Here is a 57,671-nt window from a genome sequence, read left to right as displayed (position 1 = left end):
TACAAATGGTATGCCAGAATATGCGCTGAAATCGCTAAAAAATCTTAAAATTCAATCGGTTTTTTGACTTTTTTTTAGACTGATGGGTCTGTTATTCGAATTTTTGAACCCAATAAATGTATCTTTTAGGTTTTACATCTTATTTATTGGAGGATTAACCGTCGCTATACGTCTAAAATGTGAGCTATCATATCTTAAAAACCGACCAATCGGTCTGTAGCTGTCAAAATGACATTATGTTAAAGTTTCAGTAGATGTAAGGTCTAAAAAGCATTCCGACCAAACCAGTACTAACTTTTTATCGTAAGTTTACCCAGACAAGTAAAACAAGCTTCTTGACAAAATTGAATAAAACTGCTATTCTGGTATTTACCAATTCCGCTAAAACGGAAATGGCACTTAAGCCCATACAACAAGGAGAAGCTTTATTTAACAAACTCACCCAAGAAACACTAAGGAAGGTAAAACGAACAGGGCTTCCCTATTTTCATATTTCTGAGAAGGAACAAAAGGGCCATACGTTCGGGGAGCGTTTCACCAAGGCTATACAGACCATTTTTGAAAACGGTTTTGAAAATGTTATAACCGTTGGTAATGATACGCCCCAACTAAGTACAGCGCATCTACTCAAGGCAAGCCATGCCCTACAAACAGGAAAAACCGTGCTGGGACCGTCCATAGATGGTGGGTTCTATTTGATGGGAATACATAAATCCAACTTTGACCAAGAAACTTTCAAAAGATTGCCTTGGCAACGATTTAGCCTGTTCAATAGAATTTCTACCCTTTTGGACGAAACGGACAACCTTCTGTTTCAGTTACCCCTTCTTAGCGATATTGATACCGTTGAGGATGTGAAGCGTCTTGCTTCATTCAGTAAATCGATTTCAACGGCCGTATTACAATTGTTAAGGGCACTTGTACGACAGGGAAAGATATTACCGATAATCGTTGCTTCTACTTACGACAAAATTCTTCTTCAGCAACCTTGCAATAAGGGTTCTCCGCTACTACTTCATTCCTAAGTTTTTTTAAATCGATGGAAATTTCCATCTAAATTACTATTTAATATTATAGCATTATATGAAGTATTTATTGTTAGCGATGACTATGGTCATGGCAACTATTACCACAGCACAACAGGACATTTCTGGAACTGTAACGGATGTAAATGGCATTGCCATACCCTATGTAAACGTGCAATTAAGCGGAACAAACAAAGGAACCATAACAAATGAAGAAGGCAAGTATAGCCTGGAAGTTCCAAATCTTTTAGGAGCACTTCAATTTTCGATTTTAGGGTTTGAAACACAGACGGTTCCCATTAACAATGTTGCAATTCTGAACGTTACCCTGGAGGAATCTTCTGAACAACTAAATGAGGTAGTACTCACCGCCCTTGGTCTTAAACGAGAGACCAAAGAATTGGGTTATGTGGTGCAAAGTTTAGATGCCAAAGGGGTTACAGAAGTTAAGGCGGTAAATTTTTTAGATAACCTAGCGGGGAAATTGGCCGGGGTAACGATTAACCAAGGAGCAACAGGGGTAGGTTCTTCCTCAAAAATCACCATTCGTGGGGAGGCCTCTTTTTCTAATAACAATCCGTTGTTTATTGTGGACGGTGTTCCCATAAACAACAATTCGGTCTTTAACTTTACCAACGAAGCGGCAGCGGGATTTCAAGAAGTAGATTTTGGTAATGGTGCCATGGAAGTAAATCCTGATGATATTGCCGAAGTATCCGTATTAAAAGGGCCCAGTGCAGCTGCCCTTTATGGTACAAGAGCTGCAAACGGCGTTATTGTTATTGAAACTAAAGACGGTTCTAAAAGCAAAGGTTTAGGCATAAGCTACAATACCAGTTTCTTTGTGGATTCTGCTTTTCAACTTCCAGACTTTCAAAACGAATTTGGGCAAGGCCAAGCAGGGGTTTTTGAATTTGTAGATGGCCTCGGTGGTGGAACCAGCGATAATATTACCTATAGTTGGGGACCTCGATTAGACGTTGGTAATTTAATTCCGCAATTTGATAGTCCGGTTACTTTACCAGACGGAACCGTAGTTCGCGGGGGAGACACTTCAGTATATAACGGACTTCCTATTACGCCCACAGAATTTCGTTCTAACCCGAGTAACCTGCGTGATTTTTACGAAACTGGGACAACAGCTATTAACAACCTAGCAATTTCGTCGGGCTTTGATAAGGGTAATTTTAGACTTTCTTTTACCGATTTACGCAGCGAAAGTATAATTCCTGGCGTAAATTTAGACAGACAGACTATATCTTCCCGTTTAAACTTTCGCCCAACCGATAAACTACAAATTAGGTCTAGCTTAAGTTACGTAAACTCCCAAAGTGATAACAGACCTTCTAACGGATACGGTTCCGAGAACGTGAATTACTCTTTGGTAGCATGGGGGCCACGGTCTCTTAATATTGATAGCTTACGCGATTATTGGCAACCCGGCCTGGAAGGTTTACAACAGTATTCTTTTAACTATACCTTTTTTGATAATCCGTTCTTTATACTTCAAGAAAACAGAAACTCTTTTAATAGAGATCGTGTTTTTGGTAATATATCTGCTTCTTATGATATCACCGATAAGCTATCTGCAACAGTACGCACTGGAATGGATTATTCTAGCGAACAACGCCAATTTAGAAGGGCCTTTAGCTCTAATCGTTTTAGCAATGGAGGTTATGCAGAACATGATGTTTTTTACAGAGAAATAAATACAGACTTTCTTTTAAACTACAACAATGCCTTTGGCGATTTTAAGGTTGATGTTTCCCTTGGCGGAAATCGTCTGGACCAAAAAGCCTTCACGGGTCAGTCCCAGACGACAAGTTTAGCGCAACCGGGGATTTTTAGATTGAGCAACGCGGCATCACCGATTGAAGTTTTTGAGTTTGAATCCAATAAGCGTATCAATAGTTTTTACGGTTTAGCCAAGTTTGGATACAAAGATTACTTGTTTCTGGATATTACAGGACGTAACGATTGGTCCAGTGCCCTGGCAACGCCTTTTTCTGTGGACAATGTGTCGTTTTTCTACCCATCGGTATCCACAAGTTTTATTTTATCTAACGTAACGGAGTTACCCCAAGCAATTTCCTTTGCTAAACTGCGTGCCAGTTATGCACAGGTGGGTAACGACACCAATCCGTACCAGACTACCGGAGCTTTTATTGCACAGACTCCTTTTAACGGTCAGCCTACCTTTAGTGACCAGAACCTTATTGCGAACCCTAATTTAAGACCGGAACAAACCGCTGCGATTGAAGTTGGCGCGGATATCCGATTCTTTGGGGACAGACTCAATTTAGATATCTCTTACTATAATGCAGTAACCAAAGACCAGATTATATCACTGCCCATTGGTATATCATCAGGATTTACGCAACAAGTAGTTAACGGTGGTAAAGTACGTTCAAAAGGTGTGGAGCTCATATTAGGTGCAACGCCGGTAGTAACTCAAAATTTTAAATGGAACAGTACAGTAAACTTTAGTACAAATCGCTCTACCGTAGAAGATTTACCACAAGACGACGGGCGTTTAACCTTGGCTTTTTCCAGAATCTACGACAGTCAAAACCAAGCGGTATTTGTACAAGTAGAAGAAGGTGGCCGTATTGGGGATTTGTACGGGACAGGATACTTAAAAAACGAAAATGGCGATTTTATCCTCACCGATGAAGGCAGATATATTCCAGATAACACCTTACAAAACCTAGGGAATTCCAATCCGGATTTTATGGTAGGTTTCAATAACCAGTTCAACTATAAGAAATGGGATTTAGGCTTTCTGCTAGATTGGCGCCAAGGAGGCATTATTGTTTCTAGAACCCGTGCCTTAGGAAATGTTGGTGGTCAATTAGCAGAGACGGCATTTAGACCGGAAGAGGGTATTGTACCGCAAGGTGTTGTTAATACAGGTACGGAAGAAAATCCGGTTTTTACTCCGAATACTACAGCGGTTACCGCAGAAAGTTTTTACCGACAGTTTTACGATAGAAACCACGAAGAGAACAACACTTATGACGCGTCGTTTTTAAAACTGCGCCAATTTTCAGTTGGCTATACTTTTGATAATTTGAGGTTTTTACAGCAAGATGCGAGTTTGCGATTATCGCTTATCGGTAGAAATTTATTCGCTATCACCGAAAATCCACATTTTGACCCAGAGCAACTAGCCGTTCAAGGGCAAGGATTTGTAAGTGGTATCGAAGATATGTCCTATGCCACCACAAGAAGTATTGGTTTTAAAGCCGGGTTTAATTTTTAATAAGATGATGATGAAATTTATATATAATACAGTGATGCAAAGGCTTTCTGCCCTAGATAGAAGTGGGTGGATCGCCCAAGTCCTGAGAATGGTAACAATACTTAATAATACCGTAACGTACAAAAACAACACACCCCTTACTCCCCTCTTTTTAGAGGGGAAACTAATGCGAAATCCCTTCCCTCCTAAAAAGGAGGGATTGAGGGAGGTGTTCATGCTTATAAAAATGTTGCCGTTATTCTTGGTAATCTTCTCCTGCACCAAGGACTTCCAAGAAATCAATACCAACCCCAACCAACCGGTTGCCGTGCAGTCTAGTTTATTGTTAAGACAGGTAATTTATGATTATGGGGAGCAGATGTCTTACGAAGGTTTTACCGCAGGCGATTTATTGGGACAGTATAGAACGGCCTTAGATTTTAATCTGTTTGACCGTCACGATTTAAAATCGCCTCAATTGGGAGGTAATCCATGGCCTATTTTGTACACCAATCTTAGGGATAACGAAGAGATTTTACGTTTGGCTCTAGAGAACCCCACCTTTGAGGTATATGAAGGGCCTTCTCGCATTTTAAAAGCCTATATGGCGGGGGCCTTAACGGATATTTTTGGGGATGTGCCTTATTCCGAAGGTTTTCAAGGTAAAGACATAACGGTTACACCCGTTTACGATAACCAAGAAAACATTTACCTAGCCGAAGATGGTATTTTTGATAATCTTGAAAAGGGAATTGCTGCCATTGAAGCTTATACAGGCACCATTCCTTTAGAGGGAGATATTCTCTTTGCAGGCGACCTACGGGGATGGGTGCGTTTTGCGAAGTCGCTTCAGATTAAATTTTTAATGCGCACTTCCAATGTTCAAGATAACGCAACGGCCTTGCAAACACTTTTTGATGATGCGGATTTTATAAGTGCCAACAGCCAAAATGCAACTTTTGATTTTAATGATGGGGAGCCCAATAACTTTCGTTTAGCGCGTTTACGAATTGGAGATTTCAACAACTTTGTGCTTTCTGAAACAATGGACGAAATTCTAACCGATTTGAACGACCCAAGAATTACAACATTCTTCCGTCCGTTTTCCAATAGTGATGCTGGAGAATTCAATGGTTTATTAAACGGCGTAGATGCCACGCAAAATGCGGTGGTCTTAGCCGATTTCTCTTTGGCAGGAACAAATTTTAGAGAGGCGACTAGCGCTTTAGACGCGAATTTTATGACCAGTTGGGAAACTCACTTTTTATTAGCGGAGGCGGCAGCACGTGGTTTTATTAGCGCGGATGCGCAAGCTTTATACGAAACTGGAGTAACCCAAGCTTTTGACTATTGGAATACGGAATTACCAACAAATTATCTAAGTACGGATGGTGCATTTAATAATGGAGACGTCATAGAAAACATTATTACCCAAAAATGGATAGCGAACATCATCAATGGATATGAAGGGTGGATTGAATACCGAAGGACTGGCTTTCCACGATTAAAAACGATTTCGGCTAGTTTAAATAATGATTTGCTTCCTGTTCGTATGCCTTACCCAGCAGAAGAACAAGCATTGAATGCAGTAAATTATGAAGCTGCGGCGGCCAGAACGGATGGGAACAGTATTAATATGCCTGTTTGGTGGGACTCGCAAAGCGAGAATTAATTTATTTAAAGTGTAATTGCATTGTTCCCTGATGCTGAGCTTAGTCGATGTCTAAGGGGACTTTAAAGTTGTAAAATTGATAATAAAAATGACTGAGATACAATTTTGGCAATGGGGTCTTGTGATAACATCAAGTTTGGTGCTATTCTTCCTTTCTCCATTGGCTAAAAATACCATTCAGTTTTTTAAAGCGGTTCAAAGGAAGAAAACCCCGAATACCTTTATGCTAATGGGGAGTTTGGTTATATCTTGGATATTCGCCAAAAGCATCACCAATGCAGCAAATCTAGGATTGGATTATGGTATTGTGGGCGGAGTAGCCTATGCTGCGTATTACTTGTCTTTCGCCGTTGCGGGTATAGTCATTTACAGAATGCGTCTCCATGGAAAATACATTAGTATTCATCATTTTTTGACTTCCAAATTTGGAAAAGGAGCTGTTGCTGTGTTCTCTATTTTAATTGCCATTCGCCTGTTTAATGAAGTATGGAGTAACACCATGGTTATTGGCTCTTATTTCGGCGATATGGGTTCTGGTCCGTATTACTGGTCTATTTTGGTTTTCACAGGATTAACCCTTGCCTATGTTTTAAAAGGCGGGATGAGTAGTTCTATTTTTACCGATGTGCTTCAAATGGGTTTGTTCGGTATTTTACTCTTGGTAATTCTGGGTGCTATTTTTACTTCAGAAGACCAATTCACGCCAACACAGGCACTAAAATCTGGTGTTTGGTCTTTTGATATGGGCTTGAATTTATTTTTTGCAGCAGTCTTACAATCATTCAGTTATCCTTTTCATGACCCTGTTTTAACGGATAGGGGCTTTTTAAGTAATCCTAGAATTACACTAAAAAGTTTTCTTTGGGCAAGTGTAGTAGGTGGAATTTGTATTGTATTGTTCAGTATAATCGGGATATATGCACAGGCACAAGGCATGCAAGGGCAAGCGGCAGTAGAAGTGGGGAAGGCTTTTGGCGTAGTACTTTTACTGGTTATCAATTTTATCATGATTACCTCAGCGGCCTCTACTTTAGATTCTACCTTTTCGTCCTTCTCCAAATTATTGGCCATTGATTTAAATTTGGGTGACTCCCTGAAGTTTGGGCGCTGGTCCATGGTCGCCATTGCCGTCTTAGGAACTATTCCAGTCTTTTTGGATGCCGAAATACTTTCTGCCACCACCATAAGCGGCACTATGGTTATCGGTTTAACCCCAGTATTTTTGTTCTGGAGAGACAGTGTGCCAAAAATCAGTTTTCACTTAAGTGTATTTTGTGGGATTTTATTCGGATTTTTGCTGATTTTCAGCTGGTTCCCAGAATCACTGATATTCACAACAGGAAAATACGCAGACTTACTGTGGATCAATTTCTGGGGAATTTTAAGTTGTATAGTACTTTACTTTATACCTAAATGGATAAGGATATAGCACATATCGGCACAAAGACCGGAAAGCTTTTGCTTTTTGGTGGCGTCTATAGCAATCTACAGGCTTTAGAGCAGCTTATTTCTATTGCCAAGGAAGAAGATATCCTTGCAGAGAACTGTATTTGTACGGGCGATATCACAGGCTACTGCCCGCAACCCGAAGAAACCGTAACAGCCTTTAGAGATTGGGGCGCTTTAAGTATCGCCGGTAACGTAGAGTTGCAGCTGGCTAACGACAGTGAAGATTGTGGATGCGATTTTAAGGCTGGTGGCCGCTGCGATAGTTTTTCCAAACTGTGGTTTCCTTATACGAAGGGCCACTTATCACAGGATTCTTTGGACTACATTGCTACCCTGCCGGAATATATCAGTTTTGATTTTGGAGAAAAAAAAGTAACCGTAGTTCATGGTAATTATGGAAATACATCGGAATTTATATTTCAATCTAATGCCGATACCAGCAAGCAAAAATGTTTTGAGGACACCAAAAGTGATGTGATTATTGCAGGGCATTGCGGACTTCCTTTTCATCAGTCTATAAAAGAAAAGTTGTGGTTAAACCCCGGGGTTATAGGCATGCCAGCAAATGACGGCACCACTCGGGTCTGGTATATGCTCTTAGAAATTCAAGAGGGCGAAATAAAATATACTTATCGGTCTTTTGAATATGATTACAACACTACCCAACAATTAATGTATAAAAACCATCTGCCTGAAGCATATGCAGATACGCTATCTTCAGGGCTTTGGGATAATATGGAAATCCTACCCGAGGTGGAAAAAATGGGACAGGGGATTCCGATTTATTTAGATACTACAAAACAAAATACAGCACCTAAAACACAGAAAAAAATGGCAGATACGTATTACAATCCTAAAGATTTACGAAAATTTGGAAAAATCACGGAATGGAGCGAAGAGCTTGGCACTAAGTTTTTTGACTATTACGGTAAGGTTTTTGAAGAAGGCGCACTAAGTGCTAGGGAGAAGTCATTAATAGCACTAGCGGTTTCGCACGTTGTAAAATGTCCGTACTGTATAGATGCCTATACCAAAGACGGTCTGCAAAAAGGAATTACCAAAGAAGAAATGATGGAGGCAGTACATGTTGGTGCAGCTATTGAAAGCGGCGCAACCTTAGTGCACGGGGTGCAGATGATGAATAAGTATGATAAACTGAGTATGTAAAATAGTTTACAGTTGTTGGATATTTACTGACAACCATCAACGAGCAACAAACAACAAAAAAGAAATGGCTACAAAATCATTAAAAGCAAAAGGAAACGAGCTTGCACAAAGTAACCGTCAGCTCGATATTTTAAACGGAGGCATCTTTGCCGATGGAGAACTCCCTTATTTTAAGGATAAGATTGGGGAAATAGGGCATTTTCCGCTGCGTCCTAAAAAGTTGGAAATCCTTCAGATTAATGTGGGGTATATGTGCAACCAAGTGTGTGAACATTGCCACGTAGATGCCGGTCCGGACCGAAAGGAAATCATGACCCGCGAAACTATGAAGCAGTGTCTTGAGGTAATTAAAAATACAGGGGCGCACACCTTGGATTTAACAGGTGGTGCACCAGAAATGAATCCTGATTTTGAATGGTTTGTAGAAGAAGCTGCCAAAGCGGGAATCAAAGACTTTATCGTACGTTCTAACCTTACCATCATTAGGGCGAATAAAAAATACTACCATCTACCAGATTTCTTCAAAAAACACAATGTGCATGTGATTTCCTCTATGCCACATTATACGCGTGGAAAAACGGATAAGCAACGTGGAGACGGTGTTTTTGATAAGTCGATAAAAGCCTTGCAGGAACTCAATGCGCGTGGTTACGGAATGCCAGGCAGCGATTTGCGATTAGATTTAGTCTATAACCCATCGGGAGCCTATTTGCCGGGCGACCAAATGGCCATGGAAAAGGACTTTAAAAAGGCTTTAGATGAGGATTTTGGAATTCAGTTCCATAACCTCTTTGCCATTACAAACTTGCCTATTGCTCGTTTCTTAGACTACCTCATCGCCTCAGAAAATTATGAGGACTATATGTATGCTTTGGTTGAAGCTTATAACCCCTCTGCTGTAGCAAATGTAATGTGTACCAATACTATATCCATTAGTTGGGACGGTTGGCTATATGATTGTGATTTTAACCAGATGTTAGACCTTAAAGTAGCTAGTAAAGTAAAACACATTAAAGACTATAATGAAGATTTGCTAAACGATAGAAACATCATTATTTCACAGCACTGTTATGGTTGTACCGCAGGTGCAGGAAGCAGTTGTCAAGGGACGGTGGCGTAAGAGCCTCCCCTAGCCCTTCCGAAGGAGGGGGAATTATTTTCATCCATATCACAAAAACTTTTCTTTATAAAACTTTAACAACACCAAAGTAATCATTTTTCGTTTATTTCGTTTAATTTTATAGTCTCGAAAAAACCCGTCACGACCTATGAATACTTTTAAGAACATAAATAAACCCTCTAAAGACGAACAGAGGATAGCCATAGAATCTTATGATGCGCTTGCTGCTGTTATCAAAGAATTGAAATCTAAAAATCCAGAGATTGAAATTGAGGAAACCCAAGAGCGTATAAAAATTCCAATAAGTGCTTTAAAGCTTTTAGGTGATATTTTAGAAGCCATGAGCCAAGGCAAACCATTTTCCTTAGTGCCTTTTGCAACAGAAGTCACTACCCAAAAGGCCGCTGAAATGTTAGGTTGTTCCAGACCTCATTTTGTAAAGTTGTTAGAAGATGGCGAAATAGATTTTACTAAAGTTGGCAAGCATCGTCGTATAAAGTTTGAAGATGTGATGGAATACAAAAGAAAGATGAAAGCCAAGCAGAAAAAGCGCATCATCGACATTATGAAATCTGACGAAGAGCTAGGTTTGTATGATTCATAGTGTTCGTTTTATTTGTGTACTAGACACCAATGTTATCTATCCCATAGAAATTAGGGATTTACTCTTTTGGTTTGCTCATTACGACTTGTACACCCCTAAATGGAGTGAACATATTTTTGATGAATGGCGAGATGTAATGAAACGAAAAGCCATAACAGATAAGGAAGCAATAAAACGAGTGAATAATGCTAACCTTGCCTTTCCAGATGCTTTAGTGACCAATTATACTGGCTTAATCTCAGGATTAGAATTGCCAGATCCAAAAGATTGCCATGTTTTGGCGGCGGCCATAAAAACCAATGCCAATGTCATAGTTACAAATAACATCAAGGACTTCCCTAAAGACTACTTATCTTCTTATGGACTTAGCGCTAAAACAGCAGATGATTTTCTTACAGATATCATTGACTTAAATCCTGATGAAGCCACAAAAGCATTTAAAGAAATGGTACTTAATAGAAGAAATCCAGATTTAGATGAATTTGAACTATTACATATTCTAAGAAACCGAGGGCTCATTGATACCGCAGATTTTCTACATTCGCAGCTTTAAAACTATCATAATTTCAATTTCTGTAGTGAAATAATAACTTTTCCTTGTCCTTTTGACCAGAAAAGAAAGCACTTGAACCGACCGGGCGGTCGGTTTATATTTCAGAAAACTAGGTAGTACGTCGATATTATGAACTTTGACCGATAATTTCCGTACGTATGTCCAATTATCATCCCTGGAAATGCAATGTGCGAGTTCTTTGTACAGACCCTATGGTCGGATTAACCCAAATCTTGAAATCATGAACAAATCTTTAAAACGCATGGCGACCATGCAAAGTATGCAGGCCACAGGGCTTGAATTATTTTACAAGAAAGGATATTACAATACCAGCGTTGACGATATTCTTAAAGAGCTCTCTCTTTCTAAAGGTGCTTTTTACTATCATTTTGATTCCAAAGAGGACTTCTTCGTTCGAATCATCCAAAACTTAATGGCAAGAAAAGTGTTTAGCACTTTGATAGAACCTATTGAAGGCTACGATAATCCCTTGGATTTAATTACCAACTGTTTTGAGGAAGCATTGGAAACAGCAGTACATAACGAAACGGATTTTGGCTGTATGCTAAGCAACTTCTTAACAGAGTTTCAGGGTAAGAATGAAACCATCATGAAACACTTAAGTGAAATTGTCTCCATATGGGAGGTGAACTTGGTCTCAACCCTACAAAAAGGAAAATTTAATGGTCATATAGACAGGCATGTGGACTGCGAAGCGGTGGCTACCTATCTTATGAGTGCTTACTTTGGGATAAGAACGTTAATGGTTGGAGTTGCACCGAGTGCAAAAAAATATCGCTTTATGAGTCAGTTGAGACAGTATTTCAGGTCTATAGAAGCGAAGCGCGTTAGTGTATAGCATGTTAAGATGTCCTGTTTAAGATTTCAAGAATCTTTTTAAGTATTTTTTCCGGAGCGATGGTCTCCATCGCTTTTTCATATCCCAGAGGAAATTTATTTCCGTAGACTGAGGTAGGTATTTCAGGATATTTAGTTCTATCCGATACTAAAGTATTCCCCATTTGATTAAAAGGAGAGAAACCGGCATAAGGATGGGTAACTCCCCAAAGTGTTACGGTAGGAACCTTATACATCGCCGCTAAGTGACCATTACCACTGTCCATGGACAACATTACACTAAGGTTGGATATCAATGTCAGTTCCTCCGAAAAGGCAATTTTACCCACCGCACTGATACAATGCTCAAATTTATTTTCCCATTTTTCAAGCTGTGCTTTTTCTTTTTCCCCTCCTCCGAACAGTACCATTTCGTAATCCTTAAGGTCATGTAATCCATGGATTACCTTTTCCATGAGTTCTAAGGGGTAGGTTTTCCCTTTAAAGGCCGCAAATGGTGCAATCCCAATAAGTTTCTTTTTACTAAGACCAAGAGTAGTCCTCATCTCTTCACTGAGCAACACAGGCTCCAGAACGTGTTCAGCTTCAAGTTGTATGGGAAAGCCTAAAACTTTAAATACTTCCGCATAACGCTGATGAGTTGTCTTTAAGGGCGTAAAAATCTTATCTTCAGATCTGGTCAGTGCTTTCTTAGCCGACCTACCCTTGTTCAATTGCTTAACCGGAATACCGCTGAACCTAAGGAATTGTTTTAAAATAGTGCTTCGTAGTACATGATGCAAATCCGCCGTCGCGTCGATGTCAAGTGTTCTTAATTCTTTAGCAAGCTTCCATAGTCCAAAGAACCCTTTATGTTTACCTTTTACATCTGCGGAATAAACGGTTACCATGGGAATACTAGAAAATATGGGTGCAAAAAAAGGCCTAGTAAGGACCGTAATCTTAAGACTTGGATATTGTTGTGTAAGCGCCAATAGAACGGGCACGGTCATGGCAATATCTCCCATGGCAGAAAGTCTGATGACCAATAAATGTGATGGTTTACTTTTGGCCACGTAAGATGGGGTTTAGTTCCTCATCATTATACATCTTCATTTGTTTATACACTTTCATGTATTTATCACCGGATTCGATATCAAAAAGCAACTGGTCTATTGCAGAAGATAGGTCCTGCTTCTGCTCTAGTAATACCTTGAGTTTAGATTCACATTTCTCTAAATGCTCCTTTGAGGCATCCGTTCTGTTTGCCTCTTCTCTCATGTGATATATTTTAAGGGACAAAATGGATAAACGATCTATTGCCCAAGCGGGACTTTCGGTGTTAATGCTAGCCGTTTTCTTTATTTCTACCGTACGGTATTTTTCTAAGAAATGATTATCGATGTATTCCACTAAATCTGTTCTGTCTTGATTGCTGGCATCAATTTTCCGCTTTAGCGTAAGTGCCGCAACCGGGTCTATTTCAGGGTCGCGTATAATATCCTCATAGTGCCATTGAACCGTATCTATCCAATTTTTCCTATACAATAAATGTGAGATACTTCCTTTGTCATAAGGATTAATGAAAGGTTGGTATACATCATCCTTAATATGATATTTTTCAATACTTTCCTCGAATATTTTAAAGGCGAAATCACTGAACATAAGCGCTCTTTTTTACAAAGATACTTTAATTATTTTAGGGCAAGCCTAGATATGAAAAGTGCCAAAGGAAGAAAAATACTGATCATTAGTACTGCTTCCAGAATGTTTGATCTCTTGATGGTCTCTATATAGTTCGTTATAAAAATTACTGAAGGGAAAAAGGTAATCATGAGCGCATAAGAGCTATCCGAAACTACCAGAATATTCACTATAAGCCCTAGAATAAACGATAGCGCAATAATTCTTATGACCGTAATCTTTCCCACTCCTGCTTTTCCCAATTTTAAAAAAGCCCACAACGCTAAAATTCCGTTTAGTATAATATAGAGTAATAACCTGATGCTAGACCCCCAATTTGGCCAATAGAATCTGTCATAGGCAATTGTAAAACTATAATGCGAATTGAGAAAAGAGGTTTTGTCGATTAGAATTAAAACGCCCAATAAGATGATGAAATAACAAAATGTAGCCGCCATAACCACCATCCAATTCCTGATATTCTTAGGGTCATAAATATAGATGGCTGCAAAAACCAGTATGAGGTAAATAATTGCCCAATCATAAAAAAGACTGGATATTAGTATCCATAGGGTTGCGTCGAATATTTTAGACTTAATATCCTTCAAGGATTTTATGCTCAACAAGCGCCGAGTGGCCAATAGCAAAAAAAAAGTACATAAGATAACATTGTTATCGCCAAGGGTCTCAGGAAAGACAATTAACAGTAACGAATAAAACAGTATTGAAAACGTATTGGGACCCGTAATTTTATTGCGTTTCACTATAAAATCTATGACGAATACACTAAAAAGCAGTATACTCAGGACCCCTGATTTTAATAGAATTGCATCTGTTGAAAATTCATATTCTAGAAGATAAAATTGCACGCACCAGTAAACAAGAAATATAAAACCTAAGAGGATTATAAAATTGATAGGTTTTGTTTTTCCAAAAATGCTTGAAATCATGTATGATTTTTATATTTTTGCATTGTAAATATAGGATAAGATGAAATCATTTTTTGAAGGTATTGAGGATTTATTCGTTAATGTACTTTTTGCTCCCTTTGACTTTTTAAGATTTGTCGAAAGCTGGACTGTTGCCAATACCGTCAATTGGCTGTTTATGATTATAGGTTCGGTAGCCTTTGTTTATTGGATGATCGAATTAAAAAAGTACAACGATAATGGCGAAGAAGATAAATCCATTACTTCTCACTCTTACTTGTAAAATAGCCAAGAATCTAAACAGCTTTTAAGTTTGCTCTTTAATCGAGATTACTAAACCTCCAATGCTTACCTAGAACTAAACGTTGGGTTTCTTTTTATTACTCGTGGGCTTTTCCTGAGATTATTTACAACTAGAGGTCAAATCCAATATCTTTTCTAAAATTCATTCCTTCGAACGATAGTTTAGAAACATTTTTGTATGACGTTTTCAGCGCTTCTTTAAAATTGTCCCCATAAGAAGTTATAGCTATTACACGGCCTCCATTCGTTACTACCTTTTCACCTATCAGTTTTGTCCCTGCATGAAAGACTAATGAATCTTCTATAGCGTCGATGCCGGATATTTCTTTTCCTTTTTCATAGTTTCCTGGATAGCCGCCAGAGACGGTCATAACCGTGGTAGCAGTCCGTTCATCTATTTGAAGGTCTAACTCATTTAAACTTTGATTGGCCACTGCCTGAAATACGGAAACCAAATCATTTTTAATCCTCGGTATTACCACTTCTGTCTCTGGATCTCCCAATCTCACGTTATATTCGATTACCTTGGCTTTTTCGCCAACCTTGATAAGACCAATAAAAATAAATCCTTTATAGGGAAGACCATCGATTTTAAGTCCTTCTACTGTAGGTTTGACAATTTGCTCCTCTATCTGGGTCATTAACACGTTATCTACAAAAGGGACTGGTGATATGGCTCCCATGCCGCCTGTATTAAGGCCGGTGTCACCTTCACCAATACGCTTATAGTCTTTTGCCGTGGGTAGCAGCTTATAGTTTTCACCATCTGTAAGAACAAAAACACTGAGTTCAATACCGTCGAGAAACTCCTCTATAACAACAGTTTTGCTGGCGACGCCAAATTTCTGGTCCAATAGCATAGACTTTAGCTCTATCTTGGCGTCCTCTATGTTATTCAAAATAACTACACCTTTTCCGGCAGCAAGTCCATCCGCTTTTAACACGTAAGGAGGATGAAGGGTCTCCATAAAGGAATAAGCTTCATCAATCGTAGTAGCCGTAAAACTTTTGTACTGCGCCGTAGGGATATTGTGGCGCATCATAAATTCCTTGGCAAATTCTTTACTCCCCTCTAGAGTAGCTGCGTGCTTCTGCGGTCCTATCACCGGTATTTTCTTTAACTCTTCATTCATCAAAAAGAAATCATGAACGCCATTGACCAAAGGATCCTCTGGACCTACAATGACCATGTTTACACCATTGGAAAGAACAAATTCCTTAATAGCCTCAAAATCGTTTACACCAATTGGTATATTTTTTCCGAGCTTTGAAGTTCCCGCGTTACCAGGAGCAACAAATAACTGTTGTAATATGTTACTTTGCGAAAGTTTCCAAGCCAATGCGTGCTCCCTGCCGCCAGAACCTAATATTAAAATCTTCATGTTTCTCTAATTACTATAAATGGTTGTTAGAACTAAAATTCTGGTGCTTATGAGGTGAAATTCCTATGCTCTTTTCGTTGCAGCTCCTCAGGAGAAAGCGATTTGAAATAATCATATACGATTTTTAATCCATCTGAGCGACTCACTTTAGGTTCCCATCCTAGAATCTCTTTTGCCCTAGTGATATCCGGTTGCCTTTGTAACGGGTCATCTTTAGGTAAGGGTTTATAAATAATCTTTTGATCGGTCCCAGTAAGTGCAATTATCTCTTCTGCAAATTCTTTTATGGTTGTTTCATGCGGATTTCCAATATTTACCGGTTCCGCATAATCACTAAATAGTAAACGGTATATTCCTTCTACTTGATCATCTATATAACAAAAAGACCTGGTTTGAGAACCGTCACCGAAAACGGTCAAATCTTCACCACGTAATGCCTGCCCCATAAATGCAGGAACCACCCTGCCGTCGTTTAAGCGCATTCTGGTCCCGTAGGTGTTAAAGATGCGCACGATTCTTGTTTCCAAGCCATGATAACGGTGATAAGCCATCGTAATGGATTCCATAAAGCGTTTTGCCTCATCATAAACGCCTCTTGGCCCAATGGGACTAACGTTACCGTAATACTCCTCGTTTTGTGGATGTACCAAAGGGTCGCCATATACCTCAGAAGTAGAAGCCACCAATATGCGCGCATTTTTCTGCTTAGCCAAGCCTAATAGGTTTAATGTTCCCAAAGAACCAACCTTTAAAGTCTCTATTGGAATCTTTAGATAATCTATAGGGCTAGCGGGAGATGCAAAATGTAAAATATAATCCAATTTCCCTTCTAGGTGCACGAAAGTAGACACGTCATGATGATGAAACTCAAATCGTTCCAATGGAAAAAGGTGTGCAATGTTTTTTAAATCTCCTGTAATTAGATTGTCCATGCCTATGACATGAAAACCCTCTTTTATAAAACGATCGCACAAATGAGAACCTAGGAATCCCGCCGCGCCAGTAATTAAAACTTTCTTCATAATTCTTTAATACGCCTTTTCCTCGCCAGAAATTGCATTTATAACTGTTTGCACAATAATCTTCAAATCCATAAAAAAAGACCAGTTCTCCACGTAAAATATATCGAACTTAATCCTATTTTGTATATCACTTTCTTTTTCTATTTCTCCCCTATACCCTCTTACCTGGGCCAAACCGGTGATTCCGGGTTTCACAAAATGTCGTAACATATATTTATCGACCCTATTTGCATACTCATCGGTATGCTTTAGCATGTGTGGCCTGGGTCCAACAACGGACATATTGCCAAATAAAACGTTGTAAAACTGGGGGAGTTCATCAATACTTGTCTTTCGGATAAATTTACCTATTTTAGTGACACGCATGTCATTCTTTCCTGCCTGTTTAGCATCCGCAGCATCGTTCATACCCATAGAACGGAATTTGAAACATTGAAACTCTCGATTATCGAATCCCGTTCGCCTTTGAATAAAAAATACCGGACCTTTTGATTCTAACCTAATCAGCAAGGCCAAAATTGGCCCTAACCATATGAGTAGGCCAAAAATTACTGCTAAAGAAAACAGAATATCAAAACCTCTCTTAAGTAATGCGTTTAATGAGTTATGAAGGGGGATATCCCTTAAGGAGAGTATTGGCAGATAATCGTAGTATTCAAACTTTAGTTTCTTCGAAAAGATGTTTTTGTTATCTGGCAGGAATTTCAAGGTTTTTAAATTATTATCCGCAAAGTTGATGAATGCGGATAATTCATCGTTCTTAAGCTCTGAAACCGAACAGTATATTTCATCGATATTATTGTTCACTATATATCGGAAACATGCTATCAAATCAAAGTTATGGCCCCGTGGAGAAAACTGTCTCTTGAACATATATCCATATTCCTTTCGCTCCTCAAAAACCTCAATAAGCTGGTTGGCTTTTTTACTTTTTCCAATAACGACAACGTTTCTTGTATTTCCTTTCCATAAACTTCTGTATTGCATAAGAAGTATATAACTCAGAAATTTAAGTGCTGCTATAAGTAAAAATACTAAAAGAAAATACTTGCCTAACGCCAGCCTACTCATTAAAGGCTGTTTAAAAAAGCCAATATAGGCGTATAGAATCAAGAAGAAAAATACGAACTGTGTAAACAATTTTCTAAGAATGGCAACTACCTTAGAATATCTGTAAACCTCATAAAATTCGTTCTTGAAAGACAATACGACCCAGGCAATAGAAATATAGCTATGGAAGAGTATGGGGTTTTGAAAGTTAATAGGCAGAAAAAGTGTAAATAGATTTATTACCAATAAATCAACCAAACCTGAAATGGGATTTATGAAACCGGAAAATCTACCTTGTTTAAAAAACATAAATCTATCTTCTTAGTGGTTTGATATGATTATCTATTACAGATTAAATCTACTTCCTTTTTAAATTTTTCAAGAAATACATCCTCTTCAAATTTTCTTGCATGTGACCTAATCCAGTTTTTGTCATATTTATTTTCAACTACTAAAAACCTCTCTAAGCACTTCTGAATAGACTCGGCACTTTGTTCGTCAAAGAACATTCCAGACGATTTTGAGGTTTGCTCGTTATCAATTACCGTCTCCAAAGCTCCTCCCTGCCCATAAGCCAATACTGGTATTCCGTAACTCATAACTTCTAGGGGTATCATTCCAAAATCTTCCTCTCCAGGAAATAACAATGCGCGTGTTCTATCTAGATATCGCTCAATTTCCCCCCATTCCAAAGAGCCCAAAAATTTAATATTGCTATTTGCTCTTTGTCTCAATTTCTCTAGTTCAGAACCATTACCTATAACAACCAAGTTTAGTTTGTTCTGATTAAACGTTTCCACCAATAAATCTATTCTTTTATATGGTGTTATTGCTCCAAAGCTTAAAAAAATATCCCTTTCAGTGTTGTTCATTAAAGGTCTTTTAAACAAATTAGACTCGATTGGCGGATAAATAACAGCTGATTCTCTATTGTAATACTTTTTGACCCGTTTCGCTACATTGTTAGAATTAGCAATATAATGGGTGACGTTCTCGACAGTTTTAAGGTCCCAAATTCTTAGTCTTTCAAAAAAAAACCTTGCAATTGGTCTTAAAAATTTGGACATGTCACGTAGATACTCATCAGTGAAACCCCAACAATATCTCATAGGTGAGTGAATGTAACAGATGTGAGGTATCCCCTTGGGAGTGCTAATTCCCTTAGCAGGACCAGATTCGGAGGAAATAATTAAATCATATTCATCTTTTAGTTTCAAAGATTTAATGCCTATAGGATATAGTGGAAATAATTTCTGATAGTGCCTTCTTATTTTTGGGTTGTTTAAACATGATGTATAAATCCTCTGTTTAGGTAGGTGGGGGCCATATTTGTTCCCGTCAAGAAAAAGCGTATATATATCTGCTTCTGGAAAAATTTTAAGGATACTCTCTACGACCTTCTCGCCCCCTCTGCGAGTAATTAGCCAATAATGGACTATTGCAACTCTCATGATTTAAAATCCTCTGGTGAATTAATTTTCCAGTGGCGTAAGGCTTCTCTAAAATTATATTTAAAATTAAAATCCTGATCTATCAGATATTGAGGTTTCACATTTGTTGGAAAACCAGCCTTTTTAACTCTTACTGGATGTATGTCGGATTTTTTTCCTATGAGTCTAAGTCCTTTTTGAAGAAAAAAAGCGATTACAGCCAATGTTTTAACAGACAGGTTCAATGTGGGTTTTTTATAACCTAATTCTTCTTTGACTATGGCAACCATTTCTTTAAGGGGAACTAAAGGATTTTCTGCGTAATTATAGATGATAAGACGGTCATTTTTGCCAATTGTAAATAACATACTTTCTATTAGACCATGAATGTAGCCATATCCCTTAATTACTTTTCCCCCGTCCGGTAGCACGAAAGTGCCTTTTTCAAGAGATTTAATCATACGGTATACGTTTCCCGGATCTTTAGGGCCAAAAATTACACTTGGCCTAACGATAATCAATCTTCTATTACTATCCTCCACCAACCATTTCTCATGAATCTTTTCGGCCAATGCTTTGGATATTCCATATGCGGTTTCCGGATAAAGTGTAGAATTCTCTGTTCTTTCATGTACAGATTTACCATATGGGGCAATACTACTGGTAAACAAGATGTTCTTTATCCCATGATTTCTTGCAAAAATAATTACATTCTCCGCTCCTGGAATATTAGTATCGAAATATTCTTCATATGCATGACCAGGTTCTCGATGAATAGCGGCAAAATTGAATATCCAACTTGAACTCTTATCCAACGAACTAATCTGTAAACTAATTTTGTTTCTTACGTCACCCTCTGCAAAGAAAACCCTCTCGTTATCATAGTTCCGTTTCGATTCTTTGGATTTTTTCAAATCGAAAATATAAATAGCGTCGAACATTGATAAATTCAATAGTGTCTCGACAAGATTTCTGCCAATATACCCATCACCTCCAAAAATTACAGCTGTTATCAATATACTTATTCTTAATTATTCAAATTTACTATTTAAAAATCGTTTAATAATTTTCAAATTAATCTTATAACAACTAAGAATCAATAAAATTGCAAAGTATACCGCACCCCATTGTCTATTAAGCATACTTTCAGTACCAAAAAATAATATAGTTATTATCCAAATCCAAACCAAAAACCAGTCCTTATGAGAAATAAGTTTGCGGATTACTTCAAAAATAATCCAAACTATTATAGATGAAAATAAAAGACCGTATTGTAAAATGTTCTGCAGATATTGATTGTGGGCATTTAAATCAGTTATATCATCGTACCCTCTTTTTACATATTCCATGTTTAACACCTCTCCAATATCACCTATGCCATAACCAAAAAAAGGAGTTTTATGAACCAAATTTAATCCAGTCTCCCAGATTTTTTGCCTCGTTGAAATGCCATAAAAAGGTTTTTCTGTAGTAGGTATATTCCTTAACTCATAATATGCATATAACAATTTATCTCTTGTGAAATCGACGGAAAGACCCACTACAGAAAGAACAAAAAGAAGCGCTAAGAATAGAACAATATGTTTATACTTATATCTGTCTTTAAAAAAACTAAATGAACATAAAGGTATTATAATAAAAGCAATCAATAAAGCCGTCCTAGAAGGCAATAGAAATAGAGAAATAAATAAAAAAGGTATAATATATATATTAGTAAAGGAAATCTGATTTTTGCCTATTTGATACATCAATACTACAATAGATACTATTATAAATAAAGAAAGGTATGCATGATGCGGGGTGTATTTTAATAATATTTCTGGACCTCTTCCATAATCAAATCGTTCATTTAAGAAAACAATATCGTATGTACTTCTTAAAAATGCATAAACTAAAACTATTATTACACCAAACATTAAGTACCTAAAGACTTTTTCAATTCTTACATCCCTTTTTGGGAAGAAAAACGATAAAAGAGGAAAAACCATAAACAATAAAAGTTTTTTTGAAGCTTCAATATGATTCGTGCTTAAAAAGAAACTAACTAATTGGATAATGAAAATAATTATAGGAAATAGAAAAAACTTCAAACAGAATAAAGACTTTTCTTTGATTCGATTATATAAATTGTAAATAAAAAAAATTATCAAACACCAAGAATTTACCTTAATTGATATAGGCAAAAAAAACAATGAAATCCCAAAAAAAAATTCATTAAAATGAAAATCCTTTAAAACAAGGTTTTTTTGTTTTAAGCTATTAATTGTATCGTGTATGTTCATTAATACTAGAGGTAATCAAGCGTTTTTTGCCAATATGGATGACGAAAACTAACATTATTGAATAAAATATCACAAGATTTGGCCTGTAAAGATATGCTGTCAAATTAAAAGCTATTAAATATAACCATAGGCTAAATGCAATAAAGGCTTTAGAAAACTGAGAAGGATATTTCATTAACTCATGCAAAACAGCCAACTGAAAAAAAAGATAGGAGACAAGTCCAATTAAACCATAGTTGTAAAATATATTGAGATATTGGCTATCAAGTCTACGGTAATTTTCTGAATTAAAATCACCGAATAAAATTGATGCTATATTATCAAAAGACATATATTCAATTAAGTCATTTATATTTTGAACTCTTGTGGAAACAGAAGTGTGTACCGTGCTTTTTTGTATAAACAAAACGTCTATTTTGAATAGAATATAATCAAAAGCACCTAATTCAATAATCATGTAAATAAATATTGGGGATAAAACTGATATAAGTAATAAGAATGAAGGTTTAAGCTTTTTTGATTTTAAAAATTTAACACTTACATATCCAACAAAAAAAACAACTCCAATAATAGCGGTTAAGGATCCAGAAAGAAATATACTTGCAACTATTAATCCTAGAAAGATTGAAATTTTATTTTCTTTGAAATAAAAATAAAAAAGATAAAAAATTAAATAAAATCCAAGCGAATTAGGATTTAACCACGATGCTATTAATCGGTTCTTTTCCCACATCCACTCATGAAAGCCAAACGGGTTTGTTACCCCTAATTTTTGAAAACTAAAAAATAATAAACCAAAATATAAAATGAACTTAAATAATCTTTCATGAAAATCGGTGAATTTTGAAATATCAACATTGTAAGTTAGGTTGAGAAATAAAAAAAGGTTGTAAAAAAAAATATTACGAACAGAGTAATGAAGATAGTCAGCTATACTGGTATGTGAAATATGTATAAGACCTAAAACTAGAATTGTAATTAAAAATATAGATGCAAAAATGTGTATTTGATTTAATTTGCTTTTAAAACCGATTATAATAATGAAAAAAACTAAAATTAAATCGTAAAGAAGTTTTAGGAATTGCGGAATCTGTGGTTCCCCAAAATCATTAAGAGGATAAAAATAAACAAGAGAATATAACAACGCGTTTAACGCGAATACTATAAATAAAATCTTTTGTTTAGAAATTAATATTGTCATTAATTAATTTAAAATCGTCTTAATACATTTACTGAATTGCAAGATATTCTCATCTTTGAGTACTCTTTCCTTTGTGTCTAATTTGGCCACATTAAATTCAAACTCATAAGATTTCGTGTTTAAACAATGTAAATAATATGCCAATTTAGATTCATAATTTTCAAAATGGTTCTTAACTTCAAAATCATCTTTATGGATTTTATTGATTGCCAGTTGTAGCTCCAAATAGGAATTAACCTTAAAAGTAAGTCCTGTTTCATTGTAGAAAACATTTCCCAAAACAACAGATGGCTTTTGTAACATTAATGCTTCTAAACCTACCGTACTGGACAAATTAATTGTACCCTTAGAATTTTTAATTAAATCAAACATATTTTCTTTGTAAGAAATTAATTTAATATTCGGGTGTTTTTTCAAGTCTTGGTAAAAAGCTAAACTATGCTGACCTAGTGCACTTCGATGTTCCTTTACATAAAGTACAGCATTCAGCGGTAAAATTTTACTGATATTTATAATAGTGGTTTTTTGGTCTACATTAAATGGGGATAAAATAATTGTACTGGCCTCAGGTTGCATGTGTAGTGGAAAAATATAATAATCATCAGAATAATCAACTTTGTCGAAGACTCGGTTATGCAAGAAATTGATTATTTGAGCGTTTACTATTTTTTTTAGCTTAAATGAAGATAATTCAAATGGATTTCTAGTGAAGTAATCATACTTATGTTTTGTTTTAAAAAAATATTTATTGAACCTCCTAAAAAATTCGGTGATAAAAATCATTTTTATAGTCGAAGAATTAATGGCGTTTTTCATGTAGGAAGGTTGTTTAGGCCTATTTACGAAATCCTGTATAGGTAAAAACATATTTTCACTCACCTTACTAACAGAAAATCTCCTGAACATATCTCTAACTTCGTTAAAGGTATTAGTAACATCTAAAGAAATTGCTGTTCTATTACTTATTCTAGTACCATAAAAGGAGATATGTTTGATGCCACGATCTTTACATACTTGATAAGAAACCAGATTGTAAGTATAAGCAATGCCTGTAGTAAAATAATGTGTTGTCCCTTTTTTAAATAGATTTTCATAAAACAAATAAGTGTAGACTAAAAGTTTCTTTTGAAGTGCTCGCTCTTTACGAATAATATATCTGTCACATGCATAAATATTAAAATTATCGTATTTATGGGATATCCTATTTATTTCTTTTGGAACATTGATATTCTTCTTGTCTAATTGATCAAAAAATTGAAGCCTATTAGAACAATTTAAAGATTTAGATTCCTCTTTCCATCGATTTCCTTCGGTTACACCTAAAACCTGTTTATGCGAAAGATGGCCCTCTTCAAATAATTTCTCTACTACTTTGATGAAAAGTGGAGCCTCATCATTTATTAAGTCAAATATTATCATCTTTTTTTGCGGTTTCACTATAATAAAATTTTAAAACGAATATTAAGACAAATGATATCATTGTTGCCAAAGAAGCTCCTAATATATCATATACTGGTATTAAAAGTACGTTTAAAAACACATTTGTAAACATTCCAGTAAACGCAACTCTAAGTATTATTTTATCTCTTTTTTTTACATAGAGGTCATAATGGAATATGTTAGACATGATTAAAAAGAAAACACCTATTAATAGCAAATGGAATGTAGGTAACTCCAAAAAAAATGATTCTTTATCCAAAAACTTAAAGATATATGGACTTACTACTAGAGTTAAAAGTATAAGGAAAATAGAAACGATCAAAAGTTCTTTCAAAAACTTAATTTGTATTTTTTTGTATTTTTTTAAGTCTGAAAAAGATGATAACAATTTAGGGTATGCTATCATAGTAATGGCCGTAAACGAAAAAACGTCGATAGCATTTGTAAATTGAGCGTACGCAGTATAAACCCCAACCAACTTTTTACCATAAAAATAATCTATCATAAATCGGTCAGAAAACTGAATGACTTGAAACGATAAAGAACCAATAAAAAAAACGCTTGAGGTTTTTAAACCAAGTTTAATCCATTTCCAATTAGGCTTTACGTAATTAAAATTGCGTATTCCTGTAAATCTAACGGCAATTATTAAGAAAATTAAAAGTGAGAAGTATGAGAAGAAAGACCAAATAACTAAGTACCTGTATAAATCTATTTCTTTTTTTAAAAACAAAAATTCTAAAACTACAATCCAAACCCAAAGACCAGAACGTAAAAATAACATTAAATTGGCGAGTACTGATTTTTCAAGTGTAGTAAATAATCTATATAATTCTTGACCTAAGTGTTCTGAAATTAAAAGAAATATAAAAATCCATAAATATTCTGCTGATAAGAAACCTAATTTAAAAACAACAAATATTGATGTTGGTACAAAAATCAAATATGCAATAAAATGAAAATACAGTTGGTTTCTTATGTTCTCAACTAAGCTGTTTTTTTTAGAGATTATCTCTCTTGTATTAAATACGTAGAAATCAAATCCTATTACGTAAATTAAAAAAGCTAAGGATGTAGAAAGAATACCAAAAATTCCCAAATTAGTTTCATCTATGGAATATTTGCCAAGAAAAATAATGAATAAAAATTTAGATACTAAAGTTAAACCTCTAAAAAAGATATTATAAATAGAAGTTTTCAATTGAATATATAATATGAAATATTAGTACTTATTTTGTTATGGCCACTTAACAGCAAACTTGTAATTAAACTTAATTTATAAACTTAAAATCAAGTGGAGTTCCCTTTTTTAAATCCTCATTGAACTTTTTGCCCATTATTTCATAATAATATTTAGGATGTATACCAAAACCTGGCCTAATAGACCTAACATTCTCCTTCGTGAGAACTTCTCCTTCTTTTACATCTTTTACAATGAATAAGGAACGACAAAATTCACGGCTTTTCTTCTTTTTACTTGATAGCTCATAATCCACTTTCCCTAGTACTTTTTCAGCGGTTCTTACAGCTTTAACCATTGCCGCAAACTCCTCTTCGTCCAAAGAAAAATGAGCATCTGCTCCTCCAATAGTCTTATCTAAAATGAAATGTTTTTCTATTACGCTCCCCCCAACACATACAGATACAACAGGCGCCTCTATTCCCAATGTGTGATCTGAGAGCCCCGACTTTACATTAAAACGACTAATTATATCTGGAATAGTCAATAAATGAGCGTCTTCAGGTTCCGCTGGATATGCAGAGGTACATTTTAAAATAGTTATATCATTATTGCCAACATTTTTACAAGTGTCAATTGCCAACTCAATATCTTCAATGGTAGCGATTCCGGTCGAGATAATCATTGGTTTACCTTTTTTAGCTGTGTACTCAATTAATGGTACATCGGTTATTTCAAATGATGCTATCTTATATATTGGACAATTTAAAGTCTCTAAAAAATCTACTGCACTAAAATCAAAAGGTGAGGAAAAACATATTAAACTTTCTTCTTTTGCCGTTTCAAATAATTCTTTGTGCCATTCCCACGGTAAGTAAGCTTCTTTATAAAGGTCATAAAGGTATTGTCCGTCCCAATGAGTTCCCTGGGTTATTTTAAAATGGTCTTGTTTGCCATTAATCGTAATTGTATCTGCTGTATAGGTTTGTAACTTTATTGCGTCCGCACCAGCTCTTTTAGCAGCTCTTACCGTTTCTTTAGCTATTTCTAATTTTCCTCCGTGATTGGCTGATAGTTCTGCTATGATGAATGTATTATTCTTTTTAGAGAACATATTTGATAAGTTTTCTGATTACTTTTTTATTGTAATTATACCATCCATTAGCGGAAAACTCTAAAGATAAATATTCATTTATATTTTCTTTATTTGAAGAATTGTCATCTAGTGTCTCAGCTCCAAAAAGTTTATTTACACGAACAGCATTTATATTATCAGTTTTGACTATCGCTTTTATCTTTTTGCACTTTACCAACTCAAAGGCTACGTAATGCATTAAATAGTTTATGAATACTCCGAAACCTGTTCCAATTAATCTTGGTAAAATAAAATTTCCTCCAACAAAAGAACAATCCGTTTTATCATAATCTACTAAGGAAATCGAGCCTATGATTTCATTATCTTTTTTTAAAGCCCAATAGCCAACATTTTTTTTGTATAATGTTGAAACAAAATTTAAATGGTCTTCTTTGGATATTAAATTAGATTTAACCATCCTTGAGCGAATTAATGAATGATTTCTAATAGATAAAATCTCTAAGGATTCCTTTTTGTTCAGATTATAATAATTTATTAATTGATAACTTTCTGTGTCTAAAGGGCAATCCTCTTTTAAAACATCTAAGTTTAATTGAAGCATTTATGTCAAATTATCTGTTCCTACGAAATTTATAAGATCATTTATTTGCTTCATTTCTTTAATTTCATCTTGAGTAATACTCTTAGAAAATTTTTCGTCAAAAAAAGCAATTAACAAGAGACTAGCCATAGAGTCTATTTCTATAGGTGTGTCAGTTGTAATGTTTTTCTCTTCTAAAAGTAAAATTTCTTTGATTTCTTCTAAAAAAAGTTCTTTTTTCATAATTATTTAAATTTCAATTATAGTTGCCCCCCATGACAAACCTACGCCAAAACCCGCAAGTAATACCTTGTTGCCTTTTCGTATTTTTCCATCTTTCAGTGCCTGTTCTAAAGCTATTGGTATTGCAGATGATACTGTATTTCCAGTAGTTTCCAAATTGAGATGAAATTTTTCTGAAGGAATCCCCACTTTCTTTCTTAAATATTCCAACATAAATTTGTTTGCTTGATGAAAAATGAAGTAGTCAACATCTTCTTTTTTAAGTCGGTTCTTCATCAAAGTATCAGAAATTAATTTAGGAATATTATTAATAGTAAAATTAAAGATTTCTGGGCCATTCATGTAAATACAATTATCATTGTATTGATTCCCATCACCATAGTATTTCTTTTCTGGTTTTTGCTCTAACTTATTTTTACCCGCACCATTCTTAATAATGAGTTTATCATAACCAGAGCCATCAGTTCCTAAAACAAATTGACCTATTTTATCCTCTTTATCACTGTTTATTATGTTTGCAGTTGCACCGTCACCAAAGATAGACCTATTTCCTTTGTCCATTTCATGAATGTACTTAGAATATGTGTCTGAGGTTACAAAAAGAATCTTAGTTGCAATTCCTGCAGCTAATAAACCCTTACATATGGCTAAGCCATAAACATAACCAGAGCATCCTAAATTAAAATCTAATGCCCCTATTGATGAAGAAAGACCTAGACGTTCCTGTAAAATACAAGCCCCTGTAGGTAAAATATAATCTGGCGTTTGAGTACAAAGTATAACAAAATCAATTTCACTAATATTAGATTCTTCAAGTACTTTTAGAGATGCCTCAAACGCTAAATCTAAACTAGTTTGCGTATCACTTGAAATATGGCGGGATTTAATCCCTATTTTATTTTCTACTTTATTTGAATCAAAATCTGGAAATAATTCTTTCAATCCTTTAGAATCCAAGACCTTCTCTGGCAAATAATGCGCAGTTTTTTGAATTTTAGCCCCCATTTTAATTTAATTTATTCATTAATTCTAAGAATCTATTTTTTTGATTTCCATCAATTAAAGTCTTCTGATTTTCAATTTGTTTTTCAATATCATTAATGGAAACGTGAGATAAAATATCTCCAAGTTTGGAAAAGTCAAAATCGTTAAAATCTCCTAAGCCCCTAAATATATTCCTTTTATCTAAATATTGATATGCCATTTTTTGATTTTCTACATAGTAACCTGATAGTAAGTAGGTGTTAACAGAAATCAACTCAAATAATACAGTGCTTGCAGGGACTATAGCAAAAGTACTGGTATTCATAAGTCTGTATAAATTTTCTTCATCTAGATTTTTAAATACGCTTACTTTTGAATTTTGCTTTTCTAAGGCATATGTTTCCTTGAAGTCGTAGGCCGCCCCAACTACCACATTAACTCTATTTACACCATCTATTTTTAAAACTTGCCTTATAGTTTTAATGGTAAAGTTATTATAGTCAGAACCTCCAAAACAAATAAAAGCATTATTTGGAAATTGTTCTTTTGTTTCTTTAATAGATTTCTTTAAGAATAAAGGTCTTAAAATTGCGTAATCAGTTCCTAAAGCAAATTGTGTATAACTCTCCTTTTTATAGTTTTCAAGTTTAGCATGCGGAGAATGATTTATTACCAAATCTGCATACATATGTTCACTTAACAAATCATCCACATAGACTAGTGTGAAATTAAAGTCTTTGATTTTCTTTTGATAAGAACTTACAAATTGATAGCCGTCAGCAACTACAATATGATATTCAGGAGAAAAATTAGCGTACAACCATTCTGGTTCTTTGTCTATTTCTGTTGATTTTGGAATCAACTTTACCATATAATGTTTTGGAATGACTTTTAAAACGGTGTCTTCTTTTGTTAAAAACAAAAAATCATATTCCGTTCTAAACATTTCTGCCAAAGCAAATAATCGATATAAATGCCCTAAACCAGTTTTAGAAGTTCCATCGGCTCTAAAAATAATTTTTTTATTCATTTGCCAATTGATACTTTATTTCAGCAAGTTTCCAATCGATTAGAGTGTCAATATCTTGCGCCTCTATTTGGGAAATAATGAGTGCCCCAGCATTTTCTACTAGTATTTTTTTTTGTTCTAAAAAAACATCTGTTTTTACCCAATAAAATTGTCCTGAATCATGATACCTAGGTTCTAAATCTTGTGATCTGGTATTTAGATATCCTCTCCATAGCATTTCTACTTTAGTTCCTTTGATTTTTAAGGAACGTTGTATTGGAAATGAAAATTCTAAAACAGGAAAAACACAATCATGAGATTCACTACTTAATAATTGCTTCCCCTTTTTTATTGTGTCCGCAGTTACAAAAGGGGCCGTTGGTAGTATACAACAGATATTATCAAACTTAATGCCCCTTTGGGCATATAATTCAAGCACTTCCAATATCACATCTGCTAAAACTGCAAAATCATTCGCATTGACATTACTTCTCATAAATGGCACTTTTGCCCCAAAGTGTAATGCTATCTCCGCTATTTCCTTATCGTCAGTAGAAACCATAACCTCATCAAACAAATTAGAATTGATTGCGGCTTCAATAGAATATGCAATAATGGGCTTACCTAAAAAAGGTTTTATGTTTTTCCTTGGGATACGTTTACTTCCTCCTCTTGCCGGTATAATTGCTAGGTTAGCCATTAATATAAGTTAGAACCTTTTCTATTACAAATGATTGCTCTTTATTAGTTAAACTTGGATACATTGGTAAACTGATGCATTTGGAATAGTATTTTTCAGCATTCTTTAAATCTGCACCTTGATATCCAATCGCCTTATAATAAGGCAAGGTATGAACAGGTATATAATGTATCTGTGAATAAATATTTTGTGTCCTTAAAAAGTCGTATAAGCCTTTCCTATCCTCAACTTCAATTACAAAAAGATGATGAGCATTAAGTGTTCCTTCAGGCAAACTTTGATACCTCACTTTTCCATTGAAAGCATCCTTATACTTGCTCGCTATTTCATTCCTTCGGGCAACTCTTCTTTCATTTTTTGCAAGTTGCGTAATTCCTAAAGCAGATTGGATATCTGTAAGTCTGTAATTATAACCTAGTTGTTGCATTTCATAATACCAACCACCGTGGTTTTCGTTCATATTATCCTTTACAATACCGTGACTTCTAAGAGAACACAACTTTCTGTAAAGCATTTCGGAATTAGTGGTCACCATACCTCCTTCTCCACAGGCAATATGCTTTACAGGATGAAAAGAAAACACTGTAAGGTCGGAATACACATTATTACCGCAATTTTGTTTTAGACCTTTGGAATCTGTAAAATAACCCCCAGGAGCATGAGCTGCATCTTCAATAATCCAAAGCCCGTGTTTATCAGCTAATTGGCGGAATTTCTCCAAATTAACGGGTAAACCTCCAAAATCTACAGGAATAATACCTTTAAAAAACCCTTTGGGCTTGCTTTCTACAAGTTTTTTAGTACTTTCAAGCGATAGTGTATAGGTCTCCGAATCTATGTCTGCAAACCAAACTTCACCTCCTGCATATCTAACACAATTTGCTGAGGCAGCAAAAGTAATCGGAGTAGTAATAACTCGTTCTCCCTGTTTTAAATCTAATGCTAATACTGCTATGTGAAGACCTGCAGTTGCATTACTTACAGCAACAGCAAATTTGCTGCCGATATATTCGGCAAACTTGTCTTCAAATTCTTTAACTTTTGGGCCCTGTGTAAGATAATCTGCCGTAAGTGTCTGAATTACTGCATCTATATCCTCTTGCTCTATACTCTGTCTTCCGTAAGGTATTGTTTTCATTATAGCTCAAAATTAGAATCTACATGCTCTTTGATAAGGCTCCTTAAACTCTCAACTGTTTCCCATTCATCATTTTCCCCAGAATTATAGCTAAAATCTGATTCTACTTTTGTTGCTTTAAATTCGCTAATAAAATTTTCTAAGCTCCAATTACTCGTAGCAGGCAAAATGGCGTAATACTTTCCTAAATCATAAGTATAAAAAGAGTCAGAAGTTGTTATCATTTCTTCATGCACCTTTTCTCCAGGCCTTATTCCCACAATTGGTTTTTCACATTCTGGTCCTATAGCCTCTGCAACATCCATTATTTTATAAGATGGTATTTTTGGAACAAAAATTTCTCCTCCCCATGCATTCTCCATAGCATGCATTACCATATCTACTCCTCCTTGAAGGGATATATTAAATCGTGTCATTTTCGGGTCAGTTATTGGTAAAGTGCCTTCTTTTTTCTTTTTTATAAAAAAAGGTATTACTGAACCGTTAGAACCCATTACATTGCCATATCTTACCACAGAAAATTTAATTGGGCTATCTCCTTTAATATTATTTGCTGCCACAAATAATTTATCGGAGGTTAGTTTTGTGGCTCCATACAGATTTATTGGAGCGCAAGCTTTATCTGTAGAAAGTGCTACAACCCTTTCTACACTAGTTTCGAAACAAGCATCAACTACATTTTGGGCTCCTCCAATATTAGTTTTTATGCATTCCTCAGGATTATACTCTGCTAAATGCACATGTTTCATGGCTGCGGCGTGGATTACGTAATCTACTCCTTTAAAGGCTCTTTTTAATCTACCTATATCTCGAACATCTCCGATAAAAAAACGAATTTGAGGAAATTGTTTAACTGGAAACTCTTGAGCCATAACAAATTGTTTTTGCTCATCTCTAGAAAATATTATCAATCTTCGAATCTCAGAATGATTAGTAAGAATGTGTGCGGTTAGTGCTTTACCTAACGAGCCGGTTCCTCCGGTAATTAAAAGTGATTTTCCTTTAAAATTCATTCGTTATAAAAAATTAATTAAAATACTGTTCTTAGGCCTTTTGGCAAAAGTACGATAATTCCTATCCCGCACAAGTTCAACTTTATTACGTAATCCTTTTTCATTTAAGATTTTGTCTGCAAAATCAAACCAGGTCATGGCCTCCCCATCTGTAAAATGGTAAATTCCGTAATCTAAAGTAGGTTTTGAAAGTAACCCTAAAATAAAGCCAGCTAAATTTATCGCGTTGGTAGGACAACCTATCTGTTCGTCGGTAATGTACAGTTCTTTCTCCGTTTTACTTTTTTCAACTATCGTGCGGTAAAAATTGTGTCCATAATCAGAGTAGAGCCAAGAAGTTCTAATAAGGATATATTTATTTAAAAATCGTTGAACATAACGTTCGCCTAATAACTTGGATCTACCGTATTCATTTATAGGGTTTGGAATATCCTTTACAGTATATGGGGTTTTCTTTGTGCCATCAAAGACATAATCCGTAGAGATGTGAATTAAAACGACATTAAATTCTTTACAAGATACCGAAAGGTTTTTTACAGCTTCGGCATTGATTTCAAAAGCTGGTTCAGGAAATTTTTCTGCTTTTTCAACATTGGTGTAGGCCGCGCAATTTATACAGAAATCATAATGCCCTGCACTAAAAAAATCTGTTACTGATTTGGCGTCCGTGATGTCCAATTCTTTAGAAGTTGTAAAAACAAAATCATACCCGGAAATTGTTTTTGAAAGTTCTTGAATGCACAACCCTAGCTGACCATTTGACCCCGTAACCAAGACTCGTTTCATAACTGAAGGTCTTTTAGGCTTAAAAGTCTAAGGTCTTTTTTAGAAAGAATCATCTGGGAAGAAGGATACTCCCAGTCTATATTTACATCGGGGTCATCATACTTGAGCCCATTTTCCATTTCAGGATCGTAATAATTATCACACTTATAGGTAAAAACCGTGTTCTCTTCCAAAGTCAAGAAACCATGGGCCATACCTCTTGGTATAAATAAACTTAATTTGTTTTCGCCAGACAATTTCATCTTAAAATGTTGACCATAGGAAGAACTCGTAGGTCTCAAATCGACGACAACGTCCAATACTTTACCTTTGGTTACATGGACTAGTTTTGCCTGGGCCGCTGAACCTTTCTGAAAATGCATTCCTCGTAATACTCCTTTTCTTGATATGGATTGATTTTCCTGAACAAAATCTATCTTATGCCCAATCACTTTTTCAAGACTATCCCTTTTAAATAGTTCACAAAAACTTCCCCTATTGTCCTTAAAAATTTCAGGTTCAATGATATAACAGCCTTTAATTTGGGTTTCACTAATTTTCATTCTAATCAAGTTGCATCAAATATTCTCCGTATCCGCTTTTCAGAAGTGGTTGCGCAAGACCGTGAAGCTCTTTTTTTGATATATACCCCATTTTATAGGCCGCTTCTTCAATAGAGCCTATTTTCAAACCTTGACGTTCCTCTATTACCTGTACAAATTGTGATGCCTGCATTAATGAGCCGAACGTTCCTGTATCCAACCAGGCAATACCCTTGTCCAGAATACTTACTTGAAGCTGGTCTTCGTCCAGGTACGCTTTATTAATATCAGTGATTTCCAGTTCGCCTCTGCGGCTAGGTCTAATGTGCTTTACTTTCTCTATTACCGTATTATCGTAAAAATAGATACCCGGAACGGCATAATTGGATTTAGGCTTATGAGGTTTTTCCTCTATGGAAATGACTTTCCCCTGTTTATTAAAATCAACCACCCCGTATCTGCCAGGATTATTGACATGATACCCAAAGACCACTCCACCCTCAGGGTCACTGTTGGACTGTAATAATTCTGACAGCCCGGAGCCGTAGAAAAGATTATCTCCCAAAATTAAGGCAACACTGTCCCCGCCTATAAAAGTACGTCCTATAAGAAAGGCTTCTGCAAGACCATTTGGGTCTTTCTGTGCGGCATATTGGAAACTACATCCCAAAGCGCTCCCATCTCCTAATAATTCTTTAAACGTATTTAAATCTTTAGGGGTAGTAATAATTAATATCTCCTTTATTCCAGAAATTAATAAGGTAGTAATGGGGTAGTAAATCATAGGTTTATCATATACAGGCATTAGCTGCTTACTCATCGCCAATGTAATGGGTGACAAACGTGTTCCAGAACCTCCTGCTAATACTATTCCTTTCATTACTTTCTCAAGTGTATTTATTCAAATACCAATTAATTGTTTTTTTTATGCCAGAATTAAAATTTTCCAGAGGTTTCCAGTCTAGCTCCGAATGTGCTTTTGATGCATCAATAGCATATCTGAAATCATGACCTAAGCGATCTTCGACAAATGTAATTTGTTTTTGGTAACTACCTAAGGCGTTTGGTCTGATCTCATCCAGAATTTCACATATAGTTTTAGCAACCTTCAGATTAGCCAACTCGTTGCCACCGCCCAACAAATAAGTCTGGCCGGCAATACCCTTATGAAATATCTGATTGATTCCTTCGCAATGATCCAATACGTAAAGCCAATCACGAACATTATTTCCAATTCCATAAATTGGTATGGGCAAGCCTTTAAGCGCTGATCTTATTATAGTGGGAATCAGTTTTTCATCATGCTGCTTGGGCCCGTAGTTATTGGAGCAGTTACTCGTTACTACATTTAATCCATAAGTATGATAATAGCTTCTTGCCAAAAAATCCGAGGACGCTTTGGAGGCGCTGTACGGACTGTTTGGAGCATAAGGACTTGATTCTTTAAAAAATCCCTCGGGTCCTAAACTGCCATAAACCTCATCTGTAGATATATGATGAAATCTTTTATGTTTTAAATCGTTGGCCCAATACTTTCTGGCCGTTTCTAAGAGAACAAAGGTTCCTTCAATATTTGTTTTGATAAAATTATCTGGCTTTTCTATAGAATTATCCACATGAGACTCCGCGGCGAAATGAATTATACCATCAAAAATATACTCTTTGAAAATTGAGTCTATTAAACTTTCATCACAAATATCTCCTTGTATAAAGAAATATCTATTGATATCATCTATATCCTTTAAATTCTCTAGATCACCTGCGTAAGTAAGTTTGTCAAGATTTATGACACTATAATCCGTATTTTTTTTTAAGAAATAAGGGATGAAATTGCTGCCTATAAATCCTGCTCCTCCAGTAATTAAAATATTCTTTTTCGCAGGTGAAAATGGCATCTTTTAAAGAATTTCTTTAGATTTTCTGTTCAAATATTTTAAAATTGAAAGTAAGAAAAATAGACCCACGAGAAGCAATGGAATTATAACAATATTTTTTCCAAAAAAAGACTTCGTAATTTGTTGCGTTTTCCCAAAGTTGATAACTCTAACTGCTTCTCTCCGTTGCTCAAGCTCTATTTTCTTGGACTCAATATCCTCGATTAAACTATTCTTTAGGTCGAATAAACCCGTAATATCAACGGTCTCCTGATTATCCAAAACAATTCTATCATTACCTAAAGAATCATCTTTTTGTTTTATTTTATTTGAATAGTTAGCAATAATTTCGTCAACCTGATTCAATAGCCGCATATTCTGTTCTATCCTCGAACTGGCGTTCGCTCTATAAATATCAAGCAGCCCATCAAAATAGCTATTGTTATTAATATATTGCATTACTTTTTTGGAAAAATCTTCACCCAGTTCTGCATCTTTGTAGAAAAAAGAAATTCTATGGTTATATGAGCTTTTATTCTGAAGTTCTGCTCTTACAATGTCTGCAATTGCTTCGGTATCGTCAAAACTTTGTAGGAGTTCTAAATACTGCTTGTCACTTTCGCTATTAGAGTCACCCGTTACCCTGGAAATAGTTATGTCTAAACCACTATAGTCTATATTTTTTATTCCTATGGATTCAAAGAACGCAGTGTTTTTGGATTTTATATTGGCTTGTATTTCATCGATGACATCGTATAAATAATTTTTACTGTCCATCTGAGGCTTTACGATGACCTCGGTTTTAAGTTTCTTTGAGACAATTTGGTTTAATCCATATCCTATTCCCGCTCCCACCACAACTAGCCCTATAAGGACAAGTGCATTCTTTTTCAAGTACACAAAAAGCCTAAGAAACGCTTTGAACAATTTATTAAACCCGTTCCCTATCATTTGGAACAATTGTCCTAGATCTATCTCATCAGAATTTTTAGAGGGATTTGATGAATTTTTTTCTTCCATTTCCTATGAATTAAAAATCTGTTTTAATATTCTATCCGTTATCAAGTATGTCGGTTTTACACCTGTAGTTCCTAATCCCCCGGATGCCAAGGTGCTTCCTGTCTCTAAAGGATTATCCGATGCATAATAAGCATATCTAACCTTAACATCGCTTTTAATGCTTTTCCGAATCTTTGATGCCGACTGTATCGCTTTTTGATAGTGAACTCCCTCCATTTCCAGTCCAATGACGTTCCAGGTTGACTTATGAAAAAACTTCAAAATATCCTTGTTCTGCAACGAGGTGCCCAATACTGTAACCATAGTACCCTCAAAAACCTTTAGATCATACCCCTCAAAATCCTTTGCGCAAAGCTCGTTCTTAAACGGGTAATTATCTGCAGTACCCTCAAAAATATGAGCCGAAGGAATCATTAAATCCCCTTTACCTCCTTCTAAAATTCCTGCTTTACCCATAATGGATATGGATTCTACATTTAAAAAAATAGCCTTCTTCTTTTTGTTTCCAAAGGGTTTCAAAAACTCATCAATAGTTTCATAAGCTTGCTCACCAAATGCATAGTCCATTACAAATATAACAGGTTTTTTAGCATCAGTGGCCTCAGGAGAATCATAACAACATGCATCTTCCGTTAACTTGGCCAGGTCAAAAATCTGCACATCTATATTTGTCCCTGAAGTGTCTTTTAGGGATATCATACCGTTTTTTTCTGCTACATCTTGAACTTTTTGTCTTAAAGAGGTGTTGCCAGAACTACTTAAAGCTTCATAAATTTCTAAGGAGTCGGAGTTGGGAAATTCTGCCTTTAGCGCCTTTTTAGCGAACAATGAATTCATTACGCTATGCATATTGGCAGAAATTATATGAATCGGTCTGCTCAATAACCCATGTTTTTTTAAGGCCTCCTTAATATTATTGGCCCAACGTTCTCCGTGAATATGATGACCCAGCCTTTCCCGTAACAACGAACTAAAAGTTACCGCTCGTTTTTCTCCTGTAACCTCTTCTTCTAGTGCTAATTTGCCGAGCCAATAAACAATCTTAAGAAAACGTTCCGGATTGTCCTTGGTCGCAAATTTCCCATAAACTTCAACGATTTCTTCAAAAGACCTTCCCAAAATATTTGCCGTATGTATCAGTGCTATTTCACGCTCTTCTTGGGTGATTTTATCTTTACTCACCGTCTTCTCGAGTTTTGACCAATCTCTTATGGTCTTCTCTGTTTCGGGAATAAGAACACGCTTGCATATTTTATCGGACTCAATGAATAGAAACGTTAAGTGCGTAAGAATATCATAAATATCCGATCGGCCACGGGTAATTTCGATATTCATTTGCTCATCGTCTATACGATAGCAATTTCGCCTTCTTTTTGGCGGAATAATAGGTGCTATGTGCGATATGCCAAAGCCTTCGTCCGAGGTAAGATTGATAAACCTACATTGCTCTATTCCTTCTGGAAGTCTTTCCAATACATAAATAAGACCATTGAGTTCTGCTTTGTCCTCCGCTACTGAGCCATAAATTTCCGGTCGTAAGGACAGCAGGGCGTTTTTGAGGGCCTCTCCTGATACACCGTTCGGTTTGTAAAAACCTCTATTGAATAGATGTCTCATGGTAACGTAAAGACGTTCTATGGCATTTGTAGATTCTTGCGCTCTAGTGGTAGTGATTGCTTTTCCCATAAATATTTCCGACAAAATTACAATTAAAGATCTATTACGCTTACTTTAATTCTCTTTTTGCGCTAATAGTACATCTGCAACCTTTCTATCGTTAGAAAGTCGCTGTACTTTATTTTGTCCGCCAAGTTTTCCAATGGACCTCATATATTCCTGAAAACCGTTCTTTTTAATCGACGAAATTTTCAAGGTCTGCAGAATGTTGCCTGCTATCAAATCATAGTAGTAACTATTTTGTCGTTGAAGCGATTGATCTAAGGTTTCAATAAAATCCTTCATGTTAGACGGTTTTCTTTCGAACTCAATGAGCCATTCATGATAGGGCAGCTCATTTTCAGCAGGAGTAATTTGGGGTGCAACGGTAAATTCATTGACTTTAGCGTCGGTTTGATCCATGGCTTCTTGCATTGCCTGCTCCACTTCTTTGGCTATAACATGTTCCCCAAATGCCGAAATAAAGTGTTTAATTCTTCCAGATACTATTATTTTAAAGGGCTCGATAGAAATAAACCGAATGGTATCTCCTAGGTCGTACCCCCACAGACCTGCATCGGTAGAAATAATCATAACGTAATCCGTATGCAACTCCACCTCTTGCAACGTAATTCGTTTCCTGTCTTCTTCAAAGAAAGTGTCTGCCTTTATAAATTCATAGAATATTCCCGAATCCAAAAGCAGAAGCATTCCGTTTTCCTTTTGAGAATTCTGATACGCAAAAAAACCTTCACTGGCCGGAAATAGCTCAATGCTCGCCACCTTCCTTCCTATAAGTTCCTCAAACTTCTTCTTGTACGGACCATAGTTCACTCCTCCGTAAATGAACAGTTCAAAATTTTTGAACAAATCCCCAATATTCTGATTGGTTTTTTCTTTGAGTCTTTCAAAGTACATTTGCACCCATGAGGGAATCCCTGCAATTACCGTCATGTTCTGCCCCACCGTTTCCTCCACGACCGCGTTCACCTTTTCCTCCCAGTCTTCAATACAATTCGTTTCCCAAGAAGGCAGTCTATTCTTTTGCAGGTAACTTGGCACATAATGTGCCGAAATTCCAGAAAGCCTCCCTAGCTTAATTCCATTTTTCTCCTGTAGGACAGGACTGCCCTGCAAGAATATCATTTTACCGTCTACAAAACCCGTATTACCCGTTTCATGAATATAACCTAATATGGCGTCTCTTGATGCATTTACCTGATTCTTTATAGAGGACGTCGTAATGGGTATGTACTTGGCCCCAGAAGTAGTGCCAGAAGTTTTTGCAAAGTATACAGGTTTCCCCGGCCACAACACATTTTCCTTACCCTCTATGACTTGGCTCATGTATGGTTTAAGTTCCTCGTAGTCTCGTATAGGCACACGAGAAATAAAATCTGAATGGTTCTTTATTTCCTTGAAACGATGGTCACTGCCAAAAGTGGTGTCCTTCGCCTTTCTTATTAAATTTTGAAAAACTTTATCCTGGGTCTTAAAAGGACGTTTGGACCATGATGCGGTCTTCCATGCAATTTTGTAAGCAAAAATCTTAGCGGCTAATCCTTTTAATGACATAGATATTTAGTTAAAATCTATAAAATCTGACGGATTAACGGGGTTGCCGTTATCCCATAGTTCAAAATGTAAATGGGGCCCGGTTGTCAGTTCACCCGTATTACCCACAGAGGCTATAACTTCACCAGAGCGGACTATTGCGCCTTGAAACTTATCTAATGATCCATTATGTTTATACACACTTAAAAGACCGCCTTTATGTTCCAGGATAATTACATAACCTGTATCTGCGGTCCATTCCGCAAAAATCACCGTCCCATTAGCAACAGCCTTTACTGGCGTGTCTATAGGAGCAACAATATCTACGGCATAGTGTTTTTTTTCGGCATCAAAATTCATGGTAACAGTGCCGGTGATCGGCGGAAATAACACGAGATTGCTTTTTGCGGTAGTGCGTTCAAATAGATTGTATTTATCCTCCAAAGCTACTTCAGCCCTTAGGAGCGAATCTTCTTTGGTAGGTGTCAAATCAATGGATGTTGGATCTATTTTAAATTGATCGAATAAGGAATCCCTGTTAATTTCATTATTTTCGATGTCGCCCTTCAATACCATTCTAATATTATCTAAATACTTATTGGTATAATTCAAAATTCGTACTAAAGAGTCTGTTTTATAGGTAAGTTCGGTGGCCTGCTTCTTAAGTTTAGTGGAAGAATAGCCAGGGATATACTCCCTTAGCGGGGTAAATGCTATTAATAAGATGGTGAAACCTATAAGACCTATCATAAAAAGAGAACCGGTAACAAAAACGTTGAGCCGGCTTAGTTTGAAGGATATCTTTTCCTCAAAAGTATTTTCATTAAGAATAACCAAGCGATACTTATGAAGTAGTTTTCGCTTAATTTCCTTTCTCTTTTTTACTTTTTTAGCCATTACAACAAAGATAAACTTACCAAGGTAAATAGCATTGATCCGTCAGCAAAAATCTATACCTGTCTTTGTAATCGCCTTAAAATCAAAAAATAAAGACACAAAAACTCTTGCGGACAATTAATACATGGGAGGATACGTTAATATCTTAGCAAGCTATTTTAGTTTTTAGTACCTTTGTCACTCTTATTAAAAATATTGATATGACATTTTCTAATATAATTTTGGCTTTTGGTCCATGGCAAATAGCAATTATTGTTCTCGTAGTACTCTTGTTGTTTGGGGGAAAGAAAATCCCCGAATTAATGCGCGGTTTAGGAAGTGGTATCAAAGAATTCAAAGATGCCTCAAAAGAAGATGAAAATTTAGAAGAACCCAAGAAAGAGTAGTCCTTCTCCCAATTTAAATTTATCATGCGCCAGTTAAACTGGCGCTTTTTTTATTTCCTTCTTTCTTTATCATTATCTATTTACTCACCCATCAATAATTACCAAATATCTGCTGTATAACACTACGTTTTAACGCGTGCCCTTTTCCTAAAGTAAACAATATTGCTGTTTACACGACAAAAACCAGCTCTTTCACAACAAAAAATAAATCTGTTGGAGCCTAACTTGTATTTTCGGTTTTTGGATACGGCCAATAACTGGCATGTGTTCCATAATAAAGGCAACTTTTAATGTACTTCTAAACATGACGATGATGTATACCCCTATAAAAAATATTTTAATGCTTCTCTTTGTGGCGTTCACTTTGGTCATCAACGGACAAGGTCTTAGCGATTTATCCGTACAGGAAGAATCTCCCAGTACAATAGACTATAATTTTACCGAAGATACCAGCCAATCAGCACAAGATGAGGATTCATTTCTGCGGGCTGCCGACACCAACGACATTCCGCAGCGCACATTTTCCAATTTAAAGGACGCTACCGATGGATATTATGTGATATCCATGGTGCTTAGTTCTGATAAGAATTTAAAAAGAGCTATAAAAAAACATAAAAGAAAAGGGTTTGAGCCAGGTTATATCTTTATTCAAGACAAGGGTCTTTATTACTGTTACCTTAAGAGTTACGCCGCTTGGCAACCGGCAATTGAAGACATTAATTCAAAATTCGATAATACTTACAAAGACAATGTCTGGATTCTTAAAATAGATAATAGTGAGCCAAACCGGGCATTGGCCGTTAATAACAGTTCCATTAAGCCAGTCTTGGAGAACGCAATGAGTACTGAAACTACTGAAAATATAATTTTGGAAAAAGAAGTTTCCGAAAAATCAGCCAATAAGGATAAGCTTGTTAAGCGTGCCGATGAATATTTCAACAAAATGTGGTACGCTGAAGCGGCAAAATTATATGAAATGGCTTTGAATAAAAGTCAAGACAATTATGGATACCAAGTATTACAAAAAGCCGGAGATGCGCACTATTTCAACACGAACATGGAGCAGGCTTACAAATGGTACAATATACTATATGAGAACTACAGTGATGAGATGTCCGCGGATAATATCTTTAAATACGCTCATTCGCTAAAAGGAACGGGTAATTACGCAAGATCAAAGAAATTGATGCGCCTCTATAATAAAAGATTAAAAGCTTCAAGCGAGCTGGCTAGCGCCTTTAACCAACAAAGAGAAATAGAACTTGACAATATTCTGAATACCGAGAAGAAATTTGATATCAAAAATCTAAAAATCAACTCGGAAAACTCAGAATTTTCTCCTATGTTTTTTGGCGAAGATGTCGTTTTTGCTTCTGCTATTGACTCCTCCGTTTTTAATACCAGACGGTATAAATGGAATAATCAGCCCTATTTGGACCTCTACGTTTCTAAGCTCAATGAAGAATCTCAAGAGTTGAAGAACGCCGTTAAATTCTCAAAGAAAGTCAATACCAAATATCATGAAGCTTCCGTAGCTTTTTCTCCAGACAATGAGACTATGTATTTTACGCGTAACAATTACGGAAAGAAGCTAAAGCGAGATAAGAAAGGTATCAACCACCTTAAAATTTATCGTTCTAAAAAGGTTGACGGTGAATGGTTAGAGGCAACGGAAGTTTCCTTTAATAGTGACGCCTATTCTACTGGGCACCCCGCTATAAGCTCGGATGGCAAGAAAATGTATTTTGTATCCGATATGCCTGGATCTCTTGGGGAAACAGATATTTTTGTCGTTGATATTAATGAAGATGGCTCGTTTTCAAAACCACGGAATTTAGGTCCAGAAATTAATACGGAGCAAAAAGAAATGTTCCCTTTTATTAATAATAAAAAATTCTATTTCTCATCGGACGGACATATAGGTTTGGGAGGACTAGACGTTTTTGAAGCTTCTTTTGATGCCGAAAAAGGATTTACCGAAGTACAAAATCTTGGGAAACCTATAAATAGCAATAAAGACGATTTCTCCTATATAGAAGATGAGGAGACTCAAAAAGGCTATTTCGCCTCCAATAGAGATGGTGGAAAGGGAGATGATGACATCTATTCCTTTAAACGACTTATTTTAGAGGAAATTCCTGAGAACAAAAACGCTATTGCCGGGGTTGTTACAGAGCTCATTACAGGTGATTTAATGCCTAAGGCCATGGTAGAATTACTGGATGAAAACAATATTAAGCTCAAGGAGGTAGAAACCGCGGAGGATGGCAGTTTCATATTCGAGGATTTAGATTCTAACACGAGGTATACTTTAAGAACTACAGGTGGTGACACTTATTTTGAAGATGAAAGGGAAACCGCTACAGAGGATAATACAACGGTAAATGTAGAAGTTAAGCTGAGAAAGCTTCAAGAAATAATAACTGTTGAGAATGGTATACGCAAGCTTAAGACAGAAATGATTCACTTTAATTTTGATAAGTCTTACATAAGGCCTGATGCCGCTAATGAACTTGATAAGTTAGTAGAAGTAATGAACGAATATCCTGATATGGTCATAAAGGTAGAATCCCATACAGATTCCAGAGGTAGTGCGGTTTATAACAAATACCTGTCCGGTAAAAGAGCCGAATCTACAAGAGACTATATTATTTCTAAGGGAATTGCGCCAGAGCGTATACAAAGTGCTACTGGTTATGGAGAGGAAAGACTCTTAAATGGCTGTGATGGAAGCGTAGCCTGTACTGAACAGAACCACTACTTAAACCGTAGGTCAGAATTTATAATCGTAGAAATGTAAATAGTACCAATATAAACTAGCAAAAAGCCATGGGTTCACATCCATGGCTTTTTGCTTTTGTTTCAATTTGTAAATTATCTAAGAGCATTTCTGAACTCGATTATCCAATAAAGCTTATCAATTTCCACTTATGTCCTTTAGACTCTCAATGAGATTATTACATACTTGAGTATATTGTAATATTCCATAAAAACACCGTTAAACCTATAATTCAACCACTTGTAGGTTATTTAGAATACGCTTTTCCCTTTCATAGTTTTTATAATCCATTGGTCTAGTCTATTCGCTATTGCAAAAGACATATCGGATATTTATAGCCTAGAAACCTATAAATGTTCAGGTATGGAAAAAATTATACTCGTAAAAGAAATATATCTTGAGGCTTTTAAAAATTGGAAGAGTTACATCCTAGAAAATTATTTCAAAGTTTTTTCTTGGCTGTGTTTTGCACTTTTAGCACTAACCATTTATGCTTTTGTCTTTAGGGTGTCTACCGGATTTTCCTTCAGTAACCTATAAAAGTTAAAACAAATAAGAACAAAAAACGCCAATGAGATTTCACTGGCGTTTTTTATATAAGAGATATGCTACTTTTCTGTAAAACGCACCGTTTTCATAATGGCTTCCAGTTCAAACATATAATCTCTCTTCTCCGTTGCAGGAGCAAATGTAAAACCTTCCAGCACTAATTTTCTGTTGTTCGGTTTATCATTAATGATATAGGTTAAGAAAGGGCCTGCCATTGGATATCCGGACATCTCCCAAATACCTCTGACCTCAGCTGCTTTTCTGCCAGCTATTTCTACAGGGAAAACATAGGGCGAAAAGGCCTTCTCCGTTATCATATAATTTTCCTTTCCAGGAATGTCTTCGCCAGGTATGAACAGTCTCCCAATGGAATCTCTCATACTTACGATATCTTGCACAAATGTAGAATCGTTCTTAAAGGTATCCCAAGGCACACTGTACGCAATAAGGTTCATGTTGCCCTTCTGAATCTGACGGTCTATCCAAACAAAGTCTTTTTCTTCACGACCTACTTTATAAATTGATGGTACGTTCAATTCAACACCAAAATTGTTCTGTAGGGCTTTTTCTTTACTTAGCGATTTTAAGAACCTCTTTTGAGCCTCATCCAATTCCAATTTTTTAAAAGCCTCGATAAATTCCGGTGCCTTTTTGTTGAGGTTAGTAATGATTTCATCCTTGGTTCTACCCTTGATTACACCTACTTTTTGTGGCTTAGCGTACATGTTCTTTTTCATATGGGCTATGCTCAGTGAGTCTTCCATAACATAAAGAACGGCCCTTGTATTTCTTACCGCTCCAGAAAATACTTGCGGTGGTATTTGGGTAATGCTGAATAAAGCTTCGTCCCAGGTAAGGCCTAGCGCGGGAGCGGCAAAATTCTCTCGAATTCTATTCCCCACCTCGCTATTCCATAACTCGTTGTCTATAACTACCGTTAAGGTGTTGTAAGCGCCTATGGAATTGGGCAAGTAATCCTTTTTTTCTCCTTCTTCACAAGAGGATAACAACAATAAGGTGAAAATGGGCAAGAAAAATAATTTTTTCATTTTGTATTTCTGTTTACGATGAACACTTGCACAATTTAAGTTTTGTGCCTGGTTTTAAATTGTTACCACTAATACCGTTCCATTCTCGTAAATTGTCAATACTAACTCCAGGATATTTTCTAGAAATGGTCCAAAGCGAATCACCACTCCTCACTTCGTGTACGCGAGAATTACTAGAAGTAGCCGTTCTAGAAGAGGTCTTTTTCGGTGTTATTGCCGTTACCGCACTTTTTCTTGGGTATATGGTCAACCGTTGCCCTATTCTTAAATCATTTCCCCTGAGACCGTTCCATCTTTTTATCTGGCTTACCCCTACTCCGTATCTCATGGCTATTTTACCTAGATAATCACCATCTCGCACTCGGTATCTGATCCTGTTCTCCTCCGCTTGCTTTACCAATTGCGGTAATGGACTTTCTTTACTTTTAAGCTCTTTAGCAACATGGGCATAAATGGCCTCTTCATTGGCTACAAACTTCCCCATTTCCGCTAACGGAAGCCGCAGTGCATGTTCCTTGTTTTTTTTAAAAGGAATAACATCTAACTTATAGGAGGGATTCAATATTTTCAGTTCTTCCTTGGATATCCCTGTGAGTTCTGAAATCTGGTCGAACGTTATCAAGCTTTTAACATGAATGGTATCCGTCTCAAAATAAGGCCGGTCTACTTTCTTTCCTTTAATGCCATGTTCTTCAGCATACTCGAAAATATACATTGTTGCTAAAAAAGCAGGAACATACCCCGCCGTTTCCCTAGGAAGGTTTCTTCTTATATTCCAATAATTTCTATGCCCTCCAGACCTTCTTATAGCCTTATTAACGTTCCCAGGACCAGAATTGTAGGCTGCCAATGCCAAATCCCAATCCTCATAAATAGCATATAGTCTGTTCAAATACTTACAGGCGGCTTCTGTCGATTTTATAGGGTCGCTGCGTTCATCTACGTAACTATTGATTTCTAGCTTCATTTCACGGCCTGTGCCGTACATGAACTGCCAAAGACCCGTTGCGCCCACTCGTGATCTTGCTTTAGGGTTCAATGCGGATTCCACAATGGACAAATATTTCATTTCCAGGGGAATATTATGGTTGTCCAATTCTTGCTCAAAGAGGGGGAAATAGAATTGACTTACCGTCATCATCTTTTCCATTAGTCCACGTTTTCTAGTAAGAAAAGATTTTATAACACTCTCTAATGAAGGATTATATGTAACATTAAAAGGGGTTTTTTGATTTAGCTGTTCTAATCGAAGTTTCAAGGTGTCCGTATTTAAATCCAATACCACCTCTTCACTGGTATCTAAAGTAGTGACTTCATCGTAAATTTCATTAAAAAGTAAAGCGCTGGCCATTAGCTCCTTCATCCATAAACTGTCCAATTTTTTAGCCAGTTCCATATCGCGCAAATTATACGTAGTAGAATCCTTTGGTTTCATAAGAACAAGATTCCCTTCCGGAACAGCTTTTGCGGCACTTAAACTTGGTGTTTGAACTATGGAATCAGAAACTAAGACGGGCATGTCTTTAGAAATTGATTTTTCTAAATTCCCTGTTTTACTGAACTGCGTAACGGAATCTACTTCTTGCCCATTGGTAAAGAAGGCAACAGACAACATTACTAATAAGATGAAAGAATTAAATTTTAACTTGCTCATATTGGACGTAATATTCTAAGCGTAACCAACGAAAATCGTACATTTTTTTGTGAGAATAAAATTTAATCTCTTAAAATGCAGATAATTTCGATATGTTCCGTTTATCGATAAAGCCCTTACTACGCTAATATTGCAGCTATTCCAGGTAAGGTTTTACCCTCTAGGCTCTCTAACATTGCACCACCGCCAGTAGATACGTAACTCACTTTTTCCTCAAAGCCAAATTGTTTTACCGCTGCAACGGAATCACCTCCTCCAACAAGGGAAAAAGCACCATTTTGTGTAGCTTGGTCAATAAAATTACCTACGGAAATAGTTCCCTTGGCAAAATTTTCCATTTCAAAAACTCCGACCGGACCGTTCCATAGAATAGTCTTGGAGTTTGTGATTACATTCTTAAAAATCTCTAATGTTCTTGGGCCAGCGTCGAGACCTTGCCAGCCATCTGGTATTTTATCTACATCAACCACCTGTGTCTGGGCATCGTTGCTAAAATCGTCTGCGGCCAAAACATCTACCGGAATATGAACGTTAACTCCTTTTTCTTTTGCCTGTTTTAGAATATCCATGGCCAGGTCCATCTTATCATCCTCGCAAATAGAATCTCCCACCTCGCCTCCTTGGGCCTTAATGAAGGTATAGGTCATACCACCACCAATAATTAAATCGTCTACCTTATCAAGAATATTTTCGATAATGGTAATCTTAGAGGATACCTTTGCACCTCCTAGGATGGCAAGGACAGGTTTTTCCCCTGTCTGCATCACCTTTTCAATGGCGTCTATTTCTTTGGCCAGCAAATAACCAAAGCACTTAGCTCCCTCAAAATATTTAGCCACTATAGTGGTTGATGCATGTGCCCTGTGTGCCGTGCCAAAAGCATCGTTTACGTATATGTCGCCCAGTTTTGAGAGCTTTTCGGCAAAAGCCTCATCTCCATTTTCCTCTTCTGAATGATATCTAAGGTTTTCTAATAAAAGTACTTCGCCGTCCTGTAATTCTTGAACCGCTTTTTCGGCTTCATCGCCCACACAGTCCTCCACGAATTTCACGGCAATACCGATAATATCCGAAACCTTAGCGCAAATGTGCTTTAAAGACATGTCCGGGTTGCGCGCCCCTTTTGGTCTGCCCAAATGGCTCATAAGTACAGCGCTACCGCCGTCTTCCAAAACTTTTATAATTGTTGGTTTAGCCGCCTCGATTCGGTTGGCGTCCGCTACTTCAAAGTCCTCGTTTAATGGAACATTAAAATCAACTCGGATAAGTGCTTTTTTATTTTCAAAATTATAATCGTCCAATAGTTTCATGAAATTTCTACTTTTAGTAAGTCACAAATGTAAAGATTAATTAGGGATGAGATAAAGTACCGCACAAGATTATTTGAGCAAAAATGTAATTCCTTTATGGGTCAAAAAACGACTATATTTGACTTTATGTTGTTCAAAGATATTTTAGGGTTATCCCATATAAAGAATCACTTGGCGCAAAGTGCAGACGCGGGAAGAATACCGCATGCACAATTATTCGTTGGTCCAGAAGGCTGTGGCACCCTGCCCATGGCATTGGCCTACACCCAGTATGTCGTCTGTGGAAATAAAAATGGTGAAAACTCGGAAGGTTCAGTGAACTGCAATTTAAAGTTCGATTCCCTTGCCCACCCTGATGTCCATTTTGCTTTTCCGGTCGCTAATTCAGACAAAATAAAAAGCCATGCAGTGAGCAATCATTACATGCAGGAATGGAGACAGTTTATAAGCGAACAACCTTATGGTAATCTTTTTGACTGGTACCGTCTAATAGATATTGAAAAGAAGCAAGGGCAAATTGGGGTGGATGAAGCGCTGGACGTTGTAAAAAAATTATCCCTAAAGTCTTATGAAGGCGGTTATAAGGTGATGTTAATATGGATGGCAGAACGCATGAACAACGCTGCGGCCAACAAACTCTTAAAACTTATTGAAGAACCTCCTGAAAAAACGGTATTTCTGCTGCTTTGTGAAGACGAGGAACAAATAATACAGACAATAAGGTCAAGATGCCAAGTACTACACTTTCCACCCTTGTCAGAGGATGCCATTACAAAAGCTCTAATTGAAAAAGGAGCGAACAAGCAAGAAGCTATCCGCATTGCACACGAGGCCAATGGAAACTTTAACAAGGCCGTTGATTTGCTGAATGAAGATTCGGAGGATTTGGTATTCGAGAAATGGTTTATTCAATGGGTGCGTACTGCATTTAAGGCAAAAGGCAATAAAGGCGCTATACATGAGCTCATTCTTTGGAGTGAAGAACTTGCAAAAACTGGAAGAGAAGTACAAAAAAAATTTCTACACTATTGTATTACGGTAATGCGCCAAGCAATGCTCATCAACTACGGGGCAGAAGAACTCGCGTACATGAAAATTCACGATGCTGGTTTTCAATTAAAAAAATTCGCGCCTTTTGTTCATGAGAACAATATCCTTATCATAACCGAGGAGCTTGAAAAAGCCATTTATCATATTGAAAGAAATGGCAATGCCAAAATAGTTTTTACAGATCTGTCCATAAAACTTACGCGACTATTACACAAAAAACCAAACTGACTGGAAATATGAAATCACTTTTGGAATATCCTGCTGAAATTTTACTGTTAGTATTCTTGATCGTTACTTTTTTACAAAGCGGCATCGATAAAATTATAGACTGGAATGGAAATCTTGGTTGGCTCAAGGGTCATTTCTCAAAGACTCCATTAAAAAATATGGTCCCCCTACTTCTTGGTACCGTGTTGCTTACCGAAATGGTCGCAGGGATTCTTTGTTTCATTGGTCTGGTACAAATGGCTACTACGGGCAACACCGTCATGGCGCTTTATGGGGCAATATTATCCTGTCTTGCGCTCTTAATGCTTCTTTTCGGACAAAGAATAGCTAAAGACTATGAAGGCGCCAGAACCATAGCCGTCTATTTTATTCCCGCTATATTCTTGGTCTTCCTGTTACAGTAAAGGACCTCGGAACAAACCCATGAGGCATTAGAAGGAAAGCAAACATTTCTTTGAAGCTAAGGTTGGAACATTATCAATCTCGATTATCGAGTAAAAAGTAAACCCTCCGAAAAAAGAAGATCTTGGAGGCGTCGAGCACCCCAAACGCAAGGGGGAACCGCTGTACCGAAACGCCCCAAAATAAAAGACCTTCCGAAAAGGAAGGTCTTGGAGGCATCGAGCGGATTCGAACCGCTGTACAAGCTTTTGCAGAGCTGTGCCTAGCCACTCGGCCACGATGCCATGATTTATGGACTGCAAAGGTAGTACCTTATTACAAGGTTTCAAAAATATATAATCACGATCTTTTTGATTTTAAAGTTACAGTAACTTTTTCAACATCACCGTTTATAGGAGGGTTTACTTTGGAGACCGCTACTTTTGAGGTTTCAACTGCTGGTAACTCTTTAAATATGCGTTCATTAATTCTTTGAGCAACATGTTCTAAAAGTTTAGAAGCTATGGCCATTTCCTCTTTTACGATATGGTTTATATGAACATAATCCACGGTATCTTCCAGACTATCCGTAGCAGCGGCTTTGGACAAGTCCGCTTTCACTGAGATATTCACTAGATAATCGCTTCCTAACCGCGTTTCTTGAGGTAGGCAACCGTGATAGGCGTAAACTCTTATGTTTTCTACAAGGACTGTTCCCATTTGTTGATGTTATAAGCCGTAAACTTATGATAAAAGAAACAATTTCCTAATACGTACACCTACAATTACTAATTCCTTGGAAGAGATCTACCCCTAATGTTACCACGTGAGTACCCGTGCTATAGCCAAGTAATTCGTTAAGAATAATCTGATAAGAATACCCAAAATAAAAATTACTCTTCTTTAATCCTGCGATAGGGGCGATGTATAAAGGGTCACCAATCTGGTCATTAAGAAAACGATAGGTTACACCGGCATAGTAGTAATCTTCAAAATCGTACCATCTGAACTTTACGTTCAAATCGGTTACCGAACGGCCATCACTCTCAAAAAGTTGAAAAAATACCGATGGTTCTATTTCCAGATTGCTGTTCTTGCTCTTACTATACCTATATCCCGTGTAGAGGTAATAATTACGTAATCTATTGGGCTCAAAAATAGGGTTGAACTTGGTCAAATCCTTATCTATTAAATTTGATGCGTTCGCGCTGATGTAAAACTTATCATACCTATACAAAAGACCTACGTCAAAATTATGGTTGGTAGTAGCTCTATCATCTGTAACACTAGGGTCCAAGGCATCAAAATTCTCAATATCTATTCTAAACTGGTTAAAATTGTAGGAGATACCAAAGGATAGAAATTCATCATCATACCTGTCCAACGTTAAGTGATGTGCAAATGAAACTCGTGCTCCCCTTTGCTTGGTTTCTCCATTACTATCATTGTACAGTAAAGCGCCTATCCCTGATTTTTCTCCAACACGCATATCGGCCGCCAAAGACTGTGTGTCCGGCGCATCTTTAATGCCAACCCATTGCGTTAATCCGTTGACACGAATTTTTACATGGTCGCCAATACCTGCATATGTTGGGGACATCACAAAAGGATTATCTGCCAAATACTGAGACAACTGGGGGATTGTCAGCTCCTGACCTTTAAGGGCGAAGGCACTTATTAAAAAGGCCAAGGTCAATAATTTATTTCGCATAATTTTCAAGGTTAAGTTCTATCTGTATAAGGTAAAATGTCCAACAAATTCTCTGTTGTCCTCGTCTCCGTTAAGCTTTATAACATACCAATAATCACCTGTGGGGAGTTCGCTTTGGTTGTACAGACCATCCCATCCGGCATCATTTAAGCCCATTCGGTAAACCTCCCTACCATAACGATCAAAAATGATGGTTAGTATCTGTGGAAAGGCTTCTTGATTTCTTGGTAACCAAGCGTCGTTTTGACCATCACCGTCAGGGGTAAAGAAATTAGGTATCTCTATGTCTATGAACTCCATAAAAATATTGGCTTGAGCCTCACATCCGTTCTCGTCCACCACAGTTACAACGTAGGTATCCGTTCTTCTAATAATGAAGGTGTTTTCGTCTCCATTATCCCTATCGTCAAAATAGAAGGTGTATCCTTCTCTTCCTCCTTCTGCAGTTGCCGTAATCTCATTAATTCCACTCTGCTCTAGTGTTAAGGTAAGTGGCTCAAAGTTTTCTATCTCAAAATCAAAGGTTTGAACACATCCGTTGGCGTGCGCTATTGCTATATAATGCATTCCTGGAGCGGAATTCCTGAAATCTGGATTGAGTTGCATATCAGCGGGGTCTGTCGAATCTAACGCATATAACACATCACCTATTATTGTTTGGTCTTCTAGGGTAATATTTACGTAATTGCCCGGTGTGTCACCAGAGCATTCGTATATAGGTTCAACGGAAGCGTTCAAGTTAACCCCTGGGGTAATATCTACAACAATATTTGCCTCACAACCATTGGCATCCCTTACGAAAACCAAATAATTATCCCCTGGCAGACCACTGAACACCGTTCTGTCCTGTACATAGTCCGCATCGCTATTAGAATTTAGACTTGTGCTATAAGGAGCTGTTCCGCCTGTAATATTCAATGTAATTGAACCATCGCTATTTCCTTCACATACCTCTGGAAGTATAGTGGCGTCTATTTGCAGTACCGTAGGTTCGGTAATCGTGTACTGTAATTGTTCAAAACATCCGTTCTGATCTTGTGCAATAATCGTGTAGTCTCCCGGTGCTAAGTCCGTAAACGTATTTTCACTATCAAATTGGTTTAGGTTCGGTGAGATTGCATATTGATATCCTCCTGCGCCGCCAGCAAGCGTCACCGTAATGCTTCCATCCTCTTCCCCAGCACAGCTAACATTTATGATATTTTCAGTGTAGCTCAAAGGGGCCGGTTCAATAATTTCTACACGCTCGGCAGAAACTGAACAATCTTCACTGGTCACATTCACAAAATAAACACCTGCCGACAATCCTGTAAATTCACCAAAAATTTGAGGTCCGGCAATTCTTGAAGCAGTACTTAAGGAAACATCCGTATAAAGTTCGTATTGGTAATTTCCTAGTCCACCGGATGCATCTGCATAAATAATGGCCGTACTTTCTCCCGTACAATTAATGACGGCCGCCGAACTATCAACATCCAAAATCAATGGCATAATAGGGTCTTCCGTGATTTCATTGGACTCGATGGAGGCACAATTAAAGGAGTCTTGAACATAATAACTATACGTTCCTGCTCCAATATTAGCGAACACATGGGTGTTTGGACCATTTACTTCATTAAACGCACTGAACGTTATTCCGTCCGCACTAAAAGTATAGGGGCCTGTGCCACCTGTGGCTATCAACTCCAATTCTGCCTGTGTGGCACAGGTTAACGCACTTGTTCTAATCAATTGGGCGGAAACCTCCGTTGGATCAATAATTTGAATTCTATTTGACTCTGCTGCGCAGTTATTGTCGTCCATAACCGTAACGCTGTAGAATCCTGCGCCCAGATTGTCAAAAGTCGCAGATGCCTGTGGAACAGAAATTGGCTGAGCAGTTGTACTGGTCATATCTGGATACACATTTAACTGATATTGATAGATAGGTGTTACGTTCCTAGCCCCGACCGAAGCTGTAATGGAAGCCGTATCATCGCCATAACATACCAAGGTGCTGGCAGAAATGGTCGGAACGATATCATCCGGACGAATCAGGGTAATATTTCCAGTGTCGGTATATAAACATCCAAAGGTATCCTCCACTACTATATCAAAATCTCCTGCAGACAGGTTGGTGAACAAGAAAGCACTAACATTGGTTTGTACGTTCGGAGCTTGACCTGTCGTAGTATTTATCAAAGTAATGATATAAGGTCCGTTTCCTCCCTCTGGGTTCACCAGAATGCTACCTTGGTCATTAGAACAGCTTACGCTAGATTCTATGCTGATTACAGCACTTATTGGAGCTTCTGGAGCTATAATGGTAATAACATTAGAATTTTCAACACAGAATGGCGCTTGGGTTTGCGTAATCCTCACATAATAAGAGCTGCCTGGAAGACCTGTTATCGGAGGTAATGCAGTACTCGTATTTCCGCTGCCGAGTTGCCCCGCAATAGGATTGTTGTTCGCATTGAATACTTGATAATCATAGGTCCCCACGTAATCTGTGATATTTACACTGAAGCTTCCGTCATCAACACCATTATTTAAGCATTCCTCATCCGTAAGTTTCGTGGCAACCACCTGCATCTCCAATGGTTCATCAATGGTATGTACCGTATCAATCGTACATCCTGTGTCCAAATTGGTAATACTTATGCTATAATTGCCGGCCCCTAGTCCTGTGAAGAGACCCGTGTTATTGCTGTCCGTGTATGTCACGTTGATACCATTAATCACAAAGTTTAGGTTTGGTGTCGCCAAGGCCGGGTTAATCGTAAGATTTACCTGGATTTGAGCGTCATTACCTGGATTACAAGTAACAGGAGCTATATCCGTGATTACCGGATCATTAATCTCAACAAACTGATCTACAGTTGCGTTAACTGCTGGGCTAGCACATCCATTGTCATCAAAAGCTGTTATTTCATAATCGCCTCCCGCATAATTAGTTTCTACATAAACAGCATTTGGACCATCCTGAACCACGGTTGCCGTAGTTGTATTTACAAATCTATACCTCACGAAATTGTTCGAGCCTCCCGACAGTGTTGAAGTGTCCACAGAGATACTTGCCGTGTTTGCATTATTACCCACGGTACATGCAAATTGCTGTGTGTTTGCCGTAAAGCTAGAAACTACGTTCGGTTGTGTAATGGTCTGTGTAATGTCTCTGCTACATCCGTTTGGAGATTCTACTCTTATCGTGTAGGTAATACCCGCAATGGAGCCTTCCAAACCAGTGAAAACCGCTGTTGCATCCGTATTACTTGAAGCGTTTATCGGTAACGTAGCGCTACTGCCCGGGCCAGCTATAATAGTAAACGTGTAAGGTCCTATTCCATTATCAGGATTAGCGTTGACGCTAATCGTACCATCGTCAGCTCCGTTACACGTCACATCTGTAAAGTCATCAATAACAATGTTCGGTACAACAGCGGGTTCCAATCGCTGCGTTATTGTGCTACTACAGGTATGGCCAGTTGCTGTATCGGTAATCGTAAATACATAATCCCCTACCATAGTCAGGTTTGTGAACGTCGCCGTTGCACTTCCTAAAACTGCGGGTTGTGGTGTAGAAGCATCGGGGAAAGTAACCGTATAATTAAAGGTTCCAGAGCCTCCGGTCTGCGTTATCGTAATTTCTCCACCAGAATTACAATCGATTGTTTTATCAATATCGGCCCTTGGAGAAATAACTTCGTATAAAATCGCAGCCGATGTTGTCGCGGCACAAGTAAGTTGGTCGGTTATCTGTACCTCATAAGACCCAGCACCTAATCCAGTAAAAGTTGTGGTCGCCTGTGGCGCTCCAAATAAACTTCCATTTTGTAGTAATTGGTACGTGTAATTACTTCCCTGACCTCCTGTAACTCCTACTACCTCGATCTCTCCAGAGAAATCCGTACAGTTTCCTTGGTTAACCTGTAAGTTGGCGGAGATAGGCTCAGGGTTTATTAGTATTACATCGGTTAATCGTTGCATACAATCGTTCTGATCCTTAATCCAGACCTGATAATCCGTTCCGGGCGTAGCTGAACCTGCAAGACCTGTAAATCTTGGGTTGTTCACAAAGCTTCCTACTGTCGGTGATGGGTCTGTAGCTAAGGCAATAAAATAGGTGTACGTTCCCCAGCCTCCTTGTGCATCGATAATTTCAATTACGCCGTCATTAAAGGCACAAGTAATAGGTTCTACTTGCGTATTTCCTGTTATAGGACCATTAGGACCAGCAATAGCGAAGAAATCTGTTGTAGTACAATTGGGGTTGCTGTCTTGGACAATATCTACCCTATATTCACCCTCTCCTAAAGCAAAAGGTGTTGTAGGGCCAACATTGGCAGATACTCCATTGGCACCGCCTATAAGAACATCATCTCCTAAGGAAACGGTTCCTTGAGAATTATATATCTGCCAAGAGAATCCTCCGGTATATGGGTTAATTGGGTCGTTGATGGTAAAACTCACCGAGCCATCTGTTCCATCACAAACAACATCAACAACTGTAGACGTTATTTCAAAATTATTGGGTTCACCTACCGTATGTGAAACTGGAACTATACAGTTGGTATTTACGTTTCTCACTTCAAAATTATGCGTTCCCGTACTTAAATTCGTAAAGGTGTTCGATGCTCCGAATACACCACTTGGCAGTTGTCTAAATTCGTAATTTGCCAAGCCTGCCGGTGTGCTTGAGTCCGTAAGCGACCCAAAAGCGTTTATGGTAATATTCTCTCCTGCAATACATGATATGGTTTGGTCTACTGTAATAGTAGCCGGCAATAATTCATCGAATGGAGCGATACTGGCCGACGCCGTCCCTTGACAACCCTTGTCGTCAAAAACAATAATGGTGTAATCTCCGCCAAGAACATTGGTTTCGATATAGGAATCGTTAGTGCCATCTTGAACAGGTGTCACCAAATCCAAGTTGTTGAAGAATTGGTAACGTACGAATGTATTGGAACCTCCGGTTGCACTTTGAACAGAAATACTTGCATTGTTCTCGTTATTTCCGGTAGTACAAACGAACTCTACAGGTATGTTCATGGTAACCGCTATGGCATTTGGTTCGCCAATAGGTATTGCCACACTGTTCGTTGGACAGTTATTGGAAGAAGATGCCGTAATGGTTACGATATATCCCGCTCCAGTTGTAGGTGCAAGACCCGTAAAGGTTGCGCTGGTATTCGTTGTGCTTGATGGGGTAATATTTACACTACTACCATCTCTGTCAGTAATCTCAAAAGTATATGGCCCAATAGCATTATCAACAGCAGAAATAGTAATTGTACCATCGGTATCTCCATTACAGATTACATCTGTGGTATCGATAGTATCAACTACAGGCTCTAATCTCGTTGGGACTTCAACGGTAAAGGTTCTCGCAGGACATGATGGTCTATTGTTGTCATACACCAATACCGTATACGTTCCCGGTGTAGACGTTGTCCATTCTTCCGGTGAGGTCAGGGTTGTTCTCGTTTCGTTTTCAGGTCCGGTAATCTCATAGTCATAAGAACCGGAACCATCTGTAGCTTCAATGGTGATTACAGCATCCGGACCATAGGGGTTTGGCACTGTTACTACAGAACAATCCAATAATTTTGTGTTTGTTGCACTTGCTTGTAGAACAGGATATATTTCCGCTGTATCCGTAGCAGTACAACCATTCGTGTCAATAATTGAAATAGTGTAGGAGCCTACCGCGACATTATTGAATATACCTCCATTGTCAACATATGTTGTTCCCCCATCGATGGAATACAGATATGGTGCACTGCCACCGCTTGCGTTCACGGTAATTCCAAAGGGTGTTGCACAATTTGTCGTTGTTACGCCAGTAATCGTAGGACTTTGTGAAATATCCATGGACACGGTATGAGAAGGTAGCGTGGTCACCGGACAATTATATTGATCGGCAATTTCCACAAGCACATTGAACGGTG

49 protein-coding genes, 1 tRNA gene and 1 pseudogene are annotated in these 57,671 nt (G+C 37.1%); 16 read left to right on the top strand and 35 right to left on the bottom strand.

What is annotated here, in order from left to right; genetic code table 11:
• The first annotated feature begins 335 nt into the window (after window positions 1-335).
• From BFP77_RS07370 to BFP77_RS07325, 10 genes and pseudogenes are all read left to right on the top strand, one after another.
• Window positions 336-1,025, top strand: a complete 690-nt coding sequence (locus BFP77_RS07370; RefSeq protein WP_099573392.1) for a TIGR04282 family arsenosugar biosynthesis glycosyltransferase — start codon at window positions 336-338, stop codon at window positions 1,023-1,025.
• A gap of 58 nt (window positions 1,026-1,083) precedes the next feature.
• Window positions 1,084-4,287, top strand: a complete 3,204-nt coding sequence (locus BFP77_RS07365) for a SusC/RagA family TonB-linked outer membrane protein (RefSeq protein ID WP_099573391.1) — start codon at window positions 1,084-1,086, stop codon at window positions 4,285-4,287.
• A 214-nt stretch (window positions 4,288-4,501) separates the two neighbouring features.
• Complete coding sequence (locus BFP77_RS07360) at window positions 4,502-5,938, top strand: SusD/RagB family nutrient-binding outer membrane lipoprotein (protein ID WP_099573503.1); 1,437 nt, start codon at window positions 4,502-4,504, stop codon at window positions 5,936-5,938.
• An 88-nt stretch (window positions 5,939-6,026) separates the two neighbouring features.
• Window positions 6,027-7,367 carry a sodium:solute symporter gene (locus BFP77_RS07355; protein ID WP_099573390.1) on the top strand — a complete coding sequence of 447 codons (1,341 nt, stop codon included), beginning with the start codon at window positions 6,027-6,029 and terminating at the stop codon, window positions 7,365-7,367.
• A pseudogene (locus BFP77_RS07350) lies at window positions 7,352-7,987 on the top strand (metallophosphoesterase family protein); the annotation flags it as partial. The gene BFP77_RS07355 and the pseudogene BFP77_RS07350, both read left to right, overlap by 16 nt.
• 231 nt (window positions 7,988-8,218) lie before the next feature.
• Entirely contained in the window at window positions 8,219-8,554 is a 336-nt protein-coding gene (locus BFP77_RS07345) for an arsenosugar biosynthesis-associated peroxidase-like protein (RefSeq protein WP_099573502.1), read from the top strand.
• 64 nt (window positions 8,555-8,618) lie between these two features.
• Window positions 8,619-9,674, top strand: a complete 1,056-nt coding sequence (arsS, locus tag BFP77_RS07340; RefSeq protein WP_099573389.1) for an arsenosugar biosynthesis radical SAM (seleno)protein ArsS — start codon at window positions 8,619-8,621, stop codon at window positions 9,672-9,674.
• A gap of 148 nt (window positions 9,675-9,822) precedes the next feature.
• A complete protein-coding gene (locus tag BFP77_RS07335; RefSeq protein WP_099573388.1) occupies window positions 9,823-10,278 on the top strand; it encodes a helix-turn-helix domain-containing protein in 456 nt (151 codons plus the stop codon).
• Window positions 10,268-10,831 carry a PIN domain-containing protein gene (locus BFP77_RS07330; RefSeq protein WP_099573387.1) on the top strand — a complete coding sequence of 188 codons (564 nt, stop codon included), beginning with the start codon at window positions 10,268-10,270 and terminating at the stop codon, window positions 10,829-10,831. The genes BFP77_RS07335 and BFP77_RS07330 overlap by 11 nt, the downstream gene beginning before the upstream one ends.
• Window positions 10,832-11,072: 241 nt before the next feature.
• Window positions 11,073-11,690, top strand: coding sequence for a TetR/AcrR family transcriptional regulator (locus tag BFP77_RS07325; protein WP_099573386.1), 618 nt, complete (start codon window positions 11,073-11,075; stop codon window positions 11,688-11,690).
• Window positions 11,691-11,694: 4 nt separating this feature from the next.
• Here BFP77_RS07325 and BFP77_RS07320 read toward each other — a convergent pair whose 3' ends face one another.
• From BFP77_RS07320 to BFP77_RS07310, 3 genes are read right to left on the bottom strand one after another with little or no spacing between them, the layout of a single operon-like run.
• Complete coding sequence (locus BFP77_RS07320; protein ID WP_306475421.1) at window positions 11,695-12,744, bottom strand: glycosyltransferase family 9 protein; 1,050 nt, start codon at window positions 12,742-12,744, stop codon at window positions 11,695-11,697.
• Window positions 12,731-13,333 (bottom strand): DUF4254 domain-containing protein, encoded by a 603-nt coding sequence (locus BFP77_RS07315; RefSeq protein ID WP_099573384.1) that lies wholly within the window; start codon window positions 13,331-13,333, stop codon window positions 12,731-12,733. Before BFP77_RS07315 ends, BFP77_RS07320 begins: the two co-directional genes overlap by 14 nt.
• 29 nt (window positions 13,334-13,362) lie before the next feature.
• A complete protein-coding gene (locus BFP77_RS07310; RefSeq protein WP_099573383.1) occupies window positions 13,363-14,301 on the bottom strand; it encodes a DUF6427 family protein in 939 nt (312 codons plus the stop codon).
• A gap of 40 nt (window positions 14,302-14,341) precedes the next feature.
• Between BFP77_RS07310 and BFP77_RS07305 the strand changes: the two genes are divergently transcribed.
• Entirely contained in the window at window positions 14,342-14,563 is a 222-nt protein-coding gene (locus BFP77_RS07305; protein ID WP_099573382.1) for a DUF6341 family protein, read from the top strand.
• Window positions 14,564-14,693: 130 nt separating this feature from the next.
• On the opposite strand, the gene purD is transcribed toward BFP77_RS07305, so the two are convergent.
• The 25 genes from purD to BFP77_RS07180 form a co-directional block, all read right to left on the bottom strand.
• The gene (purD, locus tag BFP77_RS07300; protein WP_099573381.1) at window positions 14,694-15,965 is read right to left on the bottom strand and encodes a phosphoribosylamine--glycine ligase; all 1,272 of its coding nucleotides are present in this window, start codon (window positions 15,963-15,965) and stop codon (window positions 14,694-14,696) included.
• Between the two features lie 47 nt (window positions 15,966-16,012).
• Entirely contained in the window at window positions 16,013-16,987 is a 975-nt protein-coding gene (locus BFP77_RS07295; protein WP_099573380.1) for a UDP-glucuronic acid decarboxylase family protein, read from the bottom strand.
• Between the two features lie 6 nt (window positions 16,988-16,993).
• Window positions 16,994-18,346, bottom strand: coding sequence for an exopolysaccharide biosynthesis polyprenyl glycosylphosphotransferase (locus tag BFP77_RS07290; RefSeq protein ID WP_099573379.1), 1,353 nt, complete (start codon window positions 18,344-18,346; stop codon window positions 16,994-16,996).
• Between the two features lie 29 nt (window positions 18,347-18,375).
• Window positions 18,376-19,488, bottom strand: coding sequence for a glycosyltransferase (locus BFP77_RS07285; protein WP_099573378.1), 1,113 nt, complete (start codon window positions 19,486-19,488; stop codon window positions 18,376-18,378).
• A complete protein-coding gene (locus BFP77_RS07280; RefSeq protein ID WP_099573377.1) occupies window positions 19,485-20,483 on the bottom strand; it encodes an NAD-dependent epimerase/dehydratase family protein in 999 nt (332 codons plus the stop codon). The genes BFP77_RS07285 and BFP77_RS07280 overlap by 4 nt, the downstream gene beginning before the upstream one ends.
• A 15-nt stretch (window positions 20,484-20,498) precedes the next feature.
• Window positions 20,499-21,749 carry an O-antigen ligase family protein gene (locus BFP77_RS07275; protein WP_099573376.1) on the bottom strand — a complete coding sequence of 417 codons (1,251 nt, stop codon included), beginning with the start codon at window positions 21,747-21,749 and terminating at the stop codon, window positions 20,499-20,501.
• On the bottom strand, window positions 21,727-22,950 hold the full coding sequence (locus tag BFP77_RS07270) for an O-antigen ligase family protein (RefSeq protein ID WP_099573375.1): 1,224 nt from the start codon (window positions 22,948-22,950) through the stop codon (window positions 21,727-21,729). Before BFP77_RS07270 ends, BFP77_RS07275 begins: the two co-directional genes overlap by 23 nt.
• A 3-nt stretch (window positions 22,951-22,953) precedes the next feature.
• Window positions 22,954-24,387, bottom strand: a complete 1,434-nt coding sequence (locus BFP77_RS07265) for a capsular polysaccharide export protein, LipB/KpsS family (protein ID WP_143751876.1) — start codon at window positions 24,385-24,387, stop codon at window positions 22,954-22,956.
• On the bottom strand, window positions 24,356-25,591 hold the full coding sequence (locus BFP77_RS07260; protein WP_099573373.1) for an oligosaccharide flippase family protein: 1,236 nt from the start codon (window positions 25,589-25,591) through the stop codon (window positions 24,356-24,358). Before BFP77_RS07260 ends, BFP77_RS07265 begins: the two co-directional genes overlap by 32 nt.
• Window positions 25,592-25,661: 70 nt before the next feature.
• Window positions 25,662-26,684, bottom strand: a complete 1,023-nt coding sequence (gene pseI / locus BFP77_RS07255) for a pseudaminic acid synthase (RefSeq protein ID WP_099573372.1) — start codon at window positions 26,682-26,684, stop codon at window positions 25,662-25,664.
• A complete protein-coding gene (locus BFP77_RS07250) occupies window positions 26,674-27,267 on the bottom strand; it encodes a GNAT family N-acetyltransferase (protein WP_099573371.1) in 594 nt (197 codons plus the stop codon). Before BFP77_RS07250 ends, pseI begins: the two co-directional genes overlap by 11 nt.
• Window positions 27,268-27,489, bottom strand: a complete 222-nt coding sequence (locus BFP77_RS07245) for an acyl carrier protein (protein ID WP_099573370.1) — start codon at window positions 27,487-27,489, stop codon at window positions 27,268-27,270.
• 6 nt (window positions 27,490-27,495) lie between these two features.
• Entirely contained in the window at window positions 27,496-28,494 is a 999-nt protein-coding gene (locus BFP77_RS07240; RefSeq protein WP_099573369.1) for a 3-oxoacyl-ACP synthase III family protein, read from the bottom strand.
• A 1-nt stretch (window position 28,495) separates the two neighbouring features.
• Window positions 28,496-29,503, bottom strand: a complete 1,008-nt coding sequence (gene pseG / locus BFP77_RS07235) for a UDP-2,4-diacetamido-2,4,6-trideoxy-beta-L-altropyranose hydrolase (RefSeq protein ID WP_099573368.1) — start codon at window positions 29,501-29,503, stop codon at window positions 28,496-28,498.
• Window positions 29,496-30,182 carry a pseudaminic acid cytidylyltransferase gene (gene pseF, locus BFP77_RS07230; RefSeq protein WP_099573367.1) on the bottom strand — a complete coding sequence of 229 codons (687 nt, stop codon included), beginning with the start codon at window positions 30,180-30,182 and terminating at the stop codon, window positions 29,496-29,498. The genes pseG and pseF overlap by 8 nt, the downstream gene beginning before the upstream one ends.
• On the bottom strand, window positions 30,175-31,320 hold the full coding sequence (gene pseC / locus BFP77_RS07225; protein WP_099573366.1) for a UDP-4-amino-4,6-dideoxy-N-acetyl-beta-L-altrosamine transaminase: 1,146 nt from the start codon (window positions 31,318-31,320) through the stop codon (window positions 30,175-30,177). Before pseC ends, pseF begins: the two co-directional genes overlap by 8 nt.
• On the bottom strand, window positions 31,320-32,333 hold the full coding sequence (gene pseB, locus BFP77_RS07220) for a UDP-N-acetylglucosamine 4,6-dehydratase (inverting) (protein ID WP_099573365.1): 1,014 nt from the start codon (window positions 32,331-32,333) through the stop codon (window positions 31,320-31,322). Before pseB ends, pseC begins: the two co-directional genes overlap by 1 nt.
• 3 nt (window positions 32,334-32,336) lie before the next feature.
• Window positions 32,337-33,119: a dTDP-4-dehydrorhamnose reductase gene (rfbD, locus tag BFP77_RS07215; protein WP_099573364.1), complete on the bottom strand. Its 783-nt coding sequence runs from the start codon at window positions 33,117-33,119 to the stop codon at window positions 32,337-32,339.
• Window positions 33,116-33,661, bottom strand: coding sequence for a dTDP-4-dehydrorhamnose 3,5-epimerase (rfbC, locus tag BFP77_RS07210; RefSeq protein WP_099573363.1), 546 nt, complete (start codon window positions 33,659-33,661; stop codon window positions 33,116-33,118). Before rfbC ends, rfbD begins: the two co-directional genes overlap by 4 nt.
• Before the next feature lies 1 nt (window position 33,662).
• Window positions 33,663-34,520: a glucose-1-phosphate thymidylyltransferase RfbA gene (rfbA, locus tag BFP77_RS07205; RefSeq protein WP_099573362.1), complete on the bottom strand. Its 858-nt coding sequence runs from the start codon at window positions 34,518-34,520 to the stop codon at window positions 33,663-33,665.
• A 7-nt stretch (window positions 34,521-34,527) separates the two neighbouring features.
• A complete protein-coding gene (gene rfbB, locus BFP77_RS07200; protein WP_099573361.1) occupies window positions 34,528-35,535 on the bottom strand; it encodes a dTDP-glucose 4,6-dehydratase in 1,008 nt (335 codons plus the stop codon).
• A gap of 3 nt (window positions 35,536-35,538) precedes the next feature.
• On the bottom strand, window positions 35,539-36,534 hold the full coding sequence (locus BFP77_RS07195) for a hypothetical protein (RefSeq protein WP_099573360.1): 996 nt from the start codon (window positions 36,532-36,534) through the stop codon (window positions 35,539-35,541).
• Window positions 36,535-36,537: 3 nt separating this feature from the next.
• Window positions 36,538-38,220: a DUF6909 family protein gene (locus tag BFP77_RS07190; RefSeq protein ID WP_099573359.1), complete on the bottom strand. Its 1,683-nt coding sequence runs from the start codon at window positions 38,218-38,220 to the stop codon at window positions 36,538-36,540.
• A gap of 45 nt (window positions 38,221-38,265) precedes the next feature.
• Window positions 38,266-39,765: a GH3 family domain-containing protein gene (locus BFP77_RS07185; RefSeq protein ID WP_099573358.1), complete on the bottom strand. Its 1,500-nt coding sequence runs from the start codon at window positions 39,763-39,765 to the stop codon at window positions 38,266-38,268.
• Window positions 39,766-39,771: 6 nt separating this feature from the next.
• Window positions 39,772-40,641 carry a M23 family metallopeptidase gene (locus tag BFP77_RS07180; RefSeq protein WP_099573357.1) on the bottom strand — a complete coding sequence of 290 codons (870 nt, stop codon included), beginning with the start codon at window positions 40,639-40,641 and terminating at the stop codon, window positions 39,772-39,774.
• A gap of 200 nt (window positions 40,642-40,841) precedes the next feature.
• Between BFP77_RS07180 and BFP77_RS07175 the strand changes: the two genes are divergently transcribed.
• From BFP77_RS07175 to BFP77_RS16960, 3 genes are all read left to right on the top strand, one after another.
• Window positions 40,842-41,027: a twin-arginine translocase TatA/TatE family subunit gene (locus tag BFP77_RS07175; protein ID WP_099573356.1), complete on the top strand. Its 186-nt coding sequence runs from the start codon at window positions 40,842-40,844 to the stop codon at window positions 41,025-41,027.
• 340 nt (window positions 41,028-41,367) lie between these two features.
• On the top strand, window positions 41,368-43,827 hold the full coding sequence (locus tag BFP77_RS07170) for an OmpA family protein (RefSeq protein ID WP_099573501.1): 2,460 nt from the start codon (window positions 41,368-41,370) through the stop codon (window positions 43,825-43,827).
• A 342-nt stretch (window positions 43,828-44,169) separates the two neighbouring features.
• A complete protein-coding gene (locus BFP77_RS16960) occupies window positions 44,170-44,346 on the top strand; it encodes a DUF6747 family protein (RefSeq protein ID WP_180272326.1) in 177 nt (58 codons plus the stop codon).
• A gap of 68 nt (window positions 44,347-44,414) precedes the next feature.
• On the opposite strand, the gene BFP77_RS07165 is transcribed toward BFP77_RS16960, so the two are convergent.
• The 3 genes from BFP77_RS07165 to BFP77_RS07155 form a co-directional block, all read right to left on the bottom strand.
• Window positions 44,415-45,404, bottom strand: coding sequence for a DUF4837 family protein (locus tag BFP77_RS07165; protein ID WP_099573355.1), 990 nt, complete (start codon window positions 45,402-45,404; stop codon window positions 44,415-44,417).
• A 13-nt stretch (window positions 45,405-45,417) separates the two neighbouring features.
• A complete protein-coding gene (locus tag BFP77_RS07160) occupies window positions 45,418-47,058 on the bottom strand; it encodes a LysM peptidoglycan-binding domain-containing protein (protein WP_257212900.1) in 1,641 nt (546 codons plus the stop codon).
• A gap of 119 nt (window positions 47,059-47,177) precedes the next feature.
• Complete coding sequence (locus tag BFP77_RS07155) at window positions 47,178-48,368, bottom strand: phosphoglycerate kinase (protein WP_099573353.1); 1,191 nt, start codon at window positions 48,366-48,368, stop codon at window positions 47,178-47,180.
• Between the two features lie 126 nt (window positions 48,369-48,494).
• Between BFP77_RS07155 and holB the strand changes: the two genes are divergently transcribed.
• Window positions 48,495-49,646, top strand: coding sequence for a DNA polymerase III subunit delta' (gene holB / locus BFP77_RS07150; RefSeq protein ID WP_099573500.1), 1,152 nt, complete (start codon window positions 48,495-48,497; stop codon window positions 49,644-49,646).
• Window positions 49,647-49,654: 8 nt separating this feature from the next.
• Window positions 49,655-50,050: a DoxX family protein gene (locus tag BFP77_RS07145; RefSeq protein ID WP_099573352.1), complete on the top strand. Its 396-nt coding sequence runs from the start codon at window positions 49,655-49,657 to the stop codon at window positions 50,048-50,050.
• A gap of 208 nt (window positions 50,051-50,258) precedes the next feature.
• Here the strand turns inward: BFP77_RS07145 and BFP77_RS07140 are convergent.
• The 4 genes from BFP77_RS07140 to BFP77_RS07125 form a co-directional block, all read right to left on the bottom strand.
• A tRNA-Cys gene (locus BFP77_RS07140) sits at window positions 50,259-50,332 on the bottom strand.
• A 55-nt stretch (window positions 50,333-50,387) separates the two neighbouring features.
• Window positions 50,388-50,747: a dihydroneopterin aldolase gene (gene folB / locus BFP77_RS07135; RefSeq protein WP_099573351.1), complete on the bottom strand. Its 360-nt coding sequence runs from the start codon at window positions 50,745-50,747 to the stop codon at window positions 50,388-50,390.
• Window positions 50,748-50,793: 46 nt separating this feature from the next.
• Window positions 50,794-51,738 carry a PorP/SprF family type IX secretion system membrane protein gene (locus tag BFP77_RS07130; protein WP_099573350.1) on the bottom strand — a complete coding sequence of 315 codons (945 nt, stop codon included), beginning with the start codon at window positions 51,736-51,738 and terminating at the stop codon, window positions 50,794-50,796.
• An 18-nt stretch (window positions 51,739-51,756) separates the two neighbouring features.
• Window positions 51,757-57,654 carry a T9SS type B sorting domain-containing protein gene (locus BFP77_RS07125; protein ID WP_218963461.1) on the bottom strand — a complete coding sequence of 1,966 codons (5,898 nt, stop codon included), beginning with the start codon at window positions 57,652-57,654 and terminating at the stop codon, window positions 51,757-51,759.
• Window positions 57,655-57,671: the final 17 nt, after the last annotated feature.

Origin of the sequence: Maribacter sp. 4U21, from assembly GCF_002742365.1 — a bacterium.
Taxonomy (GTDB): Bacteria; Bacteroidota; Bacteroidia; order Flavobacteriales; family Flavobacteriaceae; genus Maribacter.
Note: the sequence above shows the minus strand (reverse complement) of the source record. Positions and strands in the feature narration are given on the sequence as shown.

Excerpts from the sequence above, each read along its gene's own strand:
- BFP77_RS07365 (WP_099573391.1), top strand. The coding sequence starts at position 1,084 with ATGAAGTATTTATTGTTAGCGATGACTATGGTCATGGCAACTATTACC.
- BFP77_RS07360 (WP_099573503.1), top strand. The coding sequence starts at position 4,502 with ATGCTTATAAAAATGTTGCCGTTATTCTTGGTAATCTTCTCCTGCACC.
- BFP77_RS07355 (WP_099573390.1), top strand. The coding sequence starts at position 6,027 with ATGACTGAGATACAATTTTGGCAATGGGGTCTTGTGATAACATCAAGT.
- BFP77_RS07345 (WP_099573502.1), top strand. The coding sequence starts at position 8,219 with ATGGCAGATACGTATTACAATCCTAAAGATTTACGAAAATTTGGAAAA.
- arsS (WP_099573389.1), top strand. The coding sequence starts at position 8,619 with ATGGCTACAAAATCATTAAAAGCAAAAGGAAACGAGCTTGCACAAAGT.
- BFP77_RS07335 (WP_099573388.1), top strand. The coding sequence starts at position 9,823 with ATGAATACTTTTAAGAACATAAATAAACCCTCTAAAGACGAACAGAGG.
- BFP77_RS07330 (WP_099573387.1), top strand. The coding sequence starts at position 10,268 with ATGATTCATAGTGTTCGTTTTATTTGTGTACTAGACACCAATGTTATC.
- BFP77_RS07325 (WP_099573386.1), top strand. The coding sequence starts at position 11,073 with ATGAACAAATCTTTAAAACGCATGGCGACCATGCAAAGTATGCAGGCC.
- BFP77_RS07315 (WP_099573384.1), bottom strand. The coding sequence starts at position 13,333 with ATGTTCAGTGATTTCGCCTTTAAAATATTCGAGGAAAGTATTGAAAAA.
- BFP77_RS07310 (WP_099573383.1), bottom strand. The coding sequence starts at position 14,301 with ATGATTTCAAGCATTTTTGGAAAAACAAAACCTATCAATTTTATAATC.
- BFP77_RS07305 (WP_099573382.1), top strand. The coding sequence starts at position 14,342 with ATGAAATCATTTTTTGAAGGTATTGAGGATTTATTCGTTAATGTACTT.
- purD (WP_099573381.1), bottom strand. The coding sequence starts at position 15,965 with ATGAAGATTTTAATATTAGGTTCTGGCGGCAGGGAGCACGCATTGGCT.
- BFP77_RS07295 (WP_099573380.1), bottom strand. The coding sequence starts at position 16,987 with ATGAAGAAAGTTTTAATTACTGGCGCGGCGGGATTCCTAGGTTCTCAT.
- BFP77_RS07290 (WP_099573379.1), bottom strand. The coding sequence starts at position 18,346 with ATGTTTTTTAAACAAGGTAGATTTTCCGGTTTCATAAATCCCATTTCA.
- BFP77_RS07285 (WP_099573378.1), bottom strand. The coding sequence starts at position 19,488 with ATGAGAGTTGCAATAGTCCATTATTGGCTAATTACTCGCAGAGGGGGC.
- BFP77_RS07275 (WP_099573376.1), bottom strand. The coding sequence starts at position 21,749 with ATGAACATACACGATACAATTAATAGCTTAAAACAAAAAAACCTTGTT.
- BFP77_RS07270 (WP_099573375.1), bottom strand. The coding sequence starts at position 22,950 with ATGACAATATTAATTTCTAAACAAAAGATTTTATTTATAGTATTCGCG.
- pseI (WP_099573372.1), bottom strand. The coding sequence starts at position 26,684 with ATGTTCTCTAAAAAGAATAATACATTCATCATAGCAGAACTATCAGCC.
- BFP77_RS07250 (WP_099573371.1), bottom strand. The coding sequence starts at position 27,267 with ATGCTTCAATTAAACTTAGATGTTTTAAAAGAGGATTGCCCTTTAGAC.
- BFP77_RS07245 (WP_099573370.1), bottom strand. The coding sequence starts at position 27,489 with ATGAAAAAAGAACTTTTTTTAGAAGAAATCAAAGAAATTTTACTTTTA.
- BFP77_RS07240 (WP_099573369.1), bottom strand. The coding sequence starts at position 28,494 with ATGGGGGCTAAAATTCAAAAAACTGCGCATTATTTGCCAGAGAAGGTC.
- pseG (WP_099573368.1), bottom strand. The coding sequence starts at position 29,503 with ATGAATAAAAAAATTATTTTTAGAGCCGATGGAACTTCTAAAACTGGT.
- pseF (WP_099573367.1), bottom strand. The coding sequence starts at position 30,182 with ATGGCTAACCTAGCAATTATACCGGCAAGAGGAGGAAGTAAACGTATC.
- pseC (WP_099573366.1), bottom strand. The coding sequence starts at position 31,320 with ATGAAAACAATACCTTACGGAAGACAGAGTATAGAGCAAGAGGATATA.
- pseB (WP_099573365.1), bottom strand. The coding sequence starts at position 32,333 with ATGAATTTTAAAGGAAAATCACTTTTAATTACCGGAGGAACCGGCTCG.
- rfbD (WP_099573364.1), bottom strand. The coding sequence starts at position 33,119 with ATGAAACGAGTCTTGGTTACGGGGTCAAATGGTCAGCTAGGGTTGTGC.
- rfbC (WP_099573363.1), bottom strand. The coding sequence starts at position 33,661 with ATGAAAATTAGTGAAACCCAAATTAAAGGCTGTTATATCATTGAACCT.
- rfbA (WP_099573362.1), bottom strand. The coding sequence starts at position 34,520 with ATGAAAGGAATAGTATTAGCAGGAGGTTCTGGAACACGTTTGTCACCC.
- rfbB (WP_099573361.1), bottom strand. The coding sequence starts at position 35,535 with ATGCCATTTTCACCTGCGAAAAAGAATATTTTAATTACTGGAGGAGCA.
- BFP77_RS07195 (WP_099573360.1), bottom strand. The coding sequence starts at position 36,534 with ATGGAAGAAAAAAATTCATCAAATCCCTCTAAAAATTCTGATGAGATA.
- BFP77_RS07190 (WP_099573359.1), bottom strand. The coding sequence starts at position 38,220 with ATGGGAAAAGCAATCACTACCACTAGAGCGCAAGAATCTACAAATGCC.
- BFP77_RS07185 (WP_099573358.1), bottom strand. The coding sequence starts at position 39,765 with ATGTCATTAAAAGGATTAGCCGCTAAGATTTTTGCTTACAAAATTGCA.
- BFP77_RS07180 (WP_099573357.1), bottom strand. The coding sequence starts at position 40,641 with ATGGCTAAAAAAGTAAAAAAGAGAAAGGAAATTAAGCGAAAACTACTT.
- BFP77_RS07175 (WP_099573356.1), top strand. The coding sequence starts at position 40,842 with ATGACATTTTCTAATATAATTTTGGCTTTTGGTCCATGGCAAATAGCA.
- BFP77_RS07170 (WP_099573501.1), top strand. The coding sequence starts at position 41,368 with ATGCTTCTCTTTGTGGCGTTCACTTTGGTCATCAACGGACAAGGTCTT.
- BFP77_RS16960 (WP_180272326.1), top strand. The coding sequence starts at position 44,170 with ATGGAAAAAATTATACTCGTAAAAGAAATATATCTTGAGGCTTTTAAA.
- BFP77_RS07165 (WP_099573355.1), bottom strand. The coding sequence starts at position 45,404 with ATGAAAAAATTATTTTTCTTGCCCATTTTCACCTTATTGTTGTTATCC.
- BFP77_RS07160 (WP_257212900.1), bottom strand. The coding sequence starts at position 47,058 with ATGAGCAAGTTAAAATTTAATTCTTTCATCTTATTAGTAATGTTGTCT.
- BFP77_RS07155 (WP_099573353.1), bottom strand. The coding sequence starts at position 48,368 with ATGAAACTATTGGACGATTATAATTTTGAAAATAAAAAAGCACTTATC.
- holB (WP_099573500.1), top strand. The coding sequence starts at position 48,495 with ATGTTGTTCAAAGATATTTTAGGGTTATCCCATATAAAGAATCACTTG.
- BFP77_RS07145 (WP_099573352.1), top strand. The coding sequence starts at position 49,655 with ATGAAATCACTTTTGGAATATCCTGCTGAAATTTTACTGTTAGTATTC.
- folB (WP_099573351.1), bottom strand. The coding sequence starts at position 50,747 with ATGGGAACAGTCCTTGTAGAAAACATAAGAGTTTACGCCTATCACGGT.
- BFP77_RS07130 (WP_099573350.1), bottom strand. The coding sequence starts at position 51,738 with ATGCGAAATAAATTATTGACCTTGGCCTTTTTAATAAGTGCCTTCGCC.